This window comes from Amycolatopsis sp. NPDC023774 (assembly GCF_040639695.1).
In the GTDB taxonomy this organism is placed as follows: Bacteria; Actinomycetota; Actinomycetes; order Mycobacteriales; family Pseudonocardiaceae; genus Amycolatopsis.
On record NZ_JBFAAJ010000029.1, the window covers coordinates 55,354 to 97,872 of the forward strand.

The 42,519-nt window shown below is 70.3% G+C and carries 44 protein-coding genes and 4 pseudogenes; 19 read left to right on the forward strand and 29 right to left on the reverse strand.

Annotated elements, in window-relative coordinates:
• Positions 1 to 150 precede the first annotated feature (150 nt).
• Positions 151 to 579, forward strand: a complete 429-nt coding sequence (locus AB0F91_RS37665) for a helix-turn-helix domain-containing protein (protein WP_360605623.1) — start codon at positions 151 to 153, stop codon at positions 577 to 579.
• Positions 580 to 700: 121 nt separating this feature from the next.
• Here the strand turns inward: AB0F91_RS37665 and AB0F91_RS37670 are convergent, their stop codons facing one another.
• Both AB0F91_RS37670 and AB0F91_RS37675 read right to left on the reverse strand, forming a co-directional pair.
• Complete coding sequence (locus AB0F91_RS37670; protein WP_360605625.1) at positions 701 to 892, reverse strand: hypothetical protein; 192 nt, start codon at positions 890 to 892, stop codon at positions 701 to 703.
• Positions 889 to 1,095: a hypothetical protein gene (locus AB0F91_RS37675; RefSeq protein WP_360605627.1), complete on the reverse strand. Its 207-nt coding sequence runs from the start codon at positions 1,093 to 1,095 to the stop codon at positions 889 to 891. Before AB0F91_RS37675 ends, AB0F91_RS37670 begins: the two co-directional genes overlap by 4 nt.
• 434 nt (positions 1,096 to 1,529) lie before the next feature.
• Here AB0F91_RS37675 and AB0F91_RS37680 point away from each other — a divergent pair, with 434 nt between their 5' ends.
• The 3 genes from AB0F91_RS37680 to AB0F91_RS37690 all read left to right on the forward strand — a co-directional run bounded on the left by AB0F91_RS37680 (position 1,530) and on the right by AB0F91_RS37690 (position 3,732).
• Positions 1,530 to 2,990 carry a DUF4118 domain-containing protein gene (locus AB0F91_RS37680; protein WP_360605629.1) on the forward strand — a complete coding sequence of 487 codons (1,461 nt, stop codon included), beginning with the start codon at positions 1,530 to 1,532 and terminating at the stop codon, positions 2,988 to 2,990.
• Positions 2,991 to 3,140: 150 nt separating this feature from the next.
• Positions 3,141 to 3,329: a hypothetical protein gene (locus tag AB0F91_RS37685; RefSeq protein WP_360605631.1), complete on the forward strand. Its 189-nt coding sequence runs from the start codon at positions 3,141 to 3,143 to the stop codon at positions 3,327 to 3,329.
• Positions 3,313 to 3,732, forward strand: a complete 420-nt coding sequence (locus AB0F91_RS37690) for a response regulator (protein ID WP_360605633.1) — start codon at positions 3,313 to 3,315, stop codon at positions 3,730 to 3,732. Before AB0F91_RS37685 ends, AB0F91_RS37690 begins: the two co-directional genes overlap by 17 nt.
• Positions 3,733 to 3,767: 35 nt before the next feature.
• Here AB0F91_RS37690 and AB0F91_RS37695 read toward each other — a convergent pair whose 3' ends face one another.
• From AB0F91_RS37695 to AB0F91_RS37760, 14 genes are all read right to left on the reverse strand, one after another.
• On the reverse strand, positions 3,768 to 4,148 hold the full coding sequence (locus AB0F91_RS37695; RefSeq protein ID WP_360605635.1) for a hypothetical protein: 381 nt from the start codon (positions 4,146 to 4,148) through the stop codon (positions 3,768 to 3,770).
• Between the two features lie 55 nt (positions 4,149 to 4,203).
• Positions 4,204 to 4,857, reverse strand: coding sequence for a response regulator transcription factor (locus AB0F91_RS37700; RefSeq protein WP_360605636.1), 654 nt, complete (start codon positions 4,855 to 4,857; stop codon positions 4,204 to 4,206).
• Positions 4,858 to 4,957: 100 nt separating this feature from the next.
• A complete protein-coding gene (locus AB0F91_RS37705; protein ID WP_360605638.1) occupies positions 4,958 to 5,539 on the reverse strand; it encodes an LUD domain-containing protein in 582 nt (193 codons plus the stop codon).
• Entirely contained in the window at positions 5,536 to 6,987 is a 1,452-nt protein-coding gene (locus AB0F91_RS37710) for a lactate utilization protein B (protein ID WP_360605698.1), read from the reverse strand. The genes AB0F91_RS37705 and AB0F91_RS37710 overlap by 4 nt, the downstream gene beginning before the upstream one ends.
• 17 nt (positions 6,988 to 7,004) lie before the next feature.
• Complete coding sequence (locus AB0F91_RS37715) at positions 7,005 to 7,730, reverse strand: (Fe-S)-binding protein (protein WP_360605640.1); 726 nt, start codon at positions 7,728 to 7,730, stop codon at positions 7,005 to 7,007.
• The gene (locus AB0F91_RS37720) at positions 7,727 to 9,187 is read right to left on the reverse strand and encodes a rhamnulokinase family protein (protein ID WP_360605700.1); all 1,461 of its coding nucleotides are present in this window, start codon (positions 9,185 to 9,187) and stop codon (positions 7,727 to 7,729) included. Before AB0F91_RS37720 ends, AB0F91_RS37715 begins: the two co-directional genes overlap by 4 nt.
• Positions 9,188 to 9,201: 14 nt before the next feature.
• The gene (locus AB0F91_RS37725) at positions 9,202 to 10,653 is read right to left on the reverse strand and encodes an L-fucose/L-arabinose isomerase family protein (protein WP_360605642.1); all 1,452 of its coding nucleotides are present in this window, start codon (positions 10,651 to 10,653) and stop codon (positions 9,202 to 9,204) included.
• A 12-nt stretch (positions 10,654 to 10,665) separates the two neighbouring features.
• Positions 10,666 to 12,696, reverse strand: a complete 2,031-nt coding sequence (locus AB0F91_RS37730) for a bifunctional aldolase/short-chain dehydrogenase (RefSeq protein WP_360605644.1) — start codon at positions 12,694 to 12,696, stop codon at positions 10,666 to 10,668.
• A 2-nt stretch (positions 12,697 to 12,698) separates the two neighbouring features.
• On the reverse strand, positions 12,699 to 13,874 hold the full coding sequence (gene rhaI / locus AB0F91_RS37735) for an L-rhamnose isomerase (protein WP_360605702.1): 1,176 nt from the start codon (positions 13,872 to 13,874) through the stop codon (positions 12,699 to 12,701).
• Positions 13,875 to 13,885: 11 nt separating this feature from the next.
• Positions 13,886 to 14,224, reverse strand: coding sequence for an L-rhamnose mutarotase (locus AB0F91_RS37740; protein WP_360605646.1), 339 nt, complete (start codon positions 14,222 to 14,224; stop codon positions 13,886 to 13,888).
• A gap of 65 nt (positions 14,225 to 14,289) precedes the next feature.
• Positions 14,290 to 15,363 (reverse strand): rhamnose ABC transporter substrate-binding protein, encoded by a 1,074-nt coding sequence (gene rhaS / locus AB0F91_RS37745; RefSeq protein WP_360605648.1) that lies wholly within the window; start codon positions 15,361 to 15,363, stop codon positions 14,290 to 14,292.
• Between the two features lie 18 nt (positions 15,364 to 15,381).
• Positions 15,382 to 16,425: an ABC transporter permease gene (locus tag AB0F91_RS37750; protein ID WP_360605650.1), complete on the reverse strand. Its 1,044-nt coding sequence runs from the start codon at positions 16,423 to 16,425 to the stop codon at positions 15,382 to 15,384.
• Positions 16,418 to 17,398, reverse strand: coding sequence for an ABC transporter permease (locus AB0F91_RS37755; RefSeq protein ID WP_360605652.1), 981 nt, complete (start codon positions 17,396 to 17,398; stop codon positions 16,418 to 16,420). The genes AB0F91_RS37750 and AB0F91_RS37755 overlap by 8 nt, the downstream gene beginning before the upstream one ends.
• A 59-nt stretch (positions 17,399 to 17,457) precedes the next feature.
• Positions 17,458 to 18,975: a sugar ABC transporter ATP-binding protein gene (locus tag AB0F91_RS37760; RefSeq protein ID WP_360605654.1), complete on the reverse strand. Its 1,518-nt coding sequence runs from the start codon at positions 18,973 to 18,975 to the stop codon at positions 17,458 to 17,460.
• 213 nt (positions 18,976 to 19,188) lie between these two features.
• On the opposite strand from AB0F91_RS37760, the gene AB0F91_RS37765 reads away from it, so the two are divergent.
• Positions 19,189 to 20,190: a LacI family DNA-binding transcriptional regulator gene (locus AB0F91_RS37765; RefSeq protein WP_360605704.1), complete on the forward strand. Its 1,002-nt coding sequence runs from the start codon at positions 19,189 to 19,191 to the stop codon at positions 20,188 to 20,190.
• Positions 20,191 to 20,241: 51 nt separating this feature from the next.
• Here AB0F91_RS37765 and AB0F91_RS37770 read toward each other — a convergent pair.
• A pseudogene (locus AB0F91_RS37770) lies at positions 20,242 to 20,966 on the reverse strand (SDR family oxidoreductase).
• Positions 20,967 to 21,082: 116 nt separating this feature from the next.
• On the opposite strand from AB0F91_RS37770, the pseudogene AB0F91_RS37775 reads away from it, so the two are divergent.
• Both AB0F91_RS37775 and AB0F91_RS37780 read left to right on the forward strand, forming a co-directional pair.
• A pseudogene (locus AB0F91_RS37775) lies at positions 21,083 to 21,918 on the forward strand (transporter substrate-binding domain-containing protein).
• Between the two features lie 7 nt (positions 21,919 to 21,925).
• Positions 21,926 to 22,780 carry a transporter substrate-binding domain-containing protein gene (locus AB0F91_RS37780; RefSeq protein ID WP_360605656.1) on the forward strand — a complete coding sequence of 285 codons (855 nt, stop codon included), beginning with the start codon at positions 21,926 to 21,928 and terminating at the stop codon, positions 22,778 to 22,780.
• 44 nt (positions 22,781 to 22,824) lie between these two features.
• On the opposite strand, the gene nadE is transcribed toward AB0F91_RS37780, so the two are convergent.
• The 3 genes from nadE to AB0F91_RS37795 all read right to left on the reverse strand — a co-directional run bounded on the left by nadE (position 22,825) and on the right by AB0F91_RS37795 (position 24,982).
• Positions 22,825 to 23,667 (reverse strand): ammonia-dependent NAD(+) synthetase, encoded by an 843-nt coding sequence (gene nadE, locus AB0F91_RS37785; RefSeq protein WP_360605658.1) that lies wholly within the window; start codon positions 23,665 to 23,667, stop codon positions 22,825 to 22,827.
• Between the two features lie 163 nt (positions 23,668 to 23,830).
• Positions 23,831 to 24,391, reverse strand: coding sequence for a TetR family transcriptional regulator (locus AB0F91_RS37790; protein ID WP_360605660.1), 561 nt, complete (start codon positions 24,389 to 24,391; stop codon positions 23,831 to 23,833).
• A gap of 42 nt (positions 24,392 to 24,433) precedes the next feature.
• The gene (locus AB0F91_RS37795) at positions 24,434 to 24,982 is read right to left on the reverse strand and encodes a patatin-like phospholipase family protein (RefSeq protein WP_360605662.1); all 549 of its coding nucleotides are present in this window, start codon (positions 24,980 to 24,982) and stop codon (positions 24,434 to 24,436) included.
• A 749-nt stretch (positions 24,983 to 25,731) separates the two neighbouring features.
• On the opposite strand from AB0F91_RS37795, the pseudogene AB0F91_RS37800 reads away from it, so the two are divergent.
• From AB0F91_RS37800 to AB0F91_RS37810, 3 genes and pseudogenes are all read left to right on the forward strand, one after another.
• Positions 25,732 to 26,150: pseudogene (locus AB0F91_RS37800) on the forward strand (GFA family protein).
• Between the two features lie 107 nt (positions 26,151 to 26,257).
• On the forward strand, positions 26,258 to 26,809 hold the full coding sequence (locus AB0F91_RS37805) for a carboxymuconolactone decarboxylase family protein (protein ID WP_360605706.1): 552 nt from the start codon (positions 26,258 to 26,260) through the stop codon (positions 26,807 to 26,809).
• Positions 26,806 to 26,940: a hypothetical protein gene (locus AB0F91_RS37810; RefSeq protein ID WP_360605664.1), complete on the forward strand. Its 135-nt coding sequence runs from the start codon at positions 26,806 to 26,808 to the stop codon at positions 26,938 to 26,940. The genes AB0F91_RS37805 and AB0F91_RS37810 overlap by 4 nt, the downstream gene beginning before the upstream one ends.
• Before the next feature lie 10 nt (positions 26,941 to 26,950).
• On the opposite strand, the gene AB0F91_RS37815 is transcribed toward AB0F91_RS37810, so the two are convergent.
• The 4 genes from AB0F91_RS37815 to AB0F91_RS37830 all read right to left on the reverse strand — a co-directional run bounded on the left by AB0F91_RS37815 (position 26,951) and on the right by AB0F91_RS37830 (position 30,444).
• Positions 26,951 to 27,211 carry a hypothetical protein gene (locus tag AB0F91_RS37815; protein ID WP_360605666.1) on the reverse strand — a complete coding sequence of 87 codons (261 nt, stop codon included), beginning with the start codon at positions 27,209 to 27,211 and terminating at the stop codon, positions 26,951 to 26,953.
• A gap of 22 nt (positions 27,212 to 27,233) precedes the next feature.
• On the reverse strand, positions 27,234 to 29,189 hold the full coding sequence (locus AB0F91_RS37820) for a potassium transporter Kup (protein WP_360605668.1): 1,956 nt from the start codon (positions 29,187 to 29,189) through the stop codon (positions 27,234 to 27,236).
• Between the two features lie 297 nt (positions 29,190 to 29,486).
• Positions 29,487 to 29,672 (reverse strand): hypothetical protein, encoded by a 186-nt coding sequence (locus AB0F91_RS37825; protein WP_360605670.1) that lies wholly within the window; start codon positions 29,670 to 29,672, stop codon positions 29,487 to 29,489.
• A 424-nt stretch (positions 29,673 to 30,096) separates the two neighbouring features.
• The gene (locus AB0F91_RS37830) at positions 30,097 to 30,444 is read right to left on the reverse strand and encodes a hypothetical protein (RefSeq protein WP_360605672.1); all 348 of its coding nucleotides are present in this window, start codon (positions 30,442 to 30,444) and stop codon (positions 30,097 to 30,099) included.
• A 145-nt stretch (positions 30,445 to 30,589) separates the two neighbouring features.
• On the opposite strand from AB0F91_RS37830, the gene AB0F91_RS37835 reads away from it, so the two are divergent.
• Both AB0F91_RS37835 and AB0F91_RS37840 read left to right on the forward strand, forming a co-directional pair.
• Positions 30,590 to 30,988 carry a hypothetical protein gene (locus AB0F91_RS37835; protein ID WP_360605708.1) on the forward strand — a complete coding sequence of 133 codons (399 nt, stop codon included), beginning with the start codon at positions 30,590 to 30,592 and terminating at the stop codon, positions 30,986 to 30,988.
• Positions 30,877 to 32,304 carry a TIGR03619 family F420-dependent LLM class oxidoreductase gene (locus tag AB0F91_RS37840; RefSeq protein WP_360605710.1) on the forward strand — a complete coding sequence of 476 codons (1,428 nt, stop codon included), beginning with the start codon at positions 30,877 to 30,879 and terminating at the stop codon, positions 32,302 to 32,304. Before AB0F91_RS37835 ends, AB0F91_RS37840 begins: the two co-directional genes overlap by 112 nt.
• Before the next feature lie 238 nt (positions 32,305 to 32,542).
• On the opposite strand, the gene AB0F91_RS37845 is transcribed toward AB0F91_RS37840, so the two are convergent.
• Together AB0F91_RS37845 and AB0F91_RS37850 are read right to left on the reverse strand one after the other, a co-directional pair.
• Entirely contained in the window at positions 32,543 to 32,995 is a 453-nt protein-coding gene (locus AB0F91_RS37845; RefSeq protein ID WP_360605674.1) for a MarR family winged helix-turn-helix transcriptional regulator, read from the reverse strand.
• A gap of 36 nt (positions 32,996 to 33,031) precedes the next feature.
• Positions 33,032 to 33,313, reverse strand: coding sequence for a hypothetical protein (locus AB0F91_RS37850; protein WP_360605676.1), 282 nt, complete (start codon positions 33,311 to 33,313; stop codon positions 33,032 to 33,034).
• Positions 33,314 to 33,702: 389 nt separating this feature from the next.
• Here AB0F91_RS37850 and AB0F91_RS37855 point away from each other — a divergent pair, with 389 nt between their 5' ends.
• Entirely contained in the window at positions 33,703 to 34,950 is a 1,248-nt protein-coding gene (locus AB0F91_RS37855) for a hypothetical protein (RefSeq protein ID WP_360605678.1), read from the forward strand.
• Between the two features lie 915 nt (positions 34,951 to 35,865).
• Here the strand turns inward: AB0F91_RS37855 and AB0F91_RS37860 are convergent.
• The gene (locus AB0F91_RS37860) at positions 35,866 to 36,444 is read right to left on the reverse strand and encodes a TetR/AcrR family transcriptional regulator (RefSeq protein WP_360605680.1); all 579 of its coding nucleotides are present in this window, start codon (positions 36,442 to 36,444) and stop codon (positions 35,866 to 35,868) included.
• Positions 36,445 to 36,536: 92 nt separating this feature from the next.
• Here AB0F91_RS37860 and AB0F91_RS37865 point away from each other — a divergent pair, with 92 nt between their 5' ends.
• On the forward strand, positions 36,537 to 36,983 hold the full coding sequence (locus tag AB0F91_RS37865) for a DUF1772 domain-containing protein (protein WP_360605682.1): 447 nt from the start codon (positions 36,537 to 36,539) through the stop codon (positions 36,981 to 36,983).
• Between the two features lie 289 nt (positions 36,984 to 37,272).
• The gene (locus AB0F91_RS37870) at positions 37,273 to 37,743 is read left to right on the forward strand and encodes a winged helix-turn-helix transcriptional regulator (RefSeq protein WP_360605684.1); all 471 of its coding nucleotides are present in this window, start codon (positions 37,273 to 37,275) and stop codon (positions 37,741 to 37,743) included.
• Between the two features lie 6 nt (positions 37,744 to 37,749).
• Here the strand turns inward: AB0F91_RS37870 and AB0F91_RS37875 are convergent, their stop codons facing one another.
• Positions 37,750 to 38,259 carry an OsmC family protein gene (locus AB0F91_RS37875; RefSeq protein WP_360605686.1) on the reverse strand — a complete coding sequence of 170 codons (510 nt, stop codon included), beginning with the start codon at positions 38,257 to 38,259 and terminating at the stop codon, positions 37,750 to 37,752.
• 311 nt (positions 38,260 to 38,570) lie between these two features.
• Between AB0F91_RS37875 and AB0F91_RS37880 the strand changes: the two genes are divergently transcribed.
• A complete protein-coding gene (locus tag AB0F91_RS37880; protein WP_360605688.1) occupies positions 38,571 to 39,083 on the forward strand; it encodes a hypothetical protein in 513 nt (170 codons plus the stop codon).
• Between the two features lie 326 nt (positions 39,084 to 39,409).
• Positions 39,410 to 39,814 carry a DUF1330 domain-containing protein gene (locus tag AB0F91_RS37885; RefSeq protein WP_360605690.1) on the forward strand — a complete coding sequence of 135 codons (405 nt, stop codon included), beginning with the start codon at positions 39,410 to 39,412 and terminating at the stop codon, positions 39,812 to 39,814.
• Between the two features lie 833 nt (positions 39,815 to 40,647).
• Here the strand turns inward: AB0F91_RS37885 and AB0F91_RS37890 are convergent.
• Positions 40,648 to 41,079 (reverse strand): hypothetical protein, encoded by a 432-nt coding sequence (locus AB0F91_RS37890; RefSeq protein ID WP_360605692.1) that lies wholly within the window; start codon positions 41,077 to 41,079, stop codon positions 40,648 to 40,650.
• Positions 41,080 to 41,437: 358 nt separating this feature from the next.
• Between AB0F91_RS37890 and AB0F91_RS37895 the strand changes: the two genes are divergently transcribed.
• Together AB0F91_RS37895 and AB0F91_RS37900 are read left to right on the forward strand one after the other, a co-directional pair.
• Positions 41,438 to 42,070, forward strand: coding sequence for a hypothetical protein (locus tag AB0F91_RS37895; RefSeq protein WP_360605694.1), 633 nt, complete (start codon positions 41,438 to 41,440; stop codon positions 42,068 to 42,070).
• A 5-nt stretch (positions 42,071 to 42,075) separates the two neighbouring features.
• Positions 42,076 to 42,519 (forward strand): annotated as a pseudogene (locus AB0F91_RS37900) (cyclase); the annotation flags it as partial.

Below are 42,519 nucleotides of genomic sequence, written 5' to 3' on the forward strand. Positions count from 1 at the left end.
AGCTGGCCCGGGTAAGGGTGGTCCACGCCGTCGACCGGGATCCGCCGGCCCCACTGGTCTTCGCTGTGGTCGTGCGCGAACCCGGCGTCGGCATGACCGGGCACAGCACGAGGGTGCGGTCACCGACCGGCGCGGCCGGCTGGTAGAGAAATGCTCGATCACCAAGGCGATCGAGGTCGTGGGCGCCCGCGCGACCGTGCTCGTGCTGCGCGAGGCTTTTACGGCACGACGCGCTTCGACGAGTTCGTCGACCGCACAGACCTCTCCCCCAGCGTCGCGGCCGCTCGGCTCAAGCAGCTCGTGGAACTCGGCGCACTGGCGAAGCAGCCCTACCGCGAGCCCGGCTCACGTCCGCGCGACGAATACGTGCTCGCCCCGATGGGCCGGGATCTCTTTCCGGTCGTCCTGGCGCTGACGCAGTGGGCCGACAAGCACCTGCAGCCCGACGGCGGCCCGATCCTGACCGTCGAGCGCGCCTCCGGCAAGCCCGTCGGCGTCGCGCCGCACACGGACTCCGGTGCGCCGCTCGACCTCGAAGACCTCGCCGTCGTGCCCAACGAGACCTGGCTGCGGGCGTGATGTCCTCGCGTACGAGAACCCGCATCGCCACTCGTGAATTGGGAACCCGGCCGACGTCGCGGGGCGGGGGACACACGACCTCGGCCGGGCAGCTGCGGGGGACGGCGATCCGTCCCGGTTTTCACTGTCCGCCAGGTATTCCCTGGCAATCGGCGCGCTGTGGCGCGCCTTCACCCGAGCCACGCTCGGCCCGGTCGAGCAGCCAGCCGGCCGGCAGTCCGAGCCGCGCCGCCTGGCCGCGCAGGTCGAAGTCGTCCCAGCCCACCAGCCGATCGCTCGACCACCAGCGCCGCGGGCCCACGTCCTCGGTCACGCCGCGCTCATCCCACGGGAGACGACGGCCGCCGAGGAGTCTTCGTCGGTCTGCGGGTTCGGCAGCCGGCACAGGGGCCCGCCGCCGGGGTGCGACACGACGCGGCTGTCGGCGAGGAACCACAGGCGTTCGGCCGGGCGGCCGCACACGGAGCACGGGCAGCCGAAGAGCTGCAACCCCCAGCGGGAGAACTGCTCAGGCATCGCTCGTCCTCTCCGCGTTCGTGAGGCGCCGGGCGGCGAGCACGGCGATGGGCCCGCTGCGCGGCGGCCGGCCGGAGCGCGTCCGCTGCCGAGGTCCGGCCGGGACGCGGCGGGTGGCGTCCGCGCGTCCCCGGTCGGGCAAGCCGTGCTGGCGCATCACGCTTCCACCTTCCGATCCGAAGCTGATCTCGAGGGGCGGGCGACATCTTCACGTCCCGGTGCCGGCTACCGCCATGGCTTTCGAGTCCTCATAGGATCGCCGGGACCGGCGCCGATCCGCATTCCTGCCACCTGGAGTCCCCCGCCCCCGCTACCCGGACTTTCCCCCGCGGCCCCGGGGGCTGGCTGTGCGCGCGGGCGGCGCCTATCCTCGGGGTGGGTGTTGCGGCGTGTCCAGGAAAACGATGGTGCAGCGCCGCCGAACCGGAGAGCGCATGCGGCGGCGCTCCAGCGGCGCGCTCGCGGCCGTGATCGCCGTCGCCGCCGTCACGGGCATCGCGCAGCTCCTCGAACCGTACGTCGACTCGGTCTCCCTGCTGATGCTGTACCTGATCGTGGTGCTGCCGGTCGCCGTCATCTGGGGAACCGCGCTGGCGGTGGGCACGTCGTTGCTGAGCGTCGCCGTCTACGCGATCCTGTTCGCCCCGCCGCCTTACGCACTGCACCTCATCGACGCCCAGAACGCGGTCGCGCTGGGCGTTTTCCTCATCACGGCGGTCGTGGTGGGCACCCTCGCGTCGCGCCTTCAGCGCACGGCCCAGATCTCCGAACGCCTGACCGAGGAGCAATCGGCCCTGCGCCGCGTCGCGACTCTCGTCGCGCGGTCGGTATCGCCGCCGGAGGTCTTCGAAGCCGTGACGCGGGAGGTCGGCCTGCTGTGCGGCGCCGACCTGGCCCGCATGGAACGGTACGAAGTGGACGGAACGGTGACCGGCGTCGCCGCCTGGAGCCGGGTGCCCGTGCACCTCACCGTCGGTACGCGGATCGAGCTCGACGGGCTGAGTGTCGCCCGCGAGGTGCGCCGCAGCGGTGAGCCCGTGCGGCTGGCGAGCTTCGCCGGCGAGACGGGGGCGATCGCGCGGGAGGCACGCGGCCTGGGCATCCGCTCGTCCGTCGGCTGCCCGATCGTGGTGTCCGGCCGGTTGTGGGGTGTGATCGCCGCGTCGACGAAGAGCGACGAACGTTTTCCCGACAAGACCGAGGCGCAGATCGCGAGCTTCACCGAGCTCGTCGCGACCGCGATCGAAAACGCCGAGGCCCGCTCCGAGCTGCGGGCCTCCCGCGCCCGCATCGTCGCCACCGCCGACCGGACCCGGCGGCGCATCGAGCGCGACCTGCACGACGGCGCCCAGCAGCAGCTCGTCGCCCTCGCGCTGCAGGTGCGCGCGGTGCAGGCGCTCATCCCCGACGGGGCCGGCGAGGCGCGCGGCGAGCTCGACCGCATCGCCGACGGACTGTCGGAAGCGCTGGACGAGCTGCGCGAAATGGCCCGCGGCATCCACCCCGCGCTGCTGGCGGAGCTCGGCCTGGTACCGGCTATCAAGGCCCTTGCGCGACGCTCGCCGCAGGCCGTTGATCTCGACGTCCGCGCCGACGGGCGGCTGCCGGAATCGATCGAGGTCGGCGCGTACTACGTCGTCGCCGAGGCGCTCACGAACGCGGCCAAGCACTCGGGAGCCGACTCCGTCGCCGTGTCGGTCGAAACCCGGGACGACCTGCTCCACATCGCGGTGCACGACGACGGCGTGGGTGGCGCCGACTTCGCCCGGGGCACCGGGCTGGCCGGGCTGAAGGACCGTGTCGAGGCACTGGGCGGCCGGATCTTCCTCCGCAGCGCGCCCGGCGACGGCACGACGCTGAACGCGGAGTTCCCACTCTCGGGCCAGGGTGGCTGACCGCCGCCGTACCGGCCAGCCGGTAGGTGAGCTACCCGCTGGCCGGGCTCGGGAATTCCCGCTCGCCGTGACGACGGGGACCCCCTCCGAGCACCACACTGGGTCACCAGACGGGAGCAAAAAGAAGGTTCCTCGGGAAGAAGTCCGGTCATGACAGTCCACCACCACGCGAGCAACAAGTACTGCGCCCAGTGCGGGCGCTGGCACAGCCACTGCGACGCCTGCGGCTGGTTCTGGTACGGCGCGTGCACATTCGCGGAGGCGCTGCGGCGCATCCGGCTGCACCAGCTCGACGAGGTGTACGCGGACGGGGTGACCGGTCGTGGCCGTACCGGTTAGCGGGAATGCGCGCACCGCGCGGTTCTGGGAGGGTGAACACGTGCGGTGCCTGATCGTCGACGACAGCCCGGGTTTCCTGGCCGCGGCTCGTCGGCTGCTGGAGCGTGAAGGAGTCACCGTCGCGGGGGTGGCCCGGGGCGGGGCGGAAGCGCTGCGGTCCGTCGACGAGCTACGACCCGATGTCGTGCTGGTCGACATCGACCTGGGCGGCGAGAGTGGCCTCGACCTGGTCGGGCGCTTGGCGCGCACCGAGGCCGGCGGCTCGTCGGACATCATCGTGATCTCGACCCACGAGGAAGAGGACTACCGCGACGTGATCGCCGAAGGTCCCGCGGTCGGGTTCCTGCCCAAGGCCATCCTCTCGGCGCGGGCCATCCAGGGCCTGCTCGGCACGGCCGGTTAGCTGTGCGGCTGTCGTTGGTGGTTGACAGTCTGGGTTCAGGGTTGGATCTTCTGTAGGAGCCTCTCATAGGGGTCTGTCGCCCAGCCCGCCGTGGAACGCGGTGATAGTTGTGGTAGCCCTCCCATTCCGTTGAGTTCGTCGTTGAAGGGGCCGAGGTCGCCGAGGACGACGCCGGCGAGCAGGCGATGGAACTCTTCGGCGTCGATGCGGTGGGAGCGTTCCGCCTTGCCGTTTAACCGCGGTGTGGCGGGCCAGATGTAGACGCGGCCGATGCCCTGGTCCAGGGCGTGCCAGTGGAAAGCGGTCCGGAATTTCCTTTCAGACCGTCGATGCACTCGTCCTCGTAGCGGTGTTTCCACCAGAAGCCGGTTCGCGCGCCTGACCAGGTCCTTCCCACTCCACACTCGCTCAGCCATAGGCTTCCTCAGATCAGGAGCCCAAGACTGTCAACAACATCAGTCAGTTTTAGCGCTAGCGGTTGTCGAGATAGGCCAGCACCGCGAGCACACGGCGGTGGTCGTCCGTCGTCTCCGGCAGGTCCAGCTTCGCCAGCACGCTGCGGACGTGCTTTTCCACGGTCCCTTCCGTGACCCAGAGCCGGCGCGCGATCCCGGCGTTGGAGCGGCCCTCGGCCATCAGGCCCAGCACCTCGCGTTCACGGGCGCTCAGCGCGGCCAGCGGGTCGTTTCGGTGGCGGGCCTCGACGAGCTCCTGCACCAGCGCCGGCTCGACGACCGACCCGCCCTTGGCGATCCGCCGGAGCGTCTCGAGGAACTCCCCCACGTCGGCGACCCGGCTCTTGAGCAGGTACCCGATGCCGCGGCCGCCGGCCAGCAGCTCCATCGCGTGGTCGACGTCGGCGTGGGCCGAGAGCACCAGGATGCCGATCTCGGGGAGTTCCTCACGGATGGTCCGCGCGGCCTCGAGCCCCTCGACGGTGTGGGTCGGGGGCATCCGGACGTCGACCAGGACCAGGTCGGGCCGGTGCTCCCGCACGAGGTCGAGCAGCGCGTTCGCGTCTCCGGCCTGCCCGGCCACGGCGAACCCCGAGCGATCGAGCAGGCTGGCCAGGCCTTCGCGCAGCAGTACGTCGTCCTCGGCCAGGACCACTCGTGGCACCGTCATCGCCACCACCGCTTTCGCCGCGGTGCTGCCCGGATGCCGCGGTAGTCAAGTGGACAAATCGTGCCATAGCGGCTCAGCCGTCACCAACTCGCGCGGCGTGTCACGAACCGACGAGCACCACGTGCAGGGTCCGCGGCCCGTGCACGCCCTCGACGCGGTTCAGCTCGATGTCGCTGGTGGCGCTGGGACCGCTGATCCACGTCTGCGGCCGGTCCGGGTCCAGCAGCGCGATGGCTTCGGGCACGCCGGGCACGATCTGGTCCTCGCGGACGACACACACGTGCACGTCGGGAACAAGGCTGAGCGCGCGCCGGCCCTGGCCGGGGCCGTGGTCGAGCACGATCGTGCCGGTGCGCGCGATCCCGACCGCCGCGGTGGTGACCACGGCGTCGCAGGAGTCGAGGTCGCCGGCGTCGGCCACCCCGCCGAGGTCGACCGGGAAGCGCTGGGGAACCAGGATGTTTTCAGCCGGCCCCAGCGCGGCGCGGACGGCGTCCGCCAGCTCGGCCGGCGTACACCGGCTGAGGGTGGCGCGGTAGTCGACCACGCGTTCGGCGAACAGCGAAACCACGTCCGGGGGCGGTGGCGCGCCGCGGTAACCCCTCGGCACAGGCGTCTCGGCGCGGTCGGCGTCCCGCAAGGCACCGCGGACGGCCGCGAGGATGTCGTCGCGCGCGCTCATCGGCGGCCCGTCCGGCGCCACCAGGCGCGGAAGGACTCCGGCGGTGGCGCGGGCAGGTCGCGGGCGCCGGTCCACAGCGAGGCGGGCCAGGGCAGCCGTCGCAACGCCCGTCGGCCGCCGGGCAGCACCGCGCGGCCGAAGCGGTTGAGTGCTTTGCCCGCCGCACCCATGCCGCGTTCGGCAAGGGTGAGGCGTCGGGCATCGGACAGGACCCATGCCGCGGATTTCATCGCCACGGCTTCGGGTTTCGGGGTTCCGCCGCGGTGCGCGTCCACGACCTGGGAGCGCAGGTGGACCAGCACTTCGGGGATGTCGATGCGGACGGGGCACGCGTCGAAGCAGGCGCCGCACAGGCTGGAGGCATACGGCAGCGAGTCGGTCTGCTCGTCCACGCCGACGCCCTTGAGCAGCGGGTTGAGGATCGCGCCGATCGGGCCCGGGTACACCGAGCCGTAGGCGTGGCCACCGGTGCGTTCGTAGACCGGGCACACGTTGAGGCACGCCGAGCAGCGGATACACCGCAGCGCCTGCCGCCCGACCTCGTCGGCCAGAGCGCGCGTACGGCCGTTGTCCAGCAGCACCACGTGCATTTCCTGCGGCCCGTCGCCGGGGGTGATCCCCGACCACGTGGAGGTGTAGGGGTTCATCCGCTCGCCGGTGCTGGAACGCGGCAGCAGCTGCAGGAACACGTCCAGATCGGACCACGTGGGCACGATCTTCTCGATACCGACCACGGAAACCAGCACCTCGGGCAGCGTCAGGCACATCCGCCCGTTGCCCTCGGACTCGACCACCACCAGCGTCCCGCTGTCGGCGACCGCGAAGTTCGCGCCCGACACCGCCATCTTCGCGCGCAGGAACTTCTCCCGCAGGTGCAACCGAGCCGCCCCGGCCAGCTCGGCCGGATCATCGGTCAGATCCTCAGGGGCCGGCCGGCCCGCAGCGGCCATCCGGCGGCGGAAGATCTCGCGGATCTCCGCGCGGTTACGGTGGATCGCGGGCACGAGAATGTGGCTGGGCAGGTCGTCGCCGAGCTGCACGATCAGCTCCGCCAGGTCGGTCTCCCAGGCGGTGATGCCCGCCTCGGCGAGCGCCTCGTTGAGCCCGATCTCCTGCGTGGCCATCGACTTGACCTTGACGACCTCGCCGACGCCATGACCGTGGGCGATCCGCGCCACGATGTCGCACGCTTCGGCCGCATCCCGCGCCCAGTGCACGGTCGCACCGCGCTCCTGCAACGCCGCTTCCAGCGTCAGCAAGTGCTCGTCGAGGTGCCGCAGCGTGTTGTCCTTGATCGCCGCGCCCGCCAGCCGCAGCTCCTCCCATTCGTCCACCTCGCCGACCACGGCCGCGCGCTTGGCGCGGATCGTGCCGGTGGCATGGGCGAGATTACGACGCAGCTGCGTATCGGCCAGCGCCGCCCGCGCGGCCGCCGGAAACGCCGGCATCCCGACGAACGTGGCACTCACGCGTCCTCCTCGGTCGAAGCCAAAACGTCGGCCAGATGCAGCACGCGCACGCCGGAACGCTCGCGCGAGAGCAGACCGCCGATGTGCAGCAGGCACGAATTGTCCCCCGCCACCAGCACCTCCGCCCCCGTCTCGCGCACGTGGCGGGCCTTGTCCGCACCCATCGCGGTCGACGTCTCGGCGTTCTTCACCGCGAACGTCCCGCCGAACCCACAGCACTCCTCCGCCGCCGGCAACTCCACCAGGTCAAGCCCCCGCACCGCGCGCAACAGCTGCAACGGCTTGTCACCGACACCGAGCATCCGCAGCGAATGACACGTCGGGTGATACGTCACCCGGTGCGGGAAGTAGGCGCCGACATCGGTCACACCCAGCACGTCCACCAGGAACTCACTGAGCTCGAAGACCTTCGGCCCGGCCACCGCCAGCCGCGGCTGCCCCGCACGACGCGCGACCAGCGAATGCTGGTGACGCGCCGAACCCGCACACGACCCCGACGGCGTCACGATGTAGTCATACCCGGCGAACGCGTCGGTGAAGGCGCGCACCACCGGCACCGCCTCGTCGAGGTAACCGGTGTTGACCATCGGCTGGCCGCAGCAGGTCTGCGCCTCCGGGAAATCGGCGTCCACGCCGAGGCGCCGCAGCAGCCGGAACACCGCCTTGCCGGTGTCGGGGAACAGCGTGTCGTTGATGCACGTCACGAGCACGGCGACCTTCACGCCACCACCCCCGCCCTGCTCAGCCGCGCCTCGGCGGCAGCCCAGTTCCCGCCGCCCGGCGCGTAACGCCGCAGCGGCTGGGTTTCGCGGATCAGCCTACGCATGGCCGCGAGGTCAGGCAGGTCGGCACCGAGGGCCCGCGCCTGCACGAGCACGTTGCCCAGCGCCGCCGCCTCCACCGGCCCGGCCACTACCGGCACGCCGCACGCGTCGGCCGTCAGGCGGCACAGCAGCTCGTTGCGGGCGCCACCGCCGACGACGTGCACCACGTCGACCGGCCGGCCCGTGACCGCGGCGGCCTGCCGCACCGCGCGGCGGTAGGCGAGCGCGAGACTGTCCACAATGCACCGCACGAGCTCGCCCCGGCTTTCCGGCGGCCGCTGCCCGCTCCTGCGGCAGGCGGCGGTGATGCGCGCGGGCATGTCCCCGGGTGGCAGGAACTCGGGGGCGTCGAGGTCCACCACGGCCGCCAGCGCGGGTGCGGCTGCCGCCTCCGCGAGCACCGTGGCCAGGTCCGCGGGCGCGCCGTGCGCGGACCAGGTCCGCAGGGTCTCGGTGAGCACCCACAGGCCCATCACGTTGCGCAGGAAGCGGATCTTGCCGTCGACGCCGGTCTCGTTGGTGAAGTTGGCCGCCAGCGCCGCGGCACCGAGCTGCGGTTCGTCGAGCTCGAGTCCGACCAGCGACCACGTGCCGGAGGAGATGTAGGCGAAGTTCGTGCCGGGCTCGGCGGGCACCGCCACGACCGCCGAGGCCGTGTCGTGCGATCCGACGGCGACGACCGGCAGCTCCGGCTTCCCGAGCTCCTCGGCCAGCTCTGGCAGCAGCGTCCCGATCCGCTGCCCCGGCTCGCGCAGCGGGGGCAGCAGCCGCGCCGGAATTCCGGCCCGCTCGGCGAGGTCGTCCGCCCAGGTCTGTTGGCGCACGTCGTAGAGCTGCGTGGTCGACGCGTTGGTGCGCTCCGCGCCGACGCTCCCGGTGAGCCAGTAGCCGAGCAGGTCCGGGATCAGCAGCATCTTCTCGGCCGCCGCCAGCCGGGCCCCTTCGGAAACCAGCTGGTAGAGCGTGTTGAACGGCAGCTCCTGCAAGCCGGTGACGGCGAACAGCTCCGAAGGGGGGATCGCCCGGTGTACGGACTCCGCCACGCCGTCGGTGCGGGAGTCGCGGTAGTGCACCGGGTTACCGAGCAGCCGGCCGTCGGCGTCTAGCAGGCCGTAGTCGACAGCCCACGAGTCGATGCCGACGCCCGCCACCTCCCCGGCGTCGCCAAGCCCGACCAGCAGTTCGCGGTACAGCCCGAGCACGTCCCAGTGCAGCGTGGCGCCGGTGGCGCCGGCGACCCGGACGCCGCCGTTCGGAAAGCGCCGCACTTCTTCCAGGTCGAGCCGCCCGCGCCCGACCGTCCCGGCCATCACCCGGCCGCTGGTGGCACCGAGGTCGACGGCGGCGAGGCGCATCACCCGGACACCCATCAGCCGGAGACCACGGTCAGCTCGAGTCCCAGCAGGTCCGCCACCGCCTTCAGCTCGGCGACGCGGTGGCCGGTCCCCAGCGCCCAGTGGTGGTTCACCCCGGTGGCTGACCACGCGTCGGTCCACTCGCCGACCTCGCAGCCGAAGTCCACTCGCGAGGTCGTGTTCCCGATCTGCAGCAGCGGCCCGGGCACGACCTCGCCCTCCGACGCGACGAGCACGAACGTGCCGTCACGCAGCTGACCGAGGCCGCACAGCGTCACCGGACCGTGTTGCACGTCGAACTCGACGGACAGCCCCCAGCCCCGCTTGCCGTGGTAGACCCCGAGCCCGCGCAGCAGCGGCTTGCGCGCGCTGATCGCCAAGTGCGCCGGGCCGTCGTGGCCCATCTCCACGACGTTGTCGCGGAAGTTCAGCGCCTGCAGCTCGGTGAACGAACCGCCGGCACCGAGCCGGTCCAGCAGCAGCATCGCCAGCGACGCCCGCAGCTCGTACTCGCCGACCGTGGGCACTCCGCGGGCCGTGAGCAGCGACGCGCCCAGGATGAACCCGGCCCCGACGCGCTCGTGGGTCTCGCCGTCGAGGCCGCGGTGGTAGTACGCGAGCGAGTCCAGCCCGAAGTCCCCGACCAGCCGGTCCAGCGCCACCGACACCTTGGCCCCCCAGGCGAAGTCCTCGTCGACGACCGAATCGTCCACAGTGAACACCTCGCGGGCGAGCGCCATCCGGGCCGCTGTCTCGGCGTCGGTGACCTGCTCCACGCGCACACGCAGGTCGTCGACCTCCAGGATCTCGACGTGCCCGCCGAGCTGCGCCGACACCAGCGTCGGATCGGTGGCCACGTCCATCATGCCCGGGTACAGGTGCCCGAGCAGGCCGTGGCGCCCGTGCCGGAACGCCGCGCGCACGCCGGCCGCCTTGATCCACCGCGCGATCTTCACCCAGGCCCGCTCGTCCTCCAGATACCCGGAAACCGATCGGAACTCGACACCGACGCGGCGGAACGCGTTGGCCATCTCCGGGAGCGGGCAGGCCCCGCAGTAGGCCAGCCACGCACCCGTGTCGAACGACGCGTGGTCCATCGCCTCGGTGGGCTGCAGGTTGAGCAGCAGCACCGGCGCGCCCGAGCGCTGCGCGATCGGCACCAGCATGCTCGACGTCAGGTACGTGGTCAGGAAGCCGATGATCAGGTCGCAGTCGGCCACCCGCAGCTTCTCGGCGGCGGCCGCGCCTTCGGCCGCGTCCGAGATGAACCCGGCGTCGACGACTTCGCAGTCCATTCCCGACAGTCGCTCGGCGACCCGGCGTGCCGAGGACTGCAGCTGCGGCAGCAGGTCGGGGAACTGCGGCCAGTACGCGCCGAGCCCGCCGGCGACGAGGCCGACGCGGGTGCGGCGCGGGGTGATGCGGTCCAGGCCGGGCGGGACGGGCCGCGCGAGCGTGTCGGTCATGAGGTCCTCTCCCTAACGCAGGAAGGCCGCGGCGACCCCGGCGTCGACCGGGATGTGCAGGCCCGTGGTGTGGGTGAGGTCGCCACCGGTCAGCGCGAACACCGCGGCGGCGACGTGCGCGGGCAGGACCTCGCGCTTGAGGATCGTGCGCTGGGCGTAGAACTCGCCGAGCTTCTCCTCCGGCACCCCGTAGACCGCGGCGCGCTGCGCGCCCCAGCCGCCGGCGAAGATGCCGGAACCACGCACGACGCCGTCGGGGTTGATGCCGTTGACGCGGATGCCGTGCTCGCCCAGCTCCGCCGCGAGCAACCGGACCTGGTGGGCCTGGTCGGCTTTCGCCGCGCCGTAGGCGACGTTGTTGGGGCCGGCGAACACCGCGTTCTTCGACGAGATGTACACGACGTCCCCGCCCAGGCCCTGGGCGATCATCGCCTTCGCCGCAGCTTGGGAGACCAGGAACGAGCCCTTGGCCATCACGTCGTGCTGCAGGTCCCAGTCGCGTTCGGTGGTCTCCAGCAACGGCTTGGAGATCGAGAGCCCGGCGTTGTTCACGACCAGGTCGAGCCCGCCGAACGCCAGCACGGTCGCGTCGACCGCCGCCGCGACGCCCGCCGCGTCGGTCACGTCCGCCGTCACGGCGATGGCCTTGTCCGCACCGCCTATGCCGTTCGCGACCTCCTCGGCCGCCTCGGTGTTGAGGTCCGCGATCGCCACGCAGGCCCCTTCGGCCGCGAGCCGTTCGGCGATCGCGCGTCCGATCCCCGAGCCCGCACCGGTGACGAGCGCGATCCGCCCGGCGAGCGGTTTCGGCTTGGGCAGGCGCTTGAGCTTGGCTTCCTCCAGCGCCCAGTACTCGATGCGGAACTTCTCGCTCTCCGGGATCGGCGCGTAGGTCGACACCGCTTCCGCGCCGCGCATCACGTTGATCGCGTTGACGTAGAACTCCCCCGCCACCCGCGCGGTCTGCTTGTCCTTGCCGAAGGAGAACATGCCGACACCGGGCACCAGCACGATCGCCGGGTCGGCGCCGCGCATGGCCGGCGAATCCTCAGTGGCGTACCGCTCGTAGTAGGCGCGGTAGGACTCGCGGTACTCCGCGTGCAGCTCCTTCAGCCGCGCGACGACGTCCTCCAGCGGCGCCGTAGCGGGCAGATCCACCACGAGTGGGCGGACCTTGGTGCGCAGGAAGTGGTCCGGGCACGACGTGCCCAGCGCGGCCAGCGACTGCAGCTTCTGCCGCGCCAGGAACTCCAGCACCACGTCGGCATCGGTGTAGTGGCCGACCTGGATCGCGTCAGTGGACGCGAGCCCCCGGACCACCGGCGCCAGCGCCGCGGCCCGCGCGCGGCGCTCATCCTCCGGCAACCCCTCGAAACCGGGGACGATTTCCCCGAACGGCTCGGCTTTCCCGCGTTCGGCGAGGAACTTCTCCGCGGTGCGAATAATCTCCAACGAGTTACGCTGACATTCTTCCGAGGTCGCACCCCACGCGGTGATCCCGTGCCCGCCGAGGATCACGCCGATCCCCTGCGGGTTGGCCGCCTTCACCGCCGCGATGTCCAGGCCGAGCTGGAACCCGGGCCGGCGCCAGTCCACCCACGCCACGCGGTCGCCGAAGCACTCCTTGGTCAGCGCCGCACCGTCGGCCGCCGTGGCCAGGGCGATACCCGAGTCCGGGTGCAGGTGGTCCACGTGCGCCGCCTCGACGAGACCGTGCATCGCGGTGTCGATCGACGGCGCCGCCCCACCACGCCCGTGCAGGCAGTAGTCGAACGCGGCCACCATCTCGTCCTCGCGCTCCACGCCCGGGTAGACGTCCGCGAGCGCCCGCAACCGGTCCAGGCGCAGCACCGCCAACCCCGCCTCGGTCAACGTGCCGAGATCACCGCCGGAACCCTTGACCCACAACAGCTCCACCGGCTTCGCTGTCACCGGATCAAGCACCTCCCCCTTCGCGGAGGTGTTGCCACCGGCGTAGTTCGTGTTCCGCGGATCGGCGCCCAGCGCGTTGCTGCGGGCGATGAGCTCCTCGGGCACAGTCATGCTCATGCTCCCCATCCGGCCTGCTGCCCGTCGGCGCGCTCGGCCTCGATCTTCTGCTGGTACCCGCTGCGGTGGTAGGCCGCGACCGGGTCCGGGTCCAACCCGGCATCCTCGCGGACCTCTGCCAGCAGCGGCCGCACGTCGGTGTTGTAGGCGTCCATCAGCACGGCATTGGCGCCGAGCACGTCGCCCGACTGCTGAGCCGCCCGCAGCGCGGGCCGGTCCACCAGCAGCGCCTTGGCCGTGGCTTCCTGCACGTTCATCACCGAGCGGATGATCGCCGGGATCTTCGCCTCGATGTTGTGGCACTGATCCAGCATGAAATTGATGCCATAGGACGGATCCAGCGCGTCACCACGCACGATCTCGTACATGATCCGGAACAGCTGGAACGGATCCGCCGCGCCGGCCATCAGGTCGTCGTCGGCGTAGAAGCGCGAGTTGAAGTCGAACGCGCCCAGCTTCCCCGCCCGCAGCAGGAACGCGACGATGAACTCGATGTTCGTCCCCGGCGCGTGGTGCCCGGTGTCGATGCACACCGTCGCCTTGTCACCGAGCTCGATGCAGTGCGCGTACGAGGTGCCCCAATCCGGCACGTCGGTGGCGTAGAACGCGGGCTCGAAGAACTTGTACTCCAGCAGCATCCGCTGGCCCTCACCGAGGCGGTCGTACGCCTCGCGCAACGCGGCGGCGAGGCGGTCCTGACGGTCGCGCAGGTCATCCTGGCCCGGGTAGTTGAGGCCGTCGGAGAACCACAGCTTCAGATCCCGGGAGCCCGTGGCGTCCATGATGGAAATCGCCTCGAGCAGGTGATCGGTCGCCTTGCGCCGGATGCCGGGATCGGGGTTGGTGACCGAGCCGAGCTTGTAGTCGTTGTCCTGGAACACGTTGGTGTTGATCGCCCCGATCCCCACCCCGAGGTCCTCGGCGTAGGAACGCAGCGCGGCGAAATCGTCGACCCGGTCCCACGGGATGTGCAACGCGACGCTGGGAGCCGCACCGGTGAAGCGGTGCACGGTCGCCGCGTCGGCGATCTTCTCCTCGGGCGTGCGGGGAACCCCGGCCTGAGGGAACACCTTGAACCGGGTGCCGGAGTTCGCGAACGCCCACGAAGGGGTCTCGATCCGCTGCGCCCGCAAAGCGGATTTCACGGCTGTCAGGTCGGGCAACTCGATCACGTCTTTCCCCGTCACGCGCTCGCGCGCTCGTCGTCCAGATGAAAAACCTCGGTGAGCAGTGCGAACCCCTCGTCGGGCCCGCGGCCGTCGAGGCCGGTGAAGAACTGCGCCATCTCGGCCTGCCACCGGGCGTTCACCTCGGTCTCGGCCATCGCGGCCTGCGCCGCGGCGAGGTCGTCGGCCTCGACGTAACCGATCAGCAGCCCGTCCTCACGCAGGAAGAGCGAGTAGTTGCGCCACCCGGTCTCGCGCAGGGCCGCCCGCATCTCCGGCCACACGGCGCGGTGGCGCTCGGCGTACTCGGCCATCCGCTCGGGCCGGACCTGGAGCTGGAAGCAGTATCGCGCCACGGTCTCCGTCCTCAGTGGACTCGGGTGTTCCGGCCGGACCGGAGTGGCCCGGCCGGAACACCGCCTCAGAAGTTGAACTTGTCGATGTTGTCGGCGTTGAACACCGTCGGCGGGCCGAGCACGATCTCACCGTCCGCGCCGATCGTGTACTCACCGAGCTTGCCGGCCTTGAACTTCTGGCCCTGCGCACCGGTGATCTGCCCCGAGCTCAGCGCCACCCCCGCGTAGGCGGCCAGGTAACCGATGTCGGCCGGGTTCCACAGCGCGAACTCCTTGACCGTGCCGTCCTTCACGAACGCGCGCATCTGGTTCGGCGTCCCCAGCCCGGTGATCGCGACCTTGCCCTTGTAGCTCGACGAGCTCACGTAGCGGGCCGCGGCCGCGATACCGACAGTGGTCGGCGACACGATCACCTTCAGGTTCGGGAACGACTGCAGCAGACCCTGGGCCTCCTGGAACGACTTCTGGTCGTCGTCGTTGCCGTAGGCGATCTTGTCCAGCTTCAGCTTCGAGTACTCGGGCTTCTTGAGCTCGTTCTGCAGCACGGCGATCCACGCGTTCTGGTTCGTGGCGTTCGGCGTCGCCGACAGGATCGCGATCTCACCCTCACCACCGGCCAGCTCGTTCGCCATCTTCGCGAGCTGCTCGCCGATGCCCTGGGTGCTGGCCTGGTTGATGAACACGTCGCGGCAGTTCTTCGCCGCGTCAGAGTCGAACGCGACGACCTTGATGCCGGCGCTGCGGGCCTGGTTGAGCGACGGGCACACCGCGTTCGGGTCGTTCGCGGCGATCCCGATCACGTCCTGCTGCTGCTGGATCAGCGTGTTGATGTAACTGACCTGTGAGGACGCGCTGGCGTCGTTCGGGCCGACGAGCTTGTACTCACCCTTGAGCTCGTCGAGCGCGGTCTTGCCGCCGCCGACCTCGATGTCGCTGTAGGGGTTGTTGAGCTGCTTGGGCAGGAACGCCATCTTCACGCCCTGTTTGCTGGCCGCGTTCGGGTCCGCGGACGCCGTGGACGCGGCCGGGCCGGAACCCGTGCTGTCGTTCTTCGTGGTGCCTCCACACGCGGTGAGGCTCAGGACCAGGCCTGCCGCGCTCGCCAGCGACACGACGCCGGTCAGGATTCGTCGGGACATCTTCGTCACCTTTCTGGGTTACTGCTCGGCGCCGGCGAGAGCTCCGGCTTTCGGGGACGGGGATCGCCGTCTGCGCCGCTGCAGCGCGGCACGGGCGGAGAACAGGATGTTGGGCAGCAGCACGGAGATGATCAGCAGCACGCCGGTCACGATGTTGAGGGCCTCGTTCGACACGTCCTGCAGCCGCAACGCGTTCTGCAGCGCCGAAAGCAGCACCACCCCGCCCAGCACGCCGGGCAGCGTGCCCTTGCCGCCGAAGATCGACACACCACCCAGCAGTACCGCGGCCACCACAGCCAGCTCCAGGCCGAACCCGTTGTCGGCACGGGCGCTGGAGTAGCGCAGCGTCCACAGCACCCCGGCCAGCCCGGCGACCGCGCCGCTGACCACGTAGAGCCAGAACTTCGTGCGCCCCGTGCGAATGCCGGCGAACCGGGCCGCGGTGTCGCTGGCGCCGGCCGCGAACACGCCGCGGCCGATCGGGGTGGCGTGGAGGACGACACCGAAGACGATCGCGAGGATCACCAGCGGCACCAGCACGTTCGGGATCGGGCCGCCGCCGAGGGTCCCGGTGACCCACGAGGTGTAGGACTGCGGGAAGTCGGCCACCGCGCTGTCGCCGAGCACCACGAAGGCGAGGCCGCGGTAGAGCGCCATCGTGCCGATGGTGACGGCCAGCGACGGCAGCTTCAGGACCGTGACGAAGAATCCGTTCACCGCGCCGAGAACCGCACCCAGCACGATGCACAGCGGGATGATCGACTCGATCGTCAGCCCGGAGTTCCACAGCGAGCCCATCACCGCGGACGTGAGCCCGAGCGTGCTCGCCACCGACAGGTCGATCTCGCCGGTGACGATGATGAACGTCATCGGCAGCGCCATCAACGCGATCGGCAGCAGGTCCAGCAACAGGAACGTGTAGTTGCGGCCGGTGCCGAAGTTGTCGATGGTGCCCGACGCGACGAGCAGGACCACGATCGCGATCGCGATGACGGCGACGTCCCAGCTCGCGAGCCGCGCCAGCCAGGCGGGCCGCCGGGCCGGGGTGGTGGGGTCAGACATGGGAGTCCCTCTTCTTCAGGGCCTTGGCGACGCGCACGGCGACGAGCCGGTCGGCTCCGATGGCCAGCAGGATCAGCGCGCCGACGATCGCCTGCTGCCAGAACTGGTCGATGTCGAGCACAGCCAGCGCGCTGCCGATCACCGTCAGCAGGAGGGCGCCGAGGCTCGCGCCCCACACCGAACCGCTGCCGCCGAACACGGCGACCCCGCCGACGACCGCGGCGGCCACGACGTTGAGCTCGTACCCCGTGCCGGCCGCGGCGTCGACCGTGCCGAACCGGGCCGCGAACAGCACACCGGCGAGGCCGGCCAGGGCTCCGCTGACGAGGAACGCGATGGTGGTATTGCGGCCGACCTTGATGCCGGCCAGCTGCGCGGCCTGCGGGCTCGAACCCATGGCGTACAGCTCGCGGCCACCGCGGTAGTTGCGCAGGACCACGCCGGCGATCACCATCACGAGCACCGCGATCAGCACCAGCCAGGGGATGCCGAGCACCGACGCGTCGCCGAAATCGAGGAACGAGCGCGGCAGCTTGTCGGCGTTGATCTGCTGCCCACCGGCCCAGAAGTAGACGGCGCCGCGGAACGCATACAGGGTGCCGAGGGTGACGACCAGGGCCGGGACGTGGCCGAACCGCACCACCGCGCCATTGATCAGGCCGCACGCGGCGCCGACGACCAGGCCCGCGAGCAGCGCCACGATCACCGGCAGCCCGGGATTGTCGCGCAGCATCGTGCCGACGGCGAACGCGGACAGACCGAGCACCGACCCCACGGACAAGTCGATGTTGCGGGTGATCATCACGACGGCCTGCCCGACGGCCAGCACCGCGAGGATCGCCGTGCCGAGCAGGATGTCGCGGATGCTCTGCCCCGACAGGAACCGGGAGTTCTGCGTCGCGGTGAACACCACGAGCACGATCAGCGCCAGCACAATACCCGACTCGCGGGCCTTGAACACGGTTCCGAACACCGATCGCCGCTCCCCCGGGCTCGCCTGGCGGGGTGGCGGGGCCGCCACCTTGGTCGCGTTCACGCCACCGCCCCCTGTCCCATCGCCGCGAACATCACCGAGTTCTCGTCCGCCTCGGCGCGCGGGATCTCCGCCACGATCCGGCCCTCCCGCATCACCAGCACGCGGTCGGCCATGCCCAGCACCTCCGGCAGCTCCGAGGACACCATCACCACCGCGACCCCCTCGGCCGCCAGCGAGGACATCAGCCGGTGGACCTCGGCCTTGGTGCCGACGTCGATGCCGCGCGTCGGCTCGTCCACGATCAGCACCCGCGGCGCCATCGCGAGCCACTTGGCCAGCACCACCTTCTGCTGGTTGCCGCCCGAGAGCGTGCCCACCGCGTCCCCGAGGCGGCCGTACTTGGTGCGCAGCCGCTCGGTCCAGCGCAACGCCTCCCGGCGTTCACCCGGGCCCAGCAGCAGACCGAGTTTCGACAGCGCCCGCGCCCGCGGCAGCGTCACGTTGCGCTCGATCGACAGGTCCATGACGAGGCCTTGCTGCCGCCGGTCCTCCGGCACCAGCGCCATGCCCGCCGCCATCGACGCGCGCGGCGAGTGGGGCTTGAGCTTCTTCCCGTTGAGCCGCACGACTCCGGCGTCGCGTTCGTCCACTCCGAACACCGCCTGGACCACTTCGGACCGGCCGGCCCCGACGAGCCCGGCGAACGCGACGATCTCGCCCGCCCGCACGGAGAACGACACGTCGCGGAACACGCCCTCGCGCGTCAGACCGTCCACTTCGAGCACGACAGCGCCCGATTCCACGTCCTGCTTGGGAAACAGCGCCTCGAGGTCGCGCCCGACCATGCGGCGCACCATCTCGTCCACGGTGACGTCTTCCACCGCGTCCGTGGAGACGTGGCGGCCGTCGCGCATGATCGTCACCCGCTGGCACAGGTCGGTGATCTCCTCGAAGCGGTGCGAGATGAACATGATCGCCGCACCCTCGTCGCGCAGCGCCCGGGCCACCGAGAACAGACGCTCGACCTCGACCAGGCTCAACGCCGCGGTCGGCTCGTCCATCACGAGTACCCGCGCGTCGGCGCTCAGCGCCTTGGCGATCTCGACGATCTGCTGATCGGCGATCGACAGCCCGCGCGCCGGGCGGTTCGGGTCGATGCGCACACCGAGGCGGGCGAACAGGCGCTCCGCCTCGTCCCGGATGGCCGAGCGGTCGATCATTCCCAGCCGGCCGCGCGGGTGCCGGCCCATCACGATGTTCTCGGCCACCGTGAGATCGGGGAACAACGTCGGCTCCTGGTAGATCACCGCGATCCCCGCGGCCTTGGCGTCGGCGGGCGAGGAGAACTCGACCACCTCGCCGTCCAGCAGCAGCTCACCCTGGTCGGGGCGGTGCACGCCGGCCAGCATCTTCACGATCGTCGACTTGCCCGCACCGTTCTCACCGACCAGCGCGTGGGCCTCACCGGCGTACAGGGGGAACGACACACCTGCCACCGCCGCGACCGCGCCGAACGACTTCGTGACCCCACGGACCTCGAGCAAGGGCACTCGGTCGCGCTCCTGCCGCGTCATCGCGACCTCCGGGATTGAAAGGTTTCACAAACCTGGCGCGGTGACGCTACTATGGGGCGGAACGGGAAGTCAACGAAAAACGGTGCCAGCGCGTATCTCAACGCGGTCGCGGTTTTTCAATCAGCGTCCCGTGATTGTCACGTTTCAACACAGGGTGGGGTGGCGGTGGAAGACTCGAACGAGGTCGCGGCCCCAGCACCCCGCGCGGCGGGGATCAAGGACGTGGCCGCGGCCGCCGGCGTCTCGCTCGGCACGGTGTCCAACGTGCTCAACCGGCCCGAGCGCGTGAGCCCGAAGACGCGGACCAAAGTGGAGGCCGCGATGGCCGCGCTGGGTTTCGTGCGCAACGAGTCCGCGCGGCAGCTACGCGCCGGCCACAGCCGCGTGCTCGCCTACGTGATGCTCGACGGGCGCAACCCGTTCTTCACCGACGTCGCGGCGGGCATGGAGGATGCGGCCGCCGAGGACGACCTGTCGCTGTTCGTGTGCAACAGCGCCAACCTCGCCGAACGCGAGGCTGCCTACCTCCGCCGCCTCGAACAGCAACGCGTGCAGGGCGTCCTCATCACCCCGGTCGACCCGGACTCCCCCGCTCTCGCCGAACTCGCGCGCCGCGGCACGTCGGTCGTCATCGTCGACCGCAAACGCCCCGGCACCGACCACTGCTCGGTCGCCGTCGACGACGTCCGCGGCGGCGAGCTCGCCGCCCGCCACCTCCTCGACCAGGGCCACACCCGCATCGCCTTCGTCGGCGGCCCACTCACCCTCGGGCAGGTCCGCGACCGCCGCGAGGGCGCGCTGCGCGCTTTGCTCGCGGCCGGCCTGGGCCCCGACCACCTGGTCGACCTCGCCACCCCCCAGCTCACCGTCGAGGACGGCAGCAACGCCGGCCAGCGCCTGGCCGGCCTGCCGTCGGCCACTCGCCCCACCGCCGCGTTCTGCGCCAACGACCTGCTCGCCCTGGGCCTCCTGCGCAGCTGCGCCGCCCTGGGCATCTCCGTCCCGGCCGGCCTCGCCATCGTGGGCTACGACGACATCGACTTCGCCGCGGCCGCGACCGTGCCCCTCACGTCCGTCCGCCAGCCCCGCCACCGCCTCGGCCGCACGGCCGCGGAGCTGCTCATCCAGGAGACGTCGGACCCGGGGCACGTGCACCAGCAGGTGACTTATCTTCCGGAGCTGGTGGTGCGGGCATCGACTTTGCGGACGAAGTAGGTCCACTGTGGGCGGTCACGACCGATCATCCACAGTGGACCTGCTTCGGGATCATTCCGGCACGCGGGTGATCTCCGGCTGCTCCACCCCATGCGGGATGTCGAACGACTCCTCGCCCGTCCGCAACAGCCGCAGGATCACCCCGGCCACGTAATCCGGACTCTGCACCACCATCCCCGGGATCGGGGACGCCCCGAGGGTGAAACGACCGTCCGCGAACTCCGTCGCGGTCATGGAAGGCAGCAGGAGCGACACGGCGATGCCGTCGGCCGCGAGTTTCTGCGTGAGCACCGCGCTGAGCATGTTCACGGCCGACTTGCCGGCCGCGTAGGCACCCACGCCGACCGCGACGCGCCGGGTCGTGCCGGAGCTGATGTTGACGATGCGGCCGAAACCCTGCTGCCGCATCGCGGGCAGCACCGCCTGCGTCACGGCGAGCAGGCCGACGACGTTGAGCTGCAGCGTCGCACCGAAGGCGGCGGGGTCCACCTGGTCGAGGGGGCCGTGAAGGCTGGTGCCGGCGTTGTTGACCAAGCCATCGATGCGGCCGTGGCGGTCCAGCGTGGCCGCGACGAGGGCGGCCACCTGCGCGGGTCGGTCACGTCGGTGGGGACGGCGAGGGCGCCGCCGAGTTCGGCGAGGCGGTCGGCGCGGCGGGCCGCGAGCACGGGGTGGGCCCCTGCCTGGTGCAGGCGGCGAGCGGTCGACGCGCCGATTCCCGAGGAGGCACCGGTGACGATGACCGTCTTGCCCGCCAGGTCGATGAGGTCTGTCATGCCACGACGTCTACCAGACGCGAGCGCGAGCCCGACAGTTGACAACCTGGTCTTATGAGCCTAAGAAATACCAGACCACCGCGCCTGCGCCCGCGAGCCGGTGCCTGGAGGGAGCTATGGCAGCTCTGTGGATCCGGCGGATCCTGAGCGCGACCACCGCTGTCGTCTCGCTCGCCGCGTGCGGGTCGGGCGGCCAACCGGACGGTTATGGACTGGCCGACCCCGGCACCATCACCGCCGGTGTCACGGCCGGCGACGCGCCGTTCGTCTCCCCCGACGCGACCGGCAAGCCGGTGGGGCTGCTGGTCGACCTCAACGACGTGATCGCCCAGCGGATGGGCCTCGGGATCACCTACCGGATGACCACCGTCAGCGCCGGGTTGGCGCTGGTCACGGCCGGGCAGCTCGACATGCTCGCGATCGGCATGCTGCCGACCTCCGAGCGCAAGAAGAGCGTCGACTTCACCAAGCCGTTCTACCTGGCCTCCGACGACGTCGTGGTCCGCACCGGCTCGGCGGTGAAGGCGGCGGGGGACCTCGCCGGCAAACGCGTCGGCGCGGGGCTGGGCAGCGCGCAGGCCGACTTCGTCACCGCGAAGGTCCCGGCGCCACCCTCATCTCGCAGCCCACCAACAGCGCGGGCGTCACCCAGCTGCTCAACGGGAACCTCGACGCGATGGTGCTCGCCTCCACCGAGGTCCCCACCGTGCTCCAGGAGAACCCGGGCCGGGTCACGATCGCCTACTCCGCGCCCCACGAGCAGGCGTCGGCGATGCCGGTGAACCGCAAGCTCACCGCGTTCGAGAAGGCCTACGGCGACCAGCTCAAGACCACGATGGACGACGGCACTTTCCTTCGCCTGTACGACAAGTACTTCCCCGGCGAGCCCTACCCGTCGCAGATGTTCACCTATTGGCCCCAGCTCCGGGACCAGATCCAGAAGGGCAGATGAGGCGAGAATGCGCCGACGATTCCGGACCGCCTACACCGCGCTCGCGGCAGCGGGGTTGCTGACCGTTTCCGCCTGCGGCGGTGGCGGCGCCACGAGCACGGACCCCTACGGCCTCGCGGTGCCCGGCACCATCACGGCCGGCGTGCCACAGGGCGACGCGCCGTTCGTGTCGCCCGACACGAGCGGCAAGCCGGCCGGGATGCTGATCGACCTCAACGACGTCATCGCGAAGCGCATGGGTCTCAAGATCACCTACAAGCTCTCCACCGTCGGCGCGGGTCTGCCGCTGGTCACCGCGGGCCAGTACGACATGATGATCGCCGACCTCACCATGTCCGAGGAACGCAAGCGCAACGTCGCCTTCACCACGCCGTTCTACGTCGACGCCAACGACGTGCTGGTCCGCGCCGACTCGCCGGTCAAGACCGTCGCCGACCTGAAGGGCAAACGCGTGGGCGTCGGCATCGGCAGCGCGCAGGCCGATTTCGCCGCGAAGACGTTGCCCCAGGCCAGTGTCGTCAGCGTCCAGACCAACGCCACCGGCATCGACCAGCTCCTCAACGGCAACCTCGACGGCTTCGTCGTCAGCTCGGTGCAGGCCATCACGGTCTTCGCCCAGCACCCGGGGCGGCTGAAGGTCGGTGTCTCGGTGCAGAACCCGCTACCCGAGGCGATGGCCGTCCGAAAAGGACTCGACAAGTTCCTCGCCGACTACGACAAGCAGCTCGCCGCCGTGGTGGACGACGGCACGTTCCTCAAGCTGTACCGCCAGTACTTCCCCGGGCAGGAATATCCGAGTTCGCTGTTCCAGTACTGGCCTTCACTGCAGGCGCAGGTCCAGAAGGATCCCGCGGCGAAGTGACCGAGGTGGCCGGGTCCGCGGACCCGGCCACCTCGGCCGGCGGCTCAGCTCCGCCACCAGTCCTCGAGCGGGCTGACCGGCACGGTGCGCTTGTGGCGCGTTTTGAGGAAGATCGACTCCACCTTCTCCGCGACCTCCGGGCTCACGTCGAGGCCTTCGAGGTAGTCGTCGAGCTCGGAGTACTTGAGGCCCAGGGCCACCTCGTCGGGCAGGGCGGGCCGGTCGTCCTCGAGGTCGGCGGTCGGCACCTTCTGCCAGACGCTCGGCGGCGCACCCAGCTCCTGCAGCAGCGCGGCACCCTGGCGCTTGGTCAGCCCGGTGAGAGGCGTGATGTCGACGCCGCCGTCGCCGTACTTGGTGAAGAAGCCGGTGACGGCTTCGGCCGCGTGGTCGGTGCCCGCGACCAGCAGGTCCAGTTGCCCGGCGATCGAGTACTGGATCACCATGCGCTCGCGGGCCTTGATGTTGCCGCGCACGAAGTCGCGCAAGCCGGGCGCCTCGCCCAGCAGCTCGCTGATCCCGAGCGCCGACTCCGTTGCGACGGCGTCCGCGCTGGGCTTCACGTTCACGGTGACCGAATGGTCCGGCTTGATGAACTCCAGCGCGATCTGCGCGTCTTCCTCGTCGGCCTGCACGCCGTAGGGCAGCCGCACCGCGACGAACGTGGCCTCGCGCCCCTCCGCGCGCAGCTCCTCGGCGGCGAGCTGGCACAGCCGGCCGGTCAGCGAGCTGTCCTGGCCGCCGCTGATGCCGAGCACGAAGCCCTTGGCCGGCGTCGAGCGCAGGTAGTCCTTGAGGAAGTCGACCCGCTGCCGGATCTCGGCTTTCGGTGTGATGACCGGCTTGACGCCGAGCTCGGCGAGAATCTGCTGCCGTAGGTTCTCCATTCGCCGTACTTTACTGGCGCCTCCTGCCCGGCCGACCACCGAGGAACGGGTAAGCCGCCGGCCTCGACCGCAGCCGCCTCCCCGGCCTCGGCGCACTGCGCCAGGTGCCTGACCCGAGCGCCTGAGCACTGTCCTGTCAGGACGTCCGAGCGGTCCCCCGGTCTCACTCGCTGCCGAGGATCCCCTGCAACAGGGTCAGCAGTTCGGCGGTCCCGGCGACCGCCAGCTGCTCCAACGCTCCCGCGTGCCGGCCGAGGATCACGCCGATCAACGCGGCCGACAGCACTTCGGCGCGCAGCTCGGGGTTCGCCACGCCCTCGCGCACGAACCGCTCGCGCAGCGGGGTGAGGACGCGGTGGTCCAGTTCGGCAAGCGCGGCTTTCTGAGCCTCGGGGTTGTCGTACGGCCGGATCGCGGCCTGCAGGATCGGGCCCGGCCCGCGCGTGCCGGTGCGCTCGATCAACCCCTTCAGCCGGGCCGGTTCCAGGACGTCGGGCAGCCGCTCGCCCGGTTCGCCCTCGGCGCGCAGCACGGCGATGAACAGCTGTGCCTTGCCGCCGAAATAGCGCGCGATCATCGTCGGGTCGACGCCGGCGCGTTCACCGATGTCCCGCGCCGTCGTCCGGTCGTAGCCGCGGTCGGCGAACAGCTCGCCGGCGGCGGCCAGCAGCCGGGCGCGGCTCGCCGCCGCGTCACGACGGCGGGGAGACGATGCGTCGGGCATCCCGGGGATCCTCCACGGCTGGGGTGATCGTTCTCGTGGACCTTAGCCGAGGCTCCGCGAGGGCCGGACCGGCTCGTTCCACCACGTCACCAGGTCGTCGACCAGGCCGTCCGCCTGGCTCGCCCCCGCCTCGGCTCCGACCTCGATGAACCCCGCGTCCAGCAGGTCGTGGGGCTTCTCGTAGAACGGGTCCGCCGTGATCACCCGCACGCGGTGACCGCGTTCAGTGAGCAAAGCCTCCTCCCGCGCGAGATCCGCGGACGGTATCGGCGCCACCACGAGCACCCGGCCCGGCTCGACAGCACCGCCGTCGTGCCACTGCGGATCGAGGGCCAGGTCGGCGTTGGTACCCGAGCGCACTCCCCCGTCGACCCAGGTCGAGCCGGCCACGTGCACGGGCGGCGCGACGCCCGGCGCCGCCGATGAACAGGCCACCGCGACCGCGACGGAGATCCCGTCGGCCGGCGACCACCCGCGGGCGAGGCCGGTGTCCGTGCTCACCGCGGTGATCCGGAGCCGGCTCGGCCATTGCCCGGCCGGCAGCGCCCAGGACCGCAGTTCGTCGGCCTGCGCGTCCGAAATCGGCGGCACCGCGGCGATCGCGGCCTGGCCGATCGCCGCGCCCGCTCGGGTCCCTCCGAGGTGTCCTGGGCCAGACCCCGGAAAAGCGTCCGGTCCCCGCGCCGGCGGTGACGTTGCGCGAGTGCCAGGCCGCGCGCTCCCGCATCTTCGCCGGCACCGTCGGCAGCCCGGCCGGCTCCATCGTGAGCCACGCACTGACGATCGACCCGGCCGACGTACCCACCACCCCGGACTCGGACAGCGGCACACCCGCGGTCTCCAGCCGGTGCACCAGGGCCGAGGTCCACGCGGCGCCGACCGGACCACCGCCGCCGAGGACGAGTGCGGTGAGCAGAGGGATTTCCCGGGGTCGGGGCATGGCACGTTCTCCTTCGCGGTGGCCGAAACCGACGCACGAAACACCCGGTTTCGGGCTTCCGGGTACCGTCACCCGGTAGTCTACGCTTGATGTCTACAGCAGATGTCTACGTTTGTGGACGTGGGCACGGATCATCACTCCGGCTCGCCGCGCGAGCCTGTCCCCGCCGGTGGTACTCACGCCGTCGGCCGTTTCAGCAAAGACAGGTCCGGACTACTTGCCGTCGCAATACTCGAGTTGCCGCCACCGCGGACGGTCCACGTGCGAGTCCGGCCGCGGGCTGCCCAACCGGGAGAAGGAGATCTCGCCATGACCCGATCCGCTCGCCGCCATCCGAACAGGCCTCTGCCTCTGCGGCGCCATCGGCTACCGGTTCGACGCCCGGCCCGACGGTGTCGTCCTGTGCCACTGTGACGACTGCCAGCGCCACGCGGGATCGGCGTTCTCGGACAACGTCCTGGTGGCGCGGGACGCGGTGAAGACGAGGGCACACCCAAGGTCCACCACACCACCGGAACCGAGAACGGCCACCTGCGCGACCGTCTGTTCTGCGGCGACTGCGGCACCCCGATCTTCACGGTGCTCCACGAACGCCCCGAAACCCTCATCGTCAAGGGCGGCACCCTCGACGACCGCACTGGACTCACGCCTCTCGCCGACGTGTGGTGGCGCCGGGCGCGGAACTGGCGAGCCCCACCCCGGCCGCGCGCGCTTCGAGGGCGACGCGCGGTAGATCGCGGCGAGAAAGCCGCAGCGAACCACATTGTCCCTAGGATTCCGGCACGAGCCGGATTCCCCGCGTCTCCCCCGCCGCGATGACCGACGAGCAACGGAGGCTCTACGAATCCATCACGGCCGGGCCGCGCGCGCGGAACCCCTTCGGCATCGTGGACTCCGACGGGACGCTCGGGGGGCCGTTCAACGCCATGCTGCTCAACCCGCCGGTCGGCGACGCGCTGCAGCGACTCGGCGCCGCGCTGCGCCACGGCGGTGAACTGTCCGATCGGGTCCGGGAGCTGGCCGTCCTGATGGTGGCCGCTTCGCGGGAGAGCGGGTACGAGCAGTTGGCCCACGAGCACGTCGGCCGGCAACTGGTGCTGACCGACGAGGAGATCACCGCGCTGCGCGAGAGCCGGAGCTCACCGATCCCGAAGAGGCAGCCGTCGTCAGGGCCGCCCGCCGGCTCCTCGATCACGGCAAGCTCACCGACGAGGAATACACCGACGCCGTCTCGAACCTCGGCGCGGCGAAGCTGTTCGAATTGTCCACTGTGGTCGGTTACTACCAGCTCGTCGCGATGCAGTTGCACGTCTTCGGCGTCGAGCGGCCGGAATGAGGAGTCGGCGCCCAGCCGGCCGCCTCGACCCGCCGTCGCCCGAATCGGACCGACGGCACCAAAACGCCGTCAACGAGCGGTCCGCGGCCGTCAAGGTTCCGTCGGGGCTCGCGGCCGGACGCGCCGGACGCTGAGCAGATGACCGACCCGACGTTCGTCCTGGACGCGATCGGCGGGTTCGTGCTGGTGGCCCTGCTGCTCCGCCTCGCCGGCGCCTGGCTCGACGCGCACGACGACGACCCCTTCGCGCGCCACATCCCGGCCCCGCACTGACCCAGCCGGGCTAGTCGCTTTCCAGGTCCGCCAGCACTTCCGCGGCCGTGGTGTTGCCGCCGAGCGCCGGCCGGCGCAGCTCGTCGTGGTCCTCACGCTCGGTCGCCACCTCGACCAGCAGGTCTGCGGCATCCGAGCTGCCACCGGCCGCCCACTGGCGCAGCTCGGCCGCGTCGCCGCGTTCGGCGGCCAGCTCGATCAGCTGGCCGACCGCGTCGGAATCGCCCGCCGCGGCTGCTGCGCGCAGAGCTTCAAGATCGGGGTCGGTCATCGTCGGCGCCTTTCCTGACGTGCTACACGTCGATGTGCGAACCCATGATCACGGTCCGTTCCCGAGGCAGTGCGAAGTACTCGGCCGCGTCGGCGGTGATGTAGGAGGTGGCGATGAACAGGCGCTTGCGCCACGACGCCATGGTGGGCTCGTCGCCACGGCGCAGCTCGATCTTCGACAGGAAGTAGGACGCGTCGTCGACCTGCAGGCGGCCTTCGGTGTCGGCCGGGTCGACGAGCCGGAGCGTGCGCGGCACGTCCGGGGTCTCCATGTAGCCGAAGCGGGCCGTGACGTGGGTGATGCCGTCGTCGGCGTAGCCGAGGTCGTCCACGGAGATCCGCTCGGCGTCCGGGATCCGCGGCACGGGCTCGGTCTCCAGCGACATGATCACCACGTGCTCGTGGCGCACGTGGTTGTGCTCCACGTTGGCGCGCATGGCCAGCGGCGCGCTGTCGTTGCCACGGTTGAGGAAAACGGCCGTACCGGGCACGGTCTGCGTCGGCGACTCGCCGTTGCGCAGCTTGTCGACGAACTCCCGCAATGCCCCTTCGTGCCGGTTGCGTTCGGCCGTCACGATCTGGCGGCCGCGTTGCCAGGTGGTCATGACGGTGAACGCGGTGAGGCCGATGAGCAGCGGCAGCCACGCGCCGTGGACGAGCTTGGTCAGGTTGGCGGCGACGAACAGCAGGTCGACTACCAGGAGCACGCCCCCGCCGGCCCAGAGCAGCCATGGCGGCGTGCTCCATTTCGACCGGGCGATGTAGAAGAACAGCAACGTGGTGATGGTGATCGTCGCGGTCACCGCCATGCCGAACGCGTACGCGAGCGCCGAGGAGCTGCGGAAGGCGAACACCAGCGTCAGCACGGAGAACATCAGCAGCCAGTTGATCCACGGCACGTAGATCTGGCCGCGCTCGGTCTCCGACGTGTGCGCGATCCGCAGCCGCGGCAGGTACCCGAGCTGCGCGGCCTGCGACGCGACCGAGTACGCGCCGGTGATCACGGCCTGCGACGCGATCACGGTCGCCGCCGTGGCCAGCAGGACGAGCGGCAGCCGGGCCCAGCCGGGGACGAGCAGGAAGAACGGGCTGCTCAGGTTGGCCTGGTCTTCGAGGATCAGCGCGCCCTGGCCGAAGTAGTTGAGCACGCACGCGGGGAACACGAGGAAAAGCCACCCGCGCGTGATGGCTCGGCGGCCGAAGTGGCCCATGTCCGCGTAGAGCGCTTCGGCGCCGGTGACCGACAGCACGACCGCGGCGAGGGCGAAGAAGGCGATGTCGAAGTGGCCGACCATGAAGTCGAGCGCGTACGTGGGTGAGAGCGCTTCGAGGATCGCGGGGTGCTTGACGATGCCCGTCACCCCGGTCAGGCCGATCACGGTGAACCACGTGATCATCACCGGCCCGAACACCCGCCCGACGGCGGCCGTGCCCCTGCGTTGCACCAGGAACAGCACCACGATGATCACGGCGGTGATCGGCACGACCCAGCTCTCGAACGAGTCGTCGACGACCTTGAGCCCCTCCACCGCCGACAGCACCGAGATCGCCGGGGTGATCATGCTGTCGCCGAAGAACAGTGACGCGCCGAAGATGCCCAGCCCCGCCAGCACCACGGCCACCCGCCGCCGCCCCTGCCCACCGCGGCGGCGCAGCAGGGTGATCAACGCCATGATGCCTCCCTCGCCGTCGTTGTCCGCACGCATCGCCAGCAGCACGTACGTGACAGTCACGATGATCGTCACGGACCAGAAGATCAGCGACACGACCCCGAACACGTTCTGCGCGCTCACCGGCACCGGGTGCGGGTCACTCGGGCTGAACACCGTCTGCAGCGTGTAGATCGGGCTCGTCCCGATGTCGCCGAACACGACCCCCAGCGCCCCGACCACCACGGCCAGCTTCACGGAGTCCCGCGCGAGCCGCGCGCGGCCGGCCGGCCCGTCCTCCGTCGTGGTCGCCTTCCGGCCCTCGGTCACGGTCTTCCTCCTCGGCGCGAGCGGGCACAGCCCCGACATCGGGGGGAACCCTACCGGCCCGAGGTGGACGGCAGCGGAAGATCAACCGCCGCGTCGGCACGGGACTCTCCTCGGCAGGGGGTACCGTGCGGGAGATCGCCCGCTTCGACCCGTGCCAGGTCGTCATCGTCCGGACGTGCACCAAGACGCGACAGCACCTTCCGGCGGGGACCTTCACGCGTTCGTTGTGCCAATTGCGGCTGTTCACCGGAGTGGCGAGTACCTCGTCGACCTCGGCTTCTGGTCCACTATCGACGGTCAGGTGCCGAGGAGGTCTTGCGCGAAGACCTCCTCGACCTGCAGCCGGCGCTGGACAGGCCCTGCTCGTGGTGCAGGTACGTGTCGAGGGTGGTGCGGTTCGCTCGCCTCGATGCCGTAGGGCCGCCAGTCTCCGGTGAACTGCTCCTCGTTGCTCTCGACGAGGGCGTTGCGCCACGCCACCATCGTCGGGGACCTGATACAGCCGGCGGTCGCGCCGGCAGCGGCCCGCGGCGGTGTCCTTGTCGGCGGAGAACGCAGTGTACAGCTCGCGTGCGAGGCCTGGTCGCTCGTTCAGGAGTTCACGTCGGACGACGATGGTGTGCATGATCGGGAAGATCCCCGTGCGCCGGTGGTAGTCGCGTTCGAGGGGCTCGAAGTCGCGGACCAGCCGGGTGACGTTCGGCGAGCCGTCGAGCACGCACTGCGGACCGTTGGCGGAGAACAGCGCGTCGATCTCGCCCGCGTCGAGCATCACGTTGAGCATTTTCCGCACGGGCGCCTCGGAAACGTCCAGGCCGGAGGGGTGCGGGTGCGGGATGAAAGCGAACGGCGGGGCCGGACGCTCGAGCCCCCCGATCACCCACCGGTTGCGTTCGGGTTCGAAGCCTTACTCGTCGGCGAGGATCCCCTTGGCCCAGACGCCGGAGTCCTGGTCGCACGTGCCGAACTCGCCGATCGTCCTGCCGGCGAGGTCGGCCCGCCCGGTGATGCCGGCGTGGGTGTTGACGAAAACGCACGAATGCCGGAACACGCGGTTCGGGAAGATCGGCAGCGCCACGTAGGGCAGGCCTTCGTCCAGCAGCCGCAGGTAGAACGTGAGGCCGAGCTCGGCGACGTCGAACTCGTGCTTGCGGATCACGCGTTCGAAGATCTCGGGCAGGGTGGGTGCGGTGTTCACTTTCGTGTCGATGCCACCCTCGAACAACGCCTGTGTCGTGTCGTAGCGGAAGCACACCCGATCGTGAGTGCGGAGGGGGTCGTGTCCATGCCTCGATCGTCGGCCTGCGCGGGGCACGGCGGTCAAGACCGGTCGCGACGACCCGATAGCCCACGGGTATCGGGTCGAGGTGGGTCTGCGCGTGCTGCGGTACTTCGTCGCGGTGGCCGAGGAGCGCCACGTCGGCCGCGCCGCGCACCGGCTGCACATGAGCCAGCCCCCACTCGGCCGCGGCTGCGGCAGCTGGAGGACGAGCTCGGCGCCACCCGTTCGAACGCACGCCCAAGGGTGTCACCCTCACCACCGCCGGCGCGGTTCTGCACGAAGACGCTGTCGCCCTCCTCGCCAAGGCCGACCGCATCCGCGGTCGGGTGACCGCCGCGGCCGGCCGGCACCGCGCGGCTCGTTGTCGGCACCCTCGCGGACGCGGCCGAGTTCGTCGGCGCGCAGCTGGTCCCCCGGTTCCGCGAGCACTGTCCGCACGTCGAAATCACCGTGGGCAAAACAGACCTCGCCGACCCGACCGCGAGTCTGCGCGCCGGCCTCGTCGACGTCACGCTGACCCGCACGCCCTTCGACACGACCGGCGTCGCCACCCGCATCCTGCGCGCCGTCCCCGTCGCCGTCATCCTGCGCGCCGACCCGCCCGCCGCCCGCTCGGCGGTTTCGGCTTCCGACCTCACCGGCCGCCGCTGGGTCCGGCTCCCCGGCGGCACCGACCCGGCCTGGACGTCGTTCTGGACCGGCGGCCCACCCGACCCCGCCGCACCCGTGCTGCGCACGATCCGCGAATGCCTCCAAGCCGTCACCTGGAACGCGACGGCCGCCCTCGCCTCGGTCGACCAACCGCTCCCCACGGGCCTCGTCGCGCTTCCGCTGTCCGGCCACGCGCCGAGCAGCCTCGTGGTGGCGTGGCCGAAAACCGGCGCGAACGCGCAGGTCCGCGGCTTCGTCCGCATCGCGGCGGACAGTCAGCGGGCCCGATCCCGCCCCGGAGTGTGCGAAGCTGGTCCGATGCAGCTCGGACTGCACGCACTGGGCATCGGCGCCGGCGCCCGCCGGGCCGTGATCGACGCGGTCGCCGTGGCGGCCGAGGCGTGCGGCTTCGCGACGCTGTGGTCGGGCGAGCACGTCGTGATGGTCGACCACGCGTCCTCGCGCTACCCGTACTCGCCCGACGGGCGCATCGCCGTCCCGGCGGCAGCGCACTGGCTCGATCCCTTGGTCGGCCTCAGCTTCGCCGCCGCGGCCACATCGACCATCCGCGTCGCCACGGGTGTCCTGCTCCTGCCCGAGCACAACCCGATCGTCGTGGCCAAGCAGGCTGCCAGCCTCGACGTGCTGTCCGGCGGCCGTCTCACGCTCGGCGTGGGCGTCGGCTGGTCACGCGAGGAGTTCGACGCCCTCGGCGTGCCCTTCGCCCGGCGGACGGCGCGGACGGAGGAGTACGTCGCGGCCATGCGCGCGTTGTGGCGAGAAGACGTCGCCTCGTTCACAGGCGACTTCGTCCGGTTCGACTCGATCCGCGTGAACCCGAAACCTTGCGGCGCCAGCATCCCGATCATCTTCGGCGGCAACAGCGACGCGGCACTGCGCCGCGCCGCCACGCTGGGCGACGGCTGGTACGGCTTCAACCTCGACGGCGTTCCCGAAGTCGCCGACCGCCTGGCCTTCCTCGCCGCGCAGGACCGCGACGTCGCCGAACTGCGGATCGCCGTCGCCCTGCGCGATCCCGAACCCGACGACGTCGAAGAGCTGGCCGCACTCGGCGTCGACGAACTGGTGATCGTCGACAGCCCACCCGAGGACCTGGAACTGGCCGCCGACTGGGTGTCGACACTCGCCGCCCGCTGGCTCCCCACCGCGGCCGGCGAGTGACCACGAGCCCGCCGGCCCAGCCCGGTCAGGACCCGCGTTCGAACAATGCGGCGCTGCCCTGACCTCCGCCGATGCACCGGGTGTCCAGGCCGTAGCGGGCCTCAGAGCGGCAGTCACCGTGTCCTGCTGTTGGTGGGGAGGGTGGCCGCAGCCGGCCGTGCGGCGACAGCGTCCACTTCGAACAGCGACCCCGCCACCGCGGACGCCTTCCCCGGATATTCCTCTGCGGACCAGCCGCTCACTCCGGATACGTGAACCGCGTCAGCAAATCCATCAACTTCGCCGGCTCCCCCGGCCGCAGGTGCGACACCAGCTCCTGCGCCGGCCCCCTCGCGTCATCGTGCGCCGCGTCGAACGCTGTCAACCCGGCCTCGGTGATCTCGACTTCACGCACGCGCCGGTCCCCCGGCACGGCCTTGCGGACCGCGAACCCCTTCTCCTCCAGGTCGTCGACGACCCGCATGATCCCGGCTTTGTCCGAGCCCGTCGCCTCGACCAGGTCCCGCTGCGTCGTCGGCCCGCGGTCCACGAGGGTGATCAGCACGGCGAAGTGCCGCAGGTCCAGGCCGTGCGGCCGCATGGCGGCCGTCATCGTGCTCGCCACCCGCGCGTGCGCCCGGCGCAGCAGCAACCCCAGCGCGAACGGCGAGTCGTCCCCCGGGCGATCGTTGGCCCGCGGCTTCCCACTCATGCCCGCACTCTACCTCGGCTGATACGGTTTCATCCGCTACGAACCTCGCCCGTGCTCAGCCTCGGAGTCACGCCCCGCCCGGCGGAGCTCACCGCCACCCTGCCCGGCGACGGCAGCCGCCTCCACGAAGCCCAGGCACGTCAGGTCGGTCAGCTCCGTGGACCGCACGTTCAGGCTGTCCAGCCGCAAGGTCGTCCCGGTCAACGACAGCTGCTTCTCCGGCCACCTCGACAGCCGCAGATCCGGCACCGGCCGCAAGTCCCGGCAACGGTCCACAAGCGACTCGCCCTCGCTGACGCACACGAGTTCCGGCTGCACGAATCCGGGTTCCGTGCCGGCGCCAGACCGAGTTCGCTGTCCACGTGCTCGAACCGCTCCGGGCAGTCGAGCAGTTCCGCGAACACCCGCGGCCGCGGGTCCGACGCGAACTTCGCGATCCGGTCGACCACGGCCTCCGCGGCGATCTCGTGGTGGCCAAGCGACAGCTTCGCGGCCGTCCACGCGGCGACGGTGCCGAGCGCGATCAGCGCGGTGTCGACGGGCATGGCGTTCACCCAGTCCCATCGTCGCGCCGCCGGACACGGATTCGCCTGAAGCACCAATACGGCCCCCAACATATTCCTACCGAAGAATTGTACAAGAATCGTACAAACTCGTTTTCCACCGCGGTTTGACACTTTCCCGAATCGCATGCAGAAATGGTTCTCATGCGAATTCCCCGAGTGCTCCTCCTCCTGCTCGCCGTCGCCGCCGGCGCGCTCGCGATTCCCGGTACCGCCAGCGCCGCCTACAGCGATCCCCTGACCACCACGACGAAACAGAGCCTGGTCTGGCACGCCACCCCGACCGCCGCGTTGACGACGCTCGACAACGCGCTGCCCAACGTCAGCCTCAACACCGTCGTCAACGACCCCAGCTACCCCACCACCGGCTGCACCGCCGCCGAAAAAGCCGCACTGCCGAAGGCACCGGTGGCCACCACGTCCTTCTGCTGGGACACCGACCGCGCGAACAGCGCCACCTGGGTGCCCCAGGGCATCACCACCTCCGGCGACGCCGACGACGACGGCATGTGGGGCGCCGACAAGGTCATCCTGTCCGGCTGGCACAGCGGCGACGCCCTCGGCCGCTACGACGACGCCCGCATCATGACCGTCAACTACGACAAGCCGGCCACCCCCACCAACCGCATGGTGTACCTCGCCGTGCCCAACAGCACCGGCTCGAGTTTCACCGCCGCGAAAGCGCACATGGGCGGCATGGCCTGGTACGGCGACAAGATCTTCGTGACCGCCGTCGGCAACACCTCCACCGCCATCCGTGTCTTCAGCACCAAACACATCCTGCAGATGACCGACACGACGTCCAACGCGATCGGCAAGACCTCGGCCGGGTACGCCGCCTACACCTACAAATACGCGATGATGCAAATCGGCTACTACACCTACGCCGGCGGCACCTGCAGTATGTCCTCCGACACCGGCGTCCCCTGCTTCTCCTCAATGTCCCTGGACCGCACCACCTCGCCCGTCAGCATCGTCACCACGGAATACTTCGCCGACCAATCCCTCCACGGCCGCCTCTACCGCTACCCCACCGGCACCGACTACCTCCTGGCGAGCACGGGGACCACCCCCGCCACCGAGGCTTTCCGCAGCTCCGTCGGCAACATGCAGGGTGTCCTCTCCCACAACGGCAAGTGGTACGTCTCGCACAGCTCCGCCACGCTCAACGGCCAGCTCTGGACCCAGACGACCTCCGCGAGCAGTTCGTCGACCTGCGGCTCCCCCGCCACGACGGCTTGCTGGGCAGTTCATCCGGAAGCCTTGACCTACGACTGGTCGACCGGCCTGGTGTGGTCGCAGTCGGAATGGTCGACCACGGACTGCTCCGCCCAGGGCCAGACGTGCGGGCGCTCGGTGTTCGCCGTGCCGCTGTCTTCCCTGCCGGCTTGACGGGTTCCCGGCCGGGCGCCGCCACGCCCGGCTGGCTTTCCTGGTCAGCGCGGGTTTCGGCTTTCCGTGTCCTGGCGCGCGAAGCGCCGCCCCTCTCCGAGAGGTAGTTGTTGTAGTCCGGCTGTGCGAGCACGGGGTGGCTCCAGGCCCGGGGCCAGGTGGCCAGGGCGTTCGTGACGTCCTTCCGGATCTAGGTGTGGTTGGTGAACCGGACGAATGCTTCCCTGGCCGCCTTGTCGTGTCCCGTGGCGATGACCAGGCTGTCGTACCAGTTCACCGCGTAGGAATCGATGGATAACCGCTTTTCACTCGCGCCGCGTCCACCGACGTCCTCGGCGACGACGTTCGACTGGCATCACAAGGCACTTCTCGGTACCAGTGGCCCACACGTTCCCGCTGGAGGACTGGCGCACGGCCGCGAAACTGAGCCAGTCGGGACACGCGCACGGCAAACTCGTCCTGCGGATCGGCTGGCACCGCGGCCGACGCAGGCCGGCCGCGACCGCGATGACGAGCTTCGCGTGGTGTTCCGGCGAGTCGACACCGACCTCGGCACTGGGGCACACACGACCTGCGCCACACGGCGGCACTGCGCAACGGCCGGTGACGCCGGCCGGTCGCCAGTCGACGTGCAGATCATTCTCGCCCACGCCCACCAGTCGAATCACCGGAGCCCCCATGATCGGCCGGCTCGGCGAACACTGCCAATCCCAACCGCACCACGGATCGGGACCATTCAAGCCAGCCGGCAATGGTCGCCATGTCTTGGGGCGCATACCGGATCGTGATCGATGAGCACCGCGCTTCGCGGGCGGGCGCCAGGTCAGCGCCCGGGGCCGGGCGATTCGGCGGGCCTGACCGGAAGCGATGGCGCGGGCAGGCAGCGGCAACCGAGGACGCCGGAGGCGAGATGCGTCAGAGCACGGCGAGCCGGTCCACCAGCAGCTGCGTCCGCTGCTCGGTGACCTCCGGCGGCAGCCGTCGCGCCCGGGTCAGGGTAGCGAGCCCGTGCAGGGCCGCCCAGAACAGCTCGGTGAACAGTCCCGGGTGGACACCGTCGCCGGCGACCTCGCCGAGGCTCTCCAGCAGGGCCGCGAAGGCGTCCTTCAGCGGCTCCGGGGTGTCCTCATTCGCGAAGACCAGGCCACCGTCGAGCTGGAACATCGCGTCGTAGACCGCCGGGTTGCGCTCGGCGAAGTCGAGGTAGGCGCGGGCAAGAGCAGTGACCCGGGCGCGCTGGCCGGCCACGGTGGAGGTCGCGGCCCGCAGCGTCGCGGCCAGCTCGGCCGCGCCCTCGAGGGCGACGGCGCCGATGATCTCGCGCTTGCCCCGGAAATGGCTGTAGAGAACCGGCTGGCTGTACTCGATGCGCTCGGCGAGCAGGCGGGTGGTGACCGCGTCCCAGCCCTGCTGCTCGGCGAGCTGGCGGGCCGTCGCCACGATGAGGCGCTCGCGGTCCGCCCGTTCGCGCTGCTTGCGTTCCTGTACCGACATGATTGGAGTCTAGCACCGCTAGACAACCGAGCGGCAGTAGAAATAGCGTTGAAACTCAAGGGCTAGTAACACTAGGTTCCGGGAAGGTCACCATGGTCAGCACACTCGAAGTCCTCACCGTCGTGGTCGTCGGCCTGATGGTGCGGGGGGAGTTCTCCGTCGCCTTCGTCATCAACCCGATCCTCAACGGACTCCCCGACGACAGCACCCAGCTCGGCCGCGCCCACGGGGGCCGGATGCTCGGCGTGCTCATGCCGTTCTGGTACATCGGCTCACTCGTCCTGAGCGCGGTCTGGGCCATCGCCGCATGGCAGCACCCCGGCACCGGCCTCGTCGTCATCGGCGCCGCGCTGCTGATCGTGAGCGTGATCATGTCGCTCCTGCTGCTCGTCCCGATCAACAACCGGGGCAAGACGTGGACTCCCGAGAACCGGCCCGAGGACTGGAAAGAGCAGATGAACCGCTGGGACCGCTTCCACTACGTCCGCGTCGCCGTCCTCATCGCCGCCTTCGCCCTGCTGGTCGCCGCCCTCCCCTGATCCCAATCTGACTGGCCCGGCCCGCGCGACTCCGGGGACCTACCGACTCCGGAGTTGGTCGCCGCGTGGGTAGCGCTCGACACCGTTGCGTCCGAGCGCGTGCCTCTGTGGGCAGCGCACTGGCTTGTCCAGGGCTACGACCGGGAGGCACTCAGGGCCTTGGCTGGTCTCAGCGGCGCTGATCCTTACGAAGTCCACGACCTGCTGCCGGTGGCCCTGGCCGACTGCGGTGCGGCGATCCCGAGTTCAGCGGCCACCGCGGCCCAGGTGCGCGTGAGATCCAGGACGCATGCAGAGCCCAACTCGCGGCAAACGAAGCAACGAGCGACCGCTGATTCAGCGGCACGGTGCCCTGTCCGAGTACTACGCCGGTCAGCGGTGCTCCCGGGCGCGCAACCTCGAGATCGTCGGCGAACGCTGGACGTTGCTGATCCTGCGCGACGCCTTCTTCGGGGTGCGCCGCTTCGGAGATTTCCTGGCCCACCTGGGCACGTCTCGCGCCGTGCTGCCGAGCGCCTCGAAGCCCTGCTCGAGGCCGGCTTGCCGGCGGAGACGCCCGGCGGCCACGGCTACCGCGAGTACTTCTGATCGGCAAATGTGTGGACCTGCGGCCGGTCTTACGCGACTTGCTCGCCTGGGGCGACGAACACTGCCCGGAGAACGGCCCGCGCCGGGTTGTTCCGGCATGTGTTGGACTCCGGTCTTTTCGCGCCGGCCTCCTCGCGCCGGACGGGTCGGCCACGGCGTGCGGCCGCACTAGGACGGTTCAGTTCGCCGCGAGCGTCACGGCGAAGTCCGGCGGTGTCCGCAGCGACTGGAACACGACGCAGTAGCGTTCGGTCAGCTTCTTCAGCGTCGCGAGCTGGTCGGGGTCGGCGTCGGTGTCGAGGTCGAACGACAGCCGGATCGCGCGGAAGCCCACCGGGGCGTCCTTCGCGACGGCTAACGTGCCGCGGAAGTCGAGGTCGCCCTGAGCGCGGACACGGCCGCCGCGCACTTCGAGGCCCAGCGACGTCGCCACCGCCCGCAGCGTCACCCCGGCGCAGGCGACGAGCGCTTCGAGCAGCATGTCACCGGAGCAGGCGAGGGTGCCGTCGCCGCCGGTCGCCGGGTGCAGCCCGGCCTCGACGATCGCGCGGCCGGTCTCGACCTTGCAGGAGATGCCGAGGCCGTCCAGCTCGGCATCGGCGTGCAGCGTGACGAGCGCGCTCTCCGGTTCGTCGCGGTACTTGTCCTTCAAGGGGGCCTGGGTCGCGCGCAGCTCTTCGGAGTCCATGCGCTCGATTGTGCCCACCTCGCGTGTGTTCCGCACAGGGTTGAGTGCGTTTGCCTACGCCGGTTCGCCACCTGCGGGAAATCCGCGCGTAGACCGGGATCGCAACGCCGACCACCCCCGAGATGCCGGCGCCGATCGTGACCGGGACCGCCCATGAGTGCAGGAGGGCTTGAGGAGACGACGGGTTGACCGTCGAGATCACGACCGCGACGCCGAGGCCGGAGCCGAGGTAGCAGCGGTGTTGTTGACGCCGCTGCCCATGCGTGGCGACGGCTTGGGCGCCGAGCGCGGCGTTGAGCAGGCCCGTCCCGATGCCGGCGAGCGCGAAACAGCGAGCCAGACGCAGCAGCGTGGCGTTGTCGTGCAAGGGCGCCCGAAGGTCGCCGGCCGGCGCCGATGACGATCAGGCCCGCGGCGAGTTGGGTTGCCGGCGTGACGCGCTCGCGAAGGTGCCGCGCAACCAGCGAGACGAGCACGCAGCCGCGGTGGCCGCCGCTGCCGTGTTCGCGGCGGTGCCGTTGTCCTCGGCGGCGGCGCAGGAGGCCAACCACCATGCGCGGACGAAGGAGAAGCCGACGATCGTGCTCGTGCCCGGCGCGTTTGCCGACACCTCCAGCTGCGCGGCGAGATCACGCGATCGAACAGCGCGGTCACAACGTGATCGTCGCCGCCACGTCGCTGCGCGGCGTCGCATCCGACGGCGCCTACATCAAGGCACTGGTGGACAGCCTCGACGGACCGGTCGTCCCGCCGCACGCTCCTCCGGCGGCTGCGTGATCACCGCCGCCACGCTGGGCGACCCCAAAGCCCAGGCGCTGGTCTAAATGGCGAGTTTTCCCCGACCAGGGCGAGAACGCGCCCGACATCACGAAGAAGTTCCCGAGCAGCACGCTCAGCGAATCGTTGCAGGTCACCCTGCCCAGCGGCGAGACCGACCTCTCCGCGAAGCAGGACCTCCTCCGGAAGCTCTTCGCCGCTGACCTCCCGCTGTCCCAGGCTCGGCAGAGGGCATCCGCACACGGTCGTCGTGCCGCGTACGACGTGCACGTCTCGCAACCCGGCAAGGTCACGGACATCATCGTGAGTGCCGCCGAGGTGACCTCGCGGCCGAAGCAGCCCCGTGCACCACTGATTCGATCGAGGAGAACGCATGTCGCAGCCGCACGACGCAGGACCGGTCTACGCTCTCAACCTCTTCGACATCGCCGACCGAGAGGAGTACCTGGCTTACGCCCGGCGATCACCGAAGGAGGTCGCCGCACACGGCGGTCGCGTTGTCGCACTGGGCCGGTTCCAGGATTCGATCACCGGGGACATCGAGCCGCGCAAGGTCATGATCGTCGTCGAGTGGGAGTCGCGCGCCGCGTTCGACAGCTACCGCAACGACCCGGCCCTGGCCGACCTGCACCCGCACCGGGAAAACGGTTCGTCGTCGTACGTCTGGCATCTGTTCGACCGCCTGGAAGTCTGCGCCCGCTGCTGCGGGCAGGGTCGTGACCCGGCGTCCGTCCCCGGCCAGGACCTCGCGGGGGACGGACGGCGAGCGCCGGCGTAACCGAGGCAGCCTCGGCGCTTTCACACCGTTTCGACCAGTGTCGAGAAAGTCCACTCCGGACACCGTGGGTTCGTCGGTGCCTCCAGCCCGTCGCGGTGGGCCACCGCCTTCGCGAGTTCGGCAACAGGCGGGAAGGTCGTCCTTGCCGAGCACAGCTTCGATGAAGACGACACGGCCGGCAGCAGCGTCGCACTCCCCCAACGCGGCGCCGGGTTCGGCGGCAGTGGATGCTTTGCGGATCAGCGCGTCCGCGCCGAACGCGGCCGGGATTTTCCCCCAGTCCCACTGGCGATGTCGTTGTATCCGTCGGCGTGGCGGTGCTGGAGGTCGATGAACCGATCCGGTCGATCTTCGCCGCGAAATCCGCCGGCGCCGAGGTCGATCACCCACAGGCCGGCACCGAGCACGACGCCGGCTGCCTCCACCGCGTCGCGGACGAGCGGCTCGCTCAGCGCGCCGATCGGCGATGTTCTATGACGTCACCGACCACCCGACGCCCCGGCCGCTGGCGTCGTCTCCGAGACCGACGAGCATGGCAACGCCCTCCCCGGCGCGGCGACCCAGATGACCGACGGCGCGCTCACCGCGCCGCCCGGGTACGACCACGTCACCGGATTGACTCGCCTGCGCTCAGCTGTCTCGCCGCCTTCTGGCAGTGGCTTCTTTGCCTTGCCGAAGATTCGGTACGCCGTGAAAAACTGTCGCTCCCCGGTCGCAGCCAGGCGTTCCGACGGTCGTTCCGTTCCGCGCCACCCGCAGGACCACCAATACCTCATTTGATCAGTCGCTCTGCGCTGAACCGGCGATCGGGTTGATCGTCGCGAGCACGGCGATCACTTGGCCCGTCCCTGGCGCGCCCGTTCCTCAGCGTCTCGTCCCAGCGCCTCGCACGCCCGCACTGCGGCGGCCCGGTCGCCGGCGATCGTCCCGAACACGTCGAGGACGGCAGTCTGGATCCAGTCGGCGTGGTGGGGGTCGGCGGCGGCGAGAGCGGAGGCGAGCACTGCAAGCCCGGCCGAGTCCTGACGTCGGAGCAATGCCTCCACCGTCGCCCGGGTGACCACCGTGTCACCGGCGTCGAGCACCAGTCCCCGCAGCGCCTCCTTTGCCTCGTCCATCTCGGCGAAGTTGGCAAGGTGACGGCCCGCGTCCGCCCTCTCGCGGTAGTCGGGGCTTCTCGCGAGTTTGATCAGCGCCGCCACCACGGCACGTCTCGCTTCGTTGCTCATGCGCACATTCTCCCGCCGGTCGGCTACCCGCGCCACGGGCACCATCGTGCGCGGCCGGTGCGCTGAAAAACAGGGACATCGGGCCGACGAGCATCCATTCACACATTTTCATTCAACGGCTGAAGGCACGGCACGATTTCAGCTGACCTGCCTTCGATCATCACAGATGACGGCCTCCGAGACCGCTCCCGTAAGCAGTTTTCATCTTTGCCAGGCAAGGAAGAGATCTGTTTTCCATGATCTCGTGTTTTCGCGCAGAAGGATGCGGGTAGCTGACTTAGAGGGCGAAGCCACATTCCTGTTCGCGTTGTTTTCGGGGGCGGCGTGCGGGTTGTGCGTGCGGACCTCGCAACCGCAGGATTCAGGAGGATCGGCAATGAAAACAGGAACACGGATGGCGCTCGGCGTCGCAGCCGGTTATCTACTGGGACGGACGAAGAAGGGACGCCTCGCGTTGATGATCGCGGCCGCCGGGGCAACGGGCAAGACCGGGGTGTCGCCGACGAGCCTCGTCCAAAGTGGTCTCAAGCAGTTGAGTTCTTCAGCCGAGGTCGGGCAGTTGACGTCGCTGGCCCGCGACGAGCTGCTCCGTGCGGCGAAGTCCGCAGCGGTGACGGCGGCCAGCGGAAAGATCGAGTCGCTGAGTGAACGTCTCCAGGAAGGCAGCGCGCTCACCCGCGGCAAGAAGTCCAAAGCCGAGGACGAGCCCGCCGAGGACCAGAACGGCGAAGACGAAGCCCAGGAAGAGTCGCAGGACGAAGCTCAGGAAGAGTCTGAAGCCGAAGCCGAAGCCGTCGACGAGGACGAGGAAGAAGCCGAGGAAGAGCCGGAGCCCGAGAAGCCCAAGCGCCGCCGTGCGGCGGCCCGCCGCTCGAGCGCTGACGACAGTGACACCGATAGCAGTGGCGAACGGCCGCGGCAGCGGCGGTCTTCCGGCCGGCGGGCCGCGGCATCCGATGACGGCCAAGGTTCCGGCGGTGCGCGCACCACCACCAAGCGCTCGCCTGTCCGACGGACGAGGAGGTGAACGCAGTGGTCACCAAGACTTTGAAGGACACCACCGACAAGGCGACCGACACAGCAGGCAAAGCCACCAGCACCGCGTCCAAAGCCACCGGTGGTGACACGAGTGAGCTGACCGATGCCCTGCGTGGGCTGGGGCAGGCGGCGGTGGGCCGAGCAACGGGTGCGCTGACGAACAAGATGTCGTCGGCGGCCGGGCGGCTGACCGATTTCGCCGGTGGCGGCGGCGGTGGCCTGCTCGAAGCCGTGACCGGTGGCAAGGGCAGCATCAAGGGCCAGGCGATGAAGGGCGCCCTCAAGGGCGGCCTGTCCGCTATCGCGCAGAAGGTGAAGGACGCGTTCAGCGGCGGCGGCGGCCGGAGCAGCGGTAAGGGCAACAAGATCAAGCTCACCAACATCGTCGAGGAGATCGACATCGGTGCGCCGATCGACCTGGTGTATGACCAGTGGACC

Excerpts from the sequence above, each read along its gene's own strand:
- AB0F91_RS37790 (WP_360605660.1), bottom strand. The coding sequence starts at position 24,391 with ATGCCCGACGCATCGTCTCCCCGCCGTCGTGACGCGGCGGCGAGCCGC.
- AB0F91_RS37665 (WP_360605623.1), top strand. The coding sequence starts at position 151 with ATGCTCGATCACCAAGGCGATCGAGGTCGTGGGCGCCCGCGCGACCGT.
- AB0F91_RS37865 (WP_360605682.1), top strand. The coding sequence starts at position 36,537 with ATGGTCAGCACACTCGAAGTCCTCACCGTCGTGGTCGTCGGCCTGATG.
- AB0F91_RS37725 (WP_360605642.1), bottom strand. The coding sequence starts at position 10,653 with ATGACCGACACGCTCGCGCGGCCCGTCCCGCCCGGCCTGGACCGCATC.
- AB0F91_RS37700 (WP_360605636.1), bottom strand. The coding sequence starts at position 4,857 with ATGACGGTGCCACGAGTGGTCCTGGCCGAGGACGACGTACTGCTGCGC.
- AB0F91_RS37805 (WP_360605706.1), top strand. The coding sequence starts at position 26,258 with ATGCTGCTCAACCCGCCGGTCGGCGACGCGCTGCAGCGACTCGGCGCC.
- AB0F91_RS37870 (WP_360605684.1), top strand. The coding sequence starts at position 37,273 with ATGCAGAGCCCAACTCGCGGCAAACGAAGCAACGAGCGACCGCTGATT.
- AB0F91_RS37680 (WP_360605629.1), top strand. The coding sequence starts at position 1,530 with ATGCGGCGGCGCTCCAGCGGCGCGCTCGCGGCCGTGATCGCCGTCGCC.
- AB0F91_RS37845 (WP_360605674.1), bottom strand. The coding sequence starts at position 32,995 with ATGAGTGGGAAGCCGCGGGCCAACGATCGCCCGGGGGACGACTCGCCG.
- AB0F91_RS37815 (WP_360605666.1), bottom strand. The coding sequence starts at position 27,211 with ATGACCGACCCCGATCTTGAAGCTCTGCGCGCAGCAGCCGCGGCGGGC.
- AB0F91_RS37710 (WP_360605698.1), bottom strand. The coding sequence starts at position 6,987 with ATGCCGGCGTTTCCGGCGGCCGCGCGGGCGGCGCTGGCCGATACGCAG.
- AB0F91_RS37750 (WP_360605650.1), bottom strand. The coding sequence starts at position 16,425 with ATGTCTGACCCCACCACCCCGGCCCGGCGGCCCGCCTGGCTGGCGCGG.
- AB0F91_RS37810 (WP_360605664.1), top strand. The coding sequence starts at position 26,806 with ATGACCGACCCGACGTTCGTCCTGGACGCGATCGGCGGGTTCGTGCTG.
- nadE (WP_360605658.1), bottom strand. The coding sequence starts at position 23,667 with ATGGAGAACCTACGGCAGCAGATTCTCGCCGAGCTCGGCGTCAAGCCG.
- AB0F91_RS37695 (WP_360605635.1), bottom strand. The coding sequence starts at position 4,148 with ATGGCTGAGCGAGTGTGGAGTGGGAAGGACCTGGTCAGGCGCGCGAAC.
- AB0F91_RS37760 (WP_360605654.1), bottom strand. The coding sequence starts at position 18,975 with ATGACGCGGCAGGAGCGCGACCGAGTGCCCTTGCTCGAGGTCCGTGGG.
- AB0F91_RS37685 (WP_360605631.1), top strand. The coding sequence starts at position 3,141 with ATGACAGTCCACCACCACGCGAGCAACAAGTACTGCGCCCAGTGCGGG.
- AB0F91_RS37675 (WP_360605627.1), bottom strand. The coding sequence starts at position 1,095 with ATGCCTGAGCAGTTCTCCCGCTGGGGGTTGCAGCTCTTCGGCTGCCCG.
- AB0F91_RS37875 (WP_360605686.1), bottom strand. The coding sequence starts at position 38,259 with ATGGACTCCGAAGAGCTGCGCGCGACCCAGGCCCCCTTGAAGGACAAG.
- AB0F91_RS37825 (WP_360605670.1), bottom strand. The coding sequence starts at position 29,672 with ATGGTGGCGTGGCGCAACGCCCTCGTCGAGAGCAACGAGGAGCAGTTC.
- AB0F91_RS37855 (WP_360605678.1), top strand. The coding sequence starts at position 33,703 with ATGCGAATTCCCCGAGTGCTCCTCCTCCTGCTCGCCGTCGCCGCCGGC.
- AB0F91_RS37860 (WP_360605680.1), bottom strand. The coding sequence starts at position 36,444 with ATGTCGGTACAGGAACGCAAGCAGCGCGAACGGGCGGACCGCGAGCGC.
- AB0F91_RS37720 (WP_360605700.1), bottom strand. The coding sequence starts at position 9,187 with ATGCGCCTCGCCGCCGTCGACCTCGGTGCCACCAGCGGCCGGGTGATG.
- AB0F91_RS37705 (WP_360605638.1), bottom strand. The coding sequence starts at position 5,539 with ATGAGCGCGCGCGACGACATCCTCGCGGCCGTCCGCGGTGCCTTGCGG.
- AB0F91_RS37780 (WP_360605656.1), top strand. The coding sequence starts at position 21,926 with ATGCGCCGACGATTCCGGACCGCCTACACCGCGCTCGCGGCAGCGGGG.
- AB0F91_RS37880 (WP_360605688.1), top strand. The coding sequence starts at position 38,571 with ATGCCGGCGAGCGCGAAACAGCGAGCCAGACGCAGCAGCGTGGCGTTG.
- rhaS (WP_360605648.1), bottom strand. The coding sequence starts at position 15,363 with ATGTCCCGACGAATCCTGACCGGCGTCGTGTCGCTGGCGAGCGCGGCA.
- AB0F91_RS37885 (WP_360605690.1), top strand. The coding sequence starts at position 39,410 with ATGTCGCAGCCGCACGACGCAGGACCGGTCTACGCTCTCAACCTCTTC.
- AB0F91_RS37730 (WP_360605644.1), bottom strand. The coding sequence starts at position 12,696 with ATGACTGTGCCCGAGGAGCTCATCGCCCGCAGCAACGCGCTGGGCGCC.
- AB0F91_RS37895 (WP_360605694.1), top strand. The coding sequence starts at position 41,438 with ATGGCGCTCGGCGTCGCAGCCGGTTATCTACTGGGACGGACGAAGAAG.